At 49.9% G+C, this 57,671-nt stretch carries 48 protein-coding genes, 1 tRNA gene and 3 pseudogenes (1 of these 52 running past the window's edge); 24 read left to right on the top strand and 28 right to left on the bottom strand.

What is annotated here, in order from left to right; all coding sequences use genetic code 11:
* The first annotated feature begins 65 nt into the window (after window positions 1-65).
* Window positions 66-2,093, top strand: coding sequence for an exoribonuclease II (rnb, locus tag KNV97_RS01020; protein ID WP_218561890.1), 2,028 nt, complete (start codon window positions 66-68; stop codon window positions 2,091-2,093).
* An 81-nt stretch (window positions 2,094-2,174) separates the two neighbouring features.
* On the opposite strand, the gene KNV97_RS01015 is transcribed toward rnb, so the two are convergent.
* Entirely contained in the window at window positions 2,175-2,528 is a 354-nt protein-coding gene (locus KNV97_RS01015; protein ID WP_136485933.1) for a DUF3024 domain-containing protein, read from the bottom strand.
* Between the two features lie 259 nt (window positions 2,529-2,787).
* Here KNV97_RS01015 and KNV97_RS01010 point away from each other — a divergent pair, with 259 nt between their 5' ends.
* Window positions 2,788-3,606, top strand: coding sequence for a phosphate ABC transporter substrate-binding protein (locus KNV97_RS01010; RefSeq protein WP_136485935.1), 819 nt, complete (start codon window positions 2,788-2,790; stop codon window positions 3,604-3,606).
* Between the two features lie 49 nt (window positions 3,607-3,655).
* Here KNV97_RS01010 and KNV97_RS01005 read toward each other — a convergent pair whose 3' ends face one another.
* Window positions 3,656-4,324, bottom strand: coding sequence for a MaoC family dehydratase (locus KNV97_RS01005; RefSeq protein WP_218561889.1), 669 nt, complete (start codon window positions 4,322-4,324; stop codon window positions 3,656-3,658).
* A 315-nt stretch (window positions 4,325-4,639) separates the two neighbouring features.
* The gene (locus KNV97_RS01000) at window positions 4,640-5,530 is read right to left on the bottom strand and encodes a LysR family transcriptional regulator (protein WP_218561888.1); all 891 of its coding nucleotides are present in this window, start codon (window positions 5,528-5,530) and stop codon (window positions 4,640-4,642) included.
* Between the two features lie 168 nt (window positions 5,531-5,698).
* Between KNV97_RS01000 and KNV97_RS00995 the strand changes: the two genes are divergently transcribed.
* The gene (locus tag KNV97_RS00995; RefSeq protein ID WP_218561887.1) at window positions 5,699-6,955 is read left to right on the top strand and encodes an adenylosuccinate synthetase; all 1,257 of its coding nucleotides are present in this window, start codon (window positions 5,699-5,701) and stop codon (window positions 6,953-6,955) included.
* A 218-nt stretch (window positions 6,956-7,173) separates the two neighbouring features.
* A tRNA-Ser gene (locus KNV97_RS00990) sits at window positions 7,174-7,264 on the top strand.
* A 222-nt stretch (window positions 7,265-7,486) separates the two neighbouring features.
* Here the strand turns inward: KNV97_RS00990 and KNV97_RS00985 are convergent.
* Window positions 7,487-8,049: pseudogene (locus KNV97_RS00985) on the bottom strand (ABC transporter transmembrane domain-containing protein); the annotation flags it as partial.
* 174 nt (window positions 8,050-8,223) lie between these two features.
* Between KNV97_RS00985 and KNV97_RS00980 the strand changes: the two are divergent.
* A complete protein-coding gene (locus KNV97_RS00980; protein ID WP_218561886.1) occupies window positions 8,224-8,535 on the top strand; it encodes a cupin domain-containing protein in 312 nt (103 codons plus the stop codon).
* Window positions 8,536-8,693: 158 nt separating this feature from the next.
* Here the strand turns inward: KNV97_RS00980 and KNV97_RS00975 are convergent, their stop codons facing one another.
* The 4 genes and pseudogenes from KNV97_RS00975 to KNV97_RS00960 all read right to left on the bottom strand — a co-directional run bounded on the left by KNV97_RS00975 (window position 8,694) and on the right by KNV97_RS00960 (window position 13,646).
* Entirely contained in the window at window positions 8,694-9,740 is a 1,047-nt protein-coding gene (locus tag KNV97_RS00975) for a hybrid-cluster NAD(P)-dependent oxidoreductase (RefSeq protein WP_218561885.1), read from the bottom strand.
* 67 nt (window positions 9,741-9,807) lie between these two features.
* Window positions 9,808-11,470 (bottom strand): annotated as a pseudogene (hcp, locus tag KNV97_RS00970) (hydroxylamine reductase).
* Window positions 11,471-11,644: 174 nt separating this feature from the next.
* On the bottom strand, window positions 11,645-13,174 hold the full coding sequence (gene norR / locus KNV97_RS00965; RefSeq protein ID WP_218561884.1) for a nitric oxide reductase transcriptional regulator NorR: 1,530 nt from the start codon (window positions 13,172-13,174) through the stop codon (window positions 11,645-11,647).
* 133 nt (window positions 13,175-13,307) lie between these two features.
* Complete coding sequence (locus KNV97_RS00960; RefSeq protein ID WP_218561883.1) at window positions 13,308-13,646, bottom strand: cytosolic protein; 339 nt, start codon at window positions 13,644-13,646, stop codon at window positions 13,308-13,310.
* Between the two features lie 270 nt (window positions 13,647-13,916).
* Here KNV97_RS00960 and KNV97_RS00955 point away from each other — a divergent pair, with 270 nt between their 5' ends.
* From KNV97_RS00955 to KNV97_RS00940, 4 genes are all read left to right on the top strand, one after another.
* On the top strand, window positions 13,917-14,189 hold the full coding sequence (locus tag KNV97_RS00955; protein WP_218561882.1) for a hypothetical protein: 273 nt from the start codon (window positions 13,917-13,919) through the stop codon (window positions 14,187-14,189).
* 386 nt (window positions 14,190-14,575) lie between these two features.
* Window positions 14,576-15,556, top strand: coding sequence for a DUF1852 domain-containing protein (locus tag KNV97_RS00950; RefSeq protein ID WP_218561881.1), 981 nt, complete (start codon window positions 14,576-14,578; stop codon window positions 15,554-15,556).
* A gap of 31 nt (window positions 15,557-15,587) precedes the next feature.
* Window positions 15,588-16,616: a methionine synthase gene (locus KNV97_RS00945; protein WP_218561880.1), complete on the top strand. Its 1,029-nt coding sequence runs from the start codon at window positions 15,588-15,590 to the stop codon at window positions 16,614-16,616.
* A 238-nt stretch (window positions 16,617-16,854) separates the two neighbouring features.
* On the top strand, window positions 16,855-19,167 hold the full coding sequence (locus tag KNV97_RS00940) for a S8 family serine peptidase (protein WP_218561879.1): 2,313 nt from the start codon (window positions 16,855-16,857) through the stop codon (window positions 19,165-19,167).
* 112 nt (window positions 19,168-19,279) lie between these two features.
* On the opposite strand, the gene KNV97_RS00935 is transcribed toward KNV97_RS00940, so the two are convergent.
* The 3 genes from KNV97_RS00935 to KNV97_RS00925 form a co-directional block, all read right to left on the bottom strand.
* On the bottom strand, window positions 19,280-19,759 hold the full coding sequence (locus tag KNV97_RS00935) for a DUF2846 domain-containing protein (protein ID WP_218561878.1): 480 nt from the start codon (window positions 19,757-19,759) through the stop codon (window positions 19,280-19,282).
* Window positions 19,760-20,175: 416 nt separating this feature from the next.
* Window positions 20,176-22,098, bottom strand: a complete 1,923-nt coding sequence (locus KNV97_RS00930) for a putative bifunctional diguanylate cyclase/phosphodiesterase (protein ID WP_218561877.1) — start codon at window positions 22,096-22,098, stop codon at window positions 20,176-20,178.
* A gap of 362 nt (window positions 22,099-22,460) precedes the next feature.
* The gene (locus KNV97_RS00925; protein WP_218561876.1) at window positions 22,461-23,357 is read right to left on the bottom strand and encodes a LysR family transcriptional regulator; all 897 of its coding nucleotides are present in this window, start codon (window positions 23,355-23,357) and stop codon (window positions 22,461-22,463) included.
* Window positions 23,358-23,511: 154 nt separating this feature from the next.
* Here KNV97_RS00925 and KNV97_RS00920 point away from each other — a divergent pair, with 154 nt between their 5' ends.
* A complete protein-coding gene (locus KNV97_RS00920; RefSeq protein WP_136486698.1) occupies window positions 23,512-24,339 on the top strand; it encodes a DODA-type extradiol aromatic ring-opening family dioxygenase in 828 nt (275 codons plus the stop codon).
* Window positions 24,340-24,572: 233 nt separating this feature from the next.
* A complete protein-coding gene (locus KNV97_RS00915; protein ID WP_136486700.1) occupies window positions 24,573-24,962 on the top strand; it encodes a universal stress protein in 390 nt (129 codons plus the stop codon).
* 131 nt (window positions 24,963-25,093) lie between these two features.
* On the opposite strand, the gene KNV97_RS00910 is transcribed toward KNV97_RS00915, so the two are convergent.
* From KNV97_RS00910 to KNV97_RS00865, 10 genes are all read right to left on the bottom strand, one after another.
* Window positions 25,094-25,792, bottom strand: coding sequence for a methyl-accepting chemotaxis protein (locus KNV97_RS00910; RefSeq protein WP_218561875.1), 699 nt, complete (start codon window positions 25,790-25,792; stop codon window positions 25,094-25,096).
* 61 nt (window positions 25,793-25,853) lie between these two features.
* Window positions 25,854-26,636, bottom strand: coding sequence for a PAS domain-containing protein (locus KNV97_RS00905; protein ID WP_218561874.1), 783 nt, complete (start codon window positions 26,634-26,636; stop codon window positions 25,854-25,856).
* 821 nt (window positions 26,637-27,457) lie between these two features.
* The gene (locus KNV97_RS00900; RefSeq protein ID WP_256611696.1) at window positions 27,458-27,703 is read right to left on the bottom strand and encodes an SDR family oxidoreductase; all 246 of its coding nucleotides are present in this window, start codon (window positions 27,701-27,703) and stop codon (window positions 27,458-27,460) included.
* Window positions 27,681-28,139: an SDR family oxidoreductase gene (locus KNV97_RS00895; protein ID WP_218561872.1), complete on the bottom strand. Its 459-nt coding sequence runs from the start codon at window positions 28,137-28,139 to the stop codon at window positions 27,681-27,683. The genes KNV97_RS00900 and KNV97_RS00895 overlap by 23 nt, the downstream gene beginning before the upstream one ends.
* A complete protein-coding gene (locus tag KNV97_RS00890; RefSeq protein WP_136486711.1) occupies window positions 28,136-28,609 on the bottom strand; it encodes a YhcH/YjgK/YiaL family protein in 474 nt (157 codons plus the stop codon). The genes KNV97_RS00895 and KNV97_RS00890 overlap by 4 nt, the downstream gene beginning before the upstream one ends.
* Before the next feature lie 61 nt (window positions 28,610-28,670).
* Window positions 28,671-29,825: a sialidase family protein gene (locus tag KNV97_RS00885; protein ID WP_218561871.1), complete on the bottom strand. Its 1,155-nt coding sequence runs from the start codon at window positions 29,823-29,825 to the stop codon at window positions 28,671-28,673.
* Between the two features lie 63 nt (window positions 29,826-29,888).
* Window positions 29,889-31,772: a TRAP transporter permease gene (locus KNV97_RS00880; RefSeq protein WP_218561870.1), complete on the bottom strand. Its 1,884-nt coding sequence runs from the start codon at window positions 31,770-31,772 to the stop codon at window positions 29,889-29,891.
* Between the two features lie 36 nt (window positions 31,773-31,808).
* Complete coding sequence (locus tag KNV97_RS00875; protein WP_136486718.1) at window positions 31,809-32,804, bottom strand: TAXI family TRAP transporter solute-binding subunit; 996 nt, start codon at window positions 32,802-32,804, stop codon at window positions 31,809-31,811.
* Window positions 32,805-32,834: 30 nt separating this feature from the next.
* The gene (locus tag KNV97_RS00870) at window positions 32,835-33,719 is read right to left on the bottom strand and encodes a dihydrodipicolinate synthase family protein (protein ID WP_218561869.1); all 885 of its coding nucleotides are present in this window, start codon (window positions 33,717-33,719) and stop codon (window positions 32,835-32,837) included.
* 9 nt (window positions 33,720-33,728) lie between these two features.
* Window positions 33,729-34,871, bottom strand: a complete 1,143-nt coding sequence (locus tag KNV97_RS00865; protein WP_218561868.1) for an iron-containing alcohol dehydrogenase — start codon at window positions 34,869-34,871, stop codon at window positions 33,729-33,731.
* Between the two features lie 196 nt (window positions 34,872-35,067).
* Between KNV97_RS00865 and KNV97_RS00860 the strand changes: the two genes are divergently transcribed.
* The 3 genes from KNV97_RS00860 to KNV97_RS00850 are packed head-to-tail and all read left to right on the top strand — an operon-like array spanning window position 35,068 to window position 38,113.
* Window positions 35,068-36,372: a four-carbon acid sugar kinase family protein gene (locus tag KNV97_RS00860; RefSeq protein ID WP_136486724.1), complete on the top strand. Its 1,305-nt coding sequence runs from the start codon at window positions 35,068-35,070 to the stop codon at window positions 36,370-36,372.
* Complete coding sequence (pdxA, locus tag KNV97_RS00855; protein WP_136486726.1) at window positions 36,372-37,358, top strand: 4-hydroxythreonine-4-phosphate dehydrogenase PdxA; 987 nt, start codon at window positions 36,372-36,374, stop codon at window positions 37,356-37,358. The genes KNV97_RS00860 and pdxA overlap by 1 nt, the downstream gene beginning before the upstream one ends.
* The gene (locus tag KNV97_RS00850; protein WP_136486728.1) at window positions 37,355-38,113 is read left to right on the top strand and encodes a DeoR/GlpR family DNA-binding transcription regulator; all 759 of its coding nucleotides are present in this window, start codon (window positions 37,355-37,357) and stop codon (window positions 38,111-38,113) included. Before pdxA ends, KNV97_RS00850 begins: the two co-directional genes overlap by 4 nt.
* Window positions 38,114-38,293: 180 nt before the next feature.
* Here KNV97_RS00850 and KNV97_RS00845 read toward each other — a convergent pair whose 3' ends face one another.
* Genes KNV97_RS00845 through dgcN form a run of 3 tightly spaced genes read right to left on the bottom strand, consistent with a single transcriptional unit; the run spans window position 38,294 to window position 41,145 of the window.
* Window positions 38,294-39,154 carry a D-amino-acid transaminase gene (locus tag KNV97_RS00845; protein ID WP_256611691.1) on the bottom strand — a complete coding sequence of 287 codons (861 nt, stop codon included), beginning with the start codon at window positions 39,152-39,154 and terminating at the stop codon, window positions 38,294-38,296.
* A gap of 12 nt (window positions 39,155-39,166) precedes the next feature.
* Window positions 39,167-40,141, bottom strand: a complete 975-nt coding sequence (dgcA, locus tag KNV97_RS00840; RefSeq protein WP_218561867.1) for an N-acetyl-D-Glu racemase DgcA — start codon at window positions 40,139-40,141, stop codon at window positions 39,167-39,169.
* A complete protein-coding gene (dgcN, locus tag KNV97_RS00835) occupies window positions 40,138-41,145 on the bottom strand; it encodes an N-acetyltransferase DgcN (RefSeq protein WP_218561866.1) in 1,008 nt (335 codons plus the stop codon). Before dgcN ends, dgcA begins: the two co-directional genes overlap by 4 nt.
* Window positions 41,146-41,931: 786 nt before the next feature.
* On the opposite strand from dgcN, the gene alr reads away from it, so the two are divergent.
* Window positions 41,932-43,008 carry an alanine racemase gene (gene alr / locus KNV97_RS00830; RefSeq protein WP_218561865.1) on the top strand — a complete coding sequence of 359 codons (1,077 nt, stop codon included), beginning with the start codon at window positions 41,932-41,934 and terminating at the stop codon, window positions 43,006-43,008.
* Between the two features lie 101 nt (window positions 43,009-43,109).
* Here alr and KNV97_RS00825 read toward each other — a convergent pair.
* Both KNV97_RS00825 and KNV97_RS00820 read right to left on the bottom strand, forming a co-directional pair.
* Window positions 43,110-44,133, bottom strand: a pseudogene (locus KNV97_RS00825) (HD domain-containing phosphohydrolase).
* Between the two features lie 11 nt (window positions 44,134-44,144).
* A complete protein-coding gene (locus tag KNV97_RS00820; RefSeq protein WP_218561864.1) occupies window positions 44,145-47,345 on the bottom strand; it encodes an MHYT domain-containing protein in 3,201 nt (1,066 codons plus the stop codon).
* Between the two features lie 378 nt (window positions 47,346-47,723).
* Between KNV97_RS00820 and KNV97_RS00815 the strand changes: the two genes are divergently transcribed.
* From KNV97_RS00815 to KNV97_RS00795, 5 genes are all read left to right on the top strand, one after another.
* On the top strand, window positions 47,724-48,005 hold the full coding sequence (locus KNV97_RS00815) for a YhdT family protein (RefSeq protein ID WP_136486740.1): 282 nt from the start codon (window positions 47,724-47,726) through the stop codon (window positions 48,003-48,005).
* Window positions 47,998-49,455 (top strand): sodium/pantothenate symporter, encoded by a 1,458-nt coding sequence (gene panF, locus KNV97_RS00810; protein ID WP_136486742.1) that lies wholly within the window; start codon window positions 47,998-48,000, stop codon window positions 49,453-49,455. The genes KNV97_RS00815 and panF overlap by 8 nt, the downstream gene beginning before the upstream one ends.
* Before the next feature lie 179 nt (window positions 49,456-49,634).
* The gene (locus KNV97_RS00805) at window positions 49,635-50,537 is read left to right on the top strand and encodes a LysR family transcriptional regulator (protein ID WP_136486744.1); all 903 of its coding nucleotides are present in this window, start codon (window positions 49,635-49,637) and stop codon (window positions 50,535-50,537) included.
* Between the two features lie 230 nt (window positions 50,538-50,767).
* Window positions 50,768-51,727, top strand: coding sequence for a glutathione S-transferase family protein (locus KNV97_RS00800; RefSeq protein WP_218561863.1), 960 nt, complete (start codon window positions 50,768-50,770; stop codon window positions 51,725-51,727).
* Between the two features lie 10 nt (window positions 51,728-51,737).
* Complete coding sequence (locus tag KNV97_RS00795; protein WP_136486749.1) at window positions 51,738-52,349, top strand: alpha/beta hydrolase; 612 nt, start codon at window positions 51,738-51,740, stop codon at window positions 52,347-52,349.
* A gap of 189 nt (window positions 52,350-52,538) precedes the next feature.
* On the opposite strand, the gene leuE is transcribed toward KNV97_RS00795, so the two are convergent.
* Window positions 52,539-53,180: a leucine efflux protein LeuE gene (leuE, locus tag KNV97_RS00790; RefSeq protein WP_136486752.1), complete on the bottom strand. Its 642-nt coding sequence runs from the start codon at window positions 53,178-53,180 to the stop codon at window positions 52,539-52,541.
* A 373-nt stretch (window positions 53,181-53,553) separates the two neighbouring features.
* Between leuE and KNV97_RS00785 the strand changes: the two genes are divergently transcribed.
* The 4 genes from KNV97_RS00785 to KNV97_RS00770 are packed head-to-tail and all read left to right on the top strand — an operon-like array spanning window position 53,554 to window position 57,021.
* The gene (locus tag KNV97_RS00785) at window positions 53,554-54,399 is read left to right on the top strand and encodes a DUF3100 domain-containing protein (protein ID WP_136486754.1); all 846 of its coding nucleotides are present in this window, start codon (window positions 53,554-53,556) and stop codon (window positions 54,397-54,399) included.
* Between the two features lie 5 nt (window positions 54,400-54,404).
* Window positions 54,405-54,875 carry a hypothetical protein gene (locus KNV97_RS00780; RefSeq protein WP_136486756.1) on the top strand — a complete coding sequence of 157 codons (471 nt, stop codon included), beginning with the start codon at window positions 54,405-54,407 and terminating at the stop codon, window positions 54,873-54,875.
* 47 nt (window positions 54,876-54,922) lie between these two features.
* Complete coding sequence (locus tag KNV97_RS00775; protein ID WP_256611684.1) at window positions 54,923-56,095, top strand: M20 aminoacylase family protein; 1,173 nt, start codon at window positions 54,923-54,925, stop codon at window positions 56,093-56,095.
* A gap of 17 nt (window positions 56,096-56,112) precedes the next feature.
* A complete protein-coding gene (locus tag KNV97_RS00770) occupies window positions 56,113-57,021 on the top strand; it encodes a LysR family transcriptional regulator (protein ID WP_136486758.1) in 909 nt (302 codons plus the stop codon).
* A 123-nt stretch (window positions 57,022-57,144) separates the two neighbouring features.
* On the opposite strand, the gene KNV97_RS00765 is transcribed toward KNV97_RS00770, so the two are convergent.
* Window positions 57,145-57,671, bottom strand: the final stretch of a protein-coding gene (locus tag KNV97_RS00765) for an MDR family MFS transporter (RefSeq protein ID WP_136486761.1). Its footprint extends 700 nt past the window's final position; only the last 527 of its 1,227 coding nucleotides appear in the window; its start codon lies off the right edge, out of view; it ends in the stop codon at window positions 57,145-57,147.

Raw genomic sequence — 57,671 nt, 5'->3', positions numbered from 1 at the left:
CGGTAGTAATCAGCCATAGCAATGATTTATAGTGTGCCCTATCAACCGAGTCAGATAGAAATAAGATGTTTCAAGATAATCCGCTACTAGCCCAACTCAAACAACAAATCCAAGAAAACCTGCCGAAGAAAGAAGGTCAGATCAAAGCCACTGATAAAGGTTTTGGTTTCCTTGAAGTCGACAGCAAAACCAGTTTCTTTATCCCGCCTCCGTATATGAAGAAATGTATGCATGGCGATAAAGTCGTGGCTATCATTCGCACTGAAAAAGAGCGTGAAGTCGCAGAGCCGCAAGAGCTGGTTGAACCTTCTCTGACGCGATTTATTGGTCGGGTACAACTGCACAAAGGCAAACTGAACGTTGCGCCGGATCACCCGCAACTAAAGAAAACACCGCTGAAAGCCAAAACGAAAAAAGGCGTCAATCCGGAGCAGTTTAAAGAAGGTGACTGGGTTGTCGCGCATCTGACTCGTCACCCACTTAAAGATGACAACGGTTTCTTCGTTGAAATCTCAGAAAAAATTACGGACGCGGATGACAAAATCGCACCTTGGTGGGTAACGCTGGCAGAAAATGATCTGCCAAACAGCGAGCCAGCCGGGATTGACGAATGGCAACTGAAAGATGACGCCGATCTTGAGCGTATCGATCTGACTGATATGCCATTCGTTACTATCGATGGCGAGTCAACCAAAGATATGGATGACGCGCTGTACGCCAAGCAACTGGATAACGGTAGCTTTGAGCTGACCATTGCGATTGCCGATCCGACAGCCTATATCACGCCGGAAGATAACATGGACAAAGTAGCGCGTGAGCGTGGCTTTACTATTTATCTGCCAGGCCGCAACATCCCGATGCTACCGCGCGATCTGGCTGACGAGCTGTGTTCTCTGATCGAAAATCAGGTGCGCCCTGCCCTTTGCTGTAGCGTGACTGTCGATAAAGATGGCGTGATTGGTGATGATATTCGTTTCTTTGCTGCTAACATCAAATCGCACGCGCGTCTGGTTTACGATCACGTATCAGACTGGCTGGAAAATGGCAGCAGCGATGCGTGGCAGCCTGATGAAACCATCGCTGCCGTCGTGCGCGATCTGCACGCTTTTGCCCAGGCACGCGCGAACTGGCGTGAAACTCATGCCGTGGTCTTCCCGGATCGTCCGGACTACCGCTTTGAGCTGAGCGAAGACAACGATGTGATCGCGATTCACGCTGACTCTCGTCGCACTGCTAACCGTCTGGTTGAAGAAGCCATGATCACCGCCAACATCTGTGCCGGTAAAACGTTGCAGGCTTCCTTTGGTACCGGCGTGTTCAACACTCACGCTGGCTTCAAACCAGAAAAACTGGCCGATGTTGTGGAACTGATGAACGAGCACGGCGCGGAAATCGATGCCGAAAATGTAGCAACTGTAGAAGGCTTTGCCGCGCTGCGCCGTTGGTTGTCTGCTCAGGAAACCGCTTACCTGGATAACCGTATCCGTAAGAGTCAGAGCTACAGTGAAATCGGCAACGAGCCGCTGCCGCATTTCGCCATGGGTCTGGACGTGTACGCGACCTGGACATCACCGATCCGTAAGTACGGCGATATGATCAACCATCGCATGCTGAAAGCTCACATCCTCGGTAAAGAGTCGGTACAAAAGCCTGACGAAACCGTTGGTGAAGAGCTGGCGCTGCATCGTAAACACCACAAAATTGCCGAACGCAATGTCGCAGACTGGCTGTACGCTCGCACTCTGGCTGAAGAGCCGGCCAAAGGCACGCGCTTTAACGCCGAGATCTTTGACATCAACCGCGCAGGCATGCGTGTCCGTCTGCTGGAAAATGGCGCCGCTGCCTTTATTCCTGGCGGCCTGATTCTGGACAACAAGCAGCGTCTGGAATGCAACGGCGAGCAAGGCACCGTATCGGTCGATAAAGAAGTGGTGTTCAAGCTGGGTGATACCCTGGAAGTTGTCCTGAATGAAGTCAACCAGGAGAACCGCAGCCTGATTGCAAAACCAACTCAGGTGTTTGCAGATCTGCCACAAGCAGAGCCAGCCGCTCATCAGGAACCTGCTGCTCAGGAACAGAGCACCGAGGCCTAAGCCCGCAATTAAGGGTTAAGAGAGTTAAGGGCATTCTGATTGAATGCCCTTTTTATTGCTTGCTTTTTGATTGCGGCCTGTTCAGCTCCAGAAATACGATTTCGGATCTTTTTCTATTTCACGGATCAGTGCCGTCAGATCGCCGCTTTTGGACAGATACGGATACGGCACCCACTCAGGAACTTCATTCTCATTGGAAGGCACATACAGCCCCCATAAGCTGTGGCTTTCTTCCCAAATCACTTTTGCCACCAGGCTGGTGTAATCGCAATGACTTGAATCGAGTTTGAAGTGGCTTTGAATAAAGTGCACGCCATTTTCTATTGGCTCAAACCCCGATTTGCCCAGTTCTGCAGGCAAACTCTGGTTACGGTTGGCGCATACGACCTCCGCCCGTCGTTCAATTTGACGCTGCAGTAAATTAATAACTGTCATGACTTCCTTAACGCCCAGATAAGCAAACCGGCCTTTAGTATCGCGCAAACTTACAACTATTACTATGATCTCAAAGTGTTTTGAGTATAACCTGTGCAAAGATTATTGATGTTTTCATCGCTGTTCAAGTAACGACATAAAAGCCACTTGGATCCGTAACGCCTCAGATTATCTCTGCTTTTACGTCGGCATTCACAAAAATGTCACATCAGCGACATACCATAGCGCTTCGTCACTCATCGATTTTGGAGTTTATTTTATGTTACGGGTAGTGCTTGCCGCTGTTTACTCCCTTTGTTTATTTACTTCTTTTGCGCAAGCCAGTGAAATCAACGTCTCTGGTTCTACATCCGTCGCACGCCTAATGGACGTGCTGGCAGAAGAATACAACACCTCACATCCCGATACTTACATCGCGGTTCAAGGTGTCGGCTCTACGGCGGGAATTACGTTGCTGAAAAAAGGCGTCAGTGATATCGCGATGAGCTCGCGTTACCTGACTGAGAGTGAAGAAGAAGAAAACCTCGCTACTTTTACCATCGCGTTTGACGGCCTGGCTGTGGTCATCAACCGAGTAAACCCGGTCACCAACCTGACTCGTCAGCAACTGTACGACATCTATAAAGGCAATATTACCAACTGGAAACAGGTTGGCGGCCACGATCAAAAAATCGCAGTTGTGACACGTGAAGCCTCTTCCGGCACCCGTTACAGCTTTGAAAGCTTGCTTGGCCTGACTACCATCGTTAACGATCGTCTGGTATCTGACATCAACCCAAATAACCTGGTGGTCAACAGCAACAGCATGGTCAAAACCCTGGTCAACCATAACACTCAGGCGATTGGTTTCATCTCTACCGGTTCGGTCGATAAATCAGTTAAGGCCATCAGCTTCGAAGGTGTTACACCAAGCGCTGGCGCGATTGCTGAAAACAAATATGAGTTGTCGCGCCCGTTTCTGATTCTGCACTATTCCAACAAAGAGAATAAAGAAGTGAAAGCGTTTCTGGATTTCCTCCATTCACCGCGCGCCGTAGAGCGTATCGTTGAGTATGGTTATATTCCAGTGGCCAAATAACAGGCACAAAAAAGGAGAGCTGATGCTCTCCTTTTGTCTATCACAGGGATCAAAAATGCAACTGAATGACTGAAACCACTACACAACCAGGGCGGCGAATACCTTCGATCTCAACCTTGATTTCACGTTCGATTTCCAACCCTTTTTTAATAGGCGTCACTTTCGACAACGTGCTCACGGCACGCACTCGACTGTCAGACTTGACCGGGTACGGAAAACGCACAGAATTAAGGCCAATGTTCACCACCATTTTAGCGGTTGGGAACAGGGCATTCGCTTCATCGACGCTGTCAGTTAGTTTTGGCAACAACGACAGGGTCAGAAAACCATGGGCAATGGTTGTCTTAAACGGAGATTCCGCTTCAGCACGCTCTGGATCCGTGTGAATCCATTGCATATCTTCCGTGACAGCTCCAAATTGATTAATACGCTCTTGATCCACGAGCATCCAGTCACCCACATGGATGACTTCGCCAATTTGGGGCATCAGTTCATCGTACACTTCCTGAGCTTCGGGCTTCAGCACGATGGGCTCAGGCATTTGTACATCTTCATTCGCCGGATGAAACTCTTTCAACCAAGAAAACAGCTGGCGATTGTTGGCTTTGCCTAAGAACTCGTCCCAATATTCGCGCATAGCGGGAGTGACCCACTGCTTAGATTCAGCATGCTTTACTAAATTTTCCGCACGATGCTTAAATAAATCCGCGACTTTCATCAAAACCTCATTCTTAACTAAGAAGAATTGCTAACCCGCTAATTTTGAAGTACTTCACAGTAACCTGCAAATACTTTCGGGCGTACAAGCGTTTACTCAACCACTATTTCCCTATCAAATTCAAAAACTTATTAATAAAACATTATTTTATTAGCATCTCAGCAAGTAGAGTGAAAACACCGTTTATGTGGACAATGTTTAACCGCCAATTTTAATTCAGACCGCTTCCATAACTGTAGACAATCGTTACTCATTTACACCTGCTATCGTCTACTTAACGATAATCAACGCTGTTATCGCTCACAACTGCCCTGCTCAACCATTGACATGCGGTGAGCGAACAATCTCTTCATCAACCCAGTGTAATAGCTTTTTGATCGCTTTCGACAGCACCTGATTTTGGCGTACGATATAACCCAGGCTCGCCGAGGGAAATGAAGGTAAAGGTGTGATATCCGACTGCAGGTTTAGCTTAGGATGCAGAGCAAAGTCCGGCACTATCGCAATACCAAAACCCGCTTCAGCCCAATCGATTTGCGCGTCCACACTACCGACTTCCATGATTCGGTAGTTCATCAGGCCCAGTTTACTTAACGCCGGATCAATCAGATCCCGGGTCCGGGTATCATGACCAAGCAAAATCAGAGTCGGCGCTTCAAGATTACCCACCGTTTCCCCACGTTGCCATTTATCGAGATTGTTACCCAACGCACACCATTTCACCTGCTTCAGCTCGACAAAATGCAGCGGCTGACTCTCCTTCTGCGCCATAACAAAACCCAAATCGGCTTTGGCATTTTTGACCAGATCCGCCGCCTGAGAAGAAGTAGTATTGAGCAGGGTCAGATCGATGCCGGGAAACTCGGATTTGAACGACTGAAACGGGCTGATCAGCAACCAGCGCGAGATAATATCACTGGCCGCTATCGTCATCGTCCCCTGACATAAGTCATTGATCGCATTCAAATCAGCCTGACAACTTTGCAGCTCCATCAAGGTGTTTTGCGCGCTCTTGAGCAAGCGCTCACCGGCATGAGTCAACCGAAACGGATTACGTTCAATCAGCTTCACCCGGGTGGTTTGCTCGAGTTGTTTGATGTGCAGGCTGACATTGGGTTGAGTCATATGCAGTTCATTGGCCGTTTTACCAAAATGTTCCAGCCTGGCCAGGGTGACAAAGGTATTGAGCCAGTGCAGATCAAGCATCGCAAATCCTCTTATATCAATTTGATTGCAGACCGCCTTTCACCTCACGGTCAATCGCGGGCAAAATATCCCGATATGAAATCCTTATCAAGTTAATAATAATAATTAATTTTTCTTATTCTTGCCGTCCCACTAGGATCAATGCGTAACTTTTGAGGAGATAAAAACATGTCGTCTATCGTTGTTGTTGGTGCAAACTGGGGTGATGAAGGTAAAGGCCGTATCGTGGACTATTTAGCCGATAGCGCCGCAGCGAGCATCCGTTTCCAAGGCGGTAATAACGCCGGTCACACTGTAGTGAATGATCTGGGTACATTCAAACTGCACCAGCTGCCAAGCGGCGTGTTTAACCCAGGCTGTCTGGCGGTTCTTGGCCCTGGCATGGTCATCAGCCCTGCTCCGCTTTCTCAGGAAATCGAAGAAGTGAAAGCAGCTGGCGTTGACGTGAACCTATGTATTTCAGACCGTGCCACCCTGTGTCTGCCTATCCACGCACTGGAAGATACACTGGAAGAAGTTCGTCTGGGCGACGGCGCTTACGGCTCAACCCGCCAGGGTATTGCGCCGGCTTACGGCGACCGCGTGATGAAAAAAGGTATCCTGGTCGGCTGGCTGAAACAGCCGGAAGTCCTGCGCGAACGCATCCAGTTCATGCTGGACTGGAAACTGCCACAGCTAAAAGCCCTGTACCCGACGTTTGAATTTTCTCAGACCGCTCAAGAGATGACAGACTGGCTGCTGGAAGTGTCTGCGCCATGGCGTGACGCGATCTGCAACGTCAGCGAACCGCTGAAAGTACTGCAAGCCAAAGATCAAAACCTGCTGTTTGAAGCGCAGCTGGGTGCCGGTCGTGACCTGGTGTACGGTGAATACCCGTGGACAACATCATCAAACGTCACCGCAGCGTACGCTGGTCTGGGTAGCGGCCTGCCGGCTCTGCGTCCGGAGCGCGTTATCGCAGTCGCGAAATCATTCAGTTCATCAGTAGGCACCGGCACTCTGATCACTGCGATGGAAGAGCAGGACAACTTCCGTGAAGCGGCCAACGAATACGGCGCAGTAACGGGTCGTCCACGTGATATGGGTTACTTTGACGCAGTAGCAACCCGCAACGGTGTTGAGCTGCAAGCGGCCACTGAAGTCGCGCTGACCAAGCTGGACTGCCTGTCTGGTATGCTGGATCTGAAGATCTGTGTCAGCTACGACGGTGAGCACAGCGAAAACCCAATCTGGCCACAAACCTCTTCTCTGGCTCCGGTTTACGAGCAAATGGAAGGCTGGAATGAAGACATCACAGGCTGTCGCACCTTCGAAAGTCTGCCAAAAGCGGCGCAGCAATACGTACTGCGTGTCGAAGAGCTGATGGGTGTGCCAGTGAAGATGATCTCCGTCGGCCCTGAACGTGCTCAGATGATTCTGCGTTAATCGCGAAGTCTTCACCCAAGATAAAAATAGAAAGCTGGCTCCGTGAGTCAGCTTTTTTGTCTATGGCAATTTGGGCCTGTCAGCCATTCGGTGCGGTCCAAAGCGGCGTAAACGCTCCGGCTGGGATAAAAACGTCAAAAAACGGTTGTATATTGCCCACTTAGCACAAAAGTGTATTTACAAGACCAACCGCCACGCGTATGATTCACCGCAATTACGGAGAGATGGCTGAGTGGTTGAAAGCACCGGTCTTGAAAACCGGCGTACGTTAATAGCGTACCTAGGGTTCAAATCCCTATCTCTCCGCCACATTCGAAAAGCCGCTGATTGTTCAGCGGCTTTTTTGTATCAGCCATAACTCCTAACAGCCTGCCTTACTGCCGCTGCAGGCCACTAAACTAGCGACAGCCCGCCATCATTCCAGGTGCTTAAACTGCAGTGCCACCAGCCTTTGATAGAGATCGCAGGTTTGCATCAGCGACTTGTGATTACCGATATCGACCAGTTGACCGCCATCTAATACTGCTATCTTGCCGGCGCACTGATGTCGCTCTTGACCTGCAGAATCTCAATCAGCCTTTCGGTTGCACCCGCCGCTCTTTGCAGTGCACCCAGCACTTCAGAAATCGTCGCCATCGAAGAGGCAACCATAATGGCAAAAACACAAAAGCGCCCAGGTTGCCCGCCGACATTTTACCCTGGATAACGCCACTGCAGCCGACCCAGAGCATGCCTGCGATTGCGCTAAACACAAAAACAATCACACCAGAAATTAAAATCGCCCGCTGCTTAACCCACTGACGGCCGACCTCAATCGCTTTTTCGACTTCTGCAGCAAAGGCGGCTTTTTCGTAAGGTTCGGAGTTAAAACTCTGCACTGTTTTTATGTGCTCTATGGCTTCACCGGCGTAGCTGCCGACATCTGCCATTGAATCCTGACTTTTACGCGACAACGCACGCACGCGTCGCCCGTAAACCAGGAGCGGCACTAAAACAAAAGGCACCGAGGCCAGCACAATCAGGGTGAGTTTAAAGTTGGTCGCAAACAGCATGATGATCGCCCCGACACACATTAAGGGGCTGCGCATGGCCAACAACGCTAGCGTGATTGTTGGCATAGTAAATCACTTTATGCACTGCAACCAGTCACGAGTTGTGTTGGTATAAGTTGACCTGCTGTAACGGATGGTTAACTATGTGCTCAATTGATTGTGATGTATAAGGCAGCGACACTCTGTCGTTCAGAAACTCAGTAATAAGGACATAACGTGGAAATAATCAGAAGCCAGGAATTTACCGCAGACAGGGCCTGGGGAGCTAAGGATATCGCTAACATGAGTGGTGTCACCACGCGTTTACATTGGACCGATAAGCCGTACATCTGGCACGTCAATGATGGTGAAGAAGTCTTTGCTGTTATGCACGGAGTGGTCAAAATGCTGTACAAAGAAGATGGCGAGACAAAATCTGAGATTTTAAATGCCGGGGATATTTTCTTTGCCTCCGTCGGCACCGAACATGTCGCTCATCCTCAAGGTGAAGCCAGAATCTTAGTTATCGAACGTGAAGGCAGTATTTAACGATCCGCAACTTTGGTGGCATCAGGATGATGCCTAAGCTAAATACTTAGCCATTAATTTTATGCAAACAAAAATGGCTCACTTGAATCAAGCTCAACAGAGCCATTTGAATATTTACATGAACGTGCGCAGCCAACACAGCTACACCGTTGCCCGTCCTAACCTAACTGCACTTGCAGATCCGATTCGACTAACGAAGAGCACGCCAGAACATAGCCCTGCTCAATCTCTTGCGGTGTCAGCGTCTGCTGACTGGTCGAGGTGACACTGCCCGTTTCGACTTTGCATTTACACGATCCACAGATCCCGCTGCGGCACGCGGCGATGATCGGCAGCCCTGCATTTTCCAGTACCTCAACCAGCGGCTGTCCTTTTTGCGCTTCTATACTCAGATCAAAATCAGGTACAAACACATTAACCGGTTCATCAGCGAGGTCAGAGTTTTGACCAATTACCGGGGTAAAACTTTCCTGATAAAAGTTGGCCATATCAAAGTTAACGGCGGCTAAGTAGCCCTGCACATCCTGCATAAACTGACCTGGGCCGCACAGGTAAACCGTGCGCTGCTCGACATCCGGCACCAGTTCGAGCAACCAGTCGAGATTGAGACGACCTTGTGGATGGCGGGTACCGGCACTGTTTTTCAGCAGCAGCTTTAAATCAAAGTTGGGATAGATGGCATGCAGCGATTCCAGCTGGTGGTAATAAATGGTGTCAGCTGCGCTGCGTGCGACGTGAAGAAACGTAATATGCACATCGCTTTTCGCGCTCTGCAGCCAGTATTTTGCCATGGCAAAGACCGGCGTTATACCGCATCCGGCACTGATCAGCAGCGTTTTAGCGCCCTGGTGTGATTGGACAGGCGGATGATCAATGCAGTTAAAATCTCCCGCTGGCGGTAGTGCTTGTACCGTATCACCGGATAATAGGGAATCAAGGATAAAGTTAGAGACCTTGCCGCCATCGACGCGCTTAATCGTCAGTTGAAGATAATCTTCGTCGTTCATTGAGCTGATGGAGTAGGCGCGAAATTCACTCCGGCCGTCAATCTCTACCCCGAGATTAATAAACTGGCCGGGCTTGAAGCGGAACAGTAACGCTGGGTTGAGCGCCGCCAGTTTGATGCTGACGCTGTCCCGGGTTTCAGTCATCTTATCAATACAGCGCAGGGTGACGGGCTGCTGACCTTGCCATTCAAAAAACATAATCTTCTCTTTGATGCATTGCGAGAAAGCCCCGCGCCACGGCGGGGCAAAGAAAAACATATAGCAGTTACGCCGCCAGAATCGCGTTCAGGTCGTCCTGCACGTTGCCGATGCTGCGCATGTCGAATTTGTCCTGAATGATGGCGATAAGGTTCGGAGTCAGGAACGCTGGCGCCGTCGGCCCGGTGTAGATGCCTTTCACACCCAGAGCGAACAAGGTCAGCAGGATGACGATCGCCTTCTGCTCAAACCATGACAGCACCAGCGTCAGTGGCAGTTCATTAATATCGCACTCAAATTCGTTTGCCAGCGCCAAAGCAAGCTGAATAGCAGAATAGGCATCGTTACACTGCCCCACGTCCAGCAGACGCGGAATACCGTTAATGTCACCAAAGGTGTTTTTGTTGAAGCGGAATTTACCGCAGGCCAGGGTCAGGATGAGCGTATCCTCCGGCGCAGCAGCGGTAAAATCGGTATAGTAGCTGCGCTCGGATTTATCGCCGTCACAACCGCCAACCAGGAAGAAGTGTTTGATGTTGCCCTGTTTGACCTGCTTGATCACCGCAGGCGCGGCATTCATCAATGCATTACGGCCAAATCCGACCGTAATGTGGTGTTCAATTTCATTATGCTGAAAACCCGGCTGCGCCAGTGCGCACTCAATCACGGCGCTGAAGTCGTCCCCCCTCAAGGTGAGCCACACCCGGCCAGCCCACTATGCTGCGGGTAAACAGGCGATCGGCGTACTGGCCCACATTCGGGTTCAGCAGGCAGTTTGATGTCATCACAATCGCGCCGGGAAAATTAGCGAACTCTTTCTGTTGGTTTTGCCAGGCGCTGCCGTAGTTACCGGCCAGATGCGGATATTTTTTCAGTTCAGGATAACCATGCGCAGGCAGCATTTCACCATTGGTGTAGACATTAATGCCCTTGCCTTGCGTCTGCTGCAGGATTTTTTCCAGGTCGTGCAGATCATGGCCGGAAACCAGAATGCATTTACCTTTAACCGGCTTAACGTTGACAGTGGTCGGCTCAGGGTGGCCAAAGTTTTCGGTCTCACCGCGATCCAGCATCTCCATCACTTTGTAGTTCATCAGGCCAATCTGCATCGAACAATCCAGCAACGCGGCTAAGTCTTGCGGATCCGTGCCCAGCCACGCCATGATGTCATGATAAGTGGCATAGATCTCGTTGTCAGTCTGCCCCAGTACGCGGGCGTGCTCCATGTAAGCGGCGGCCCCTTTCAGGCCATAAAGACACAGCAAACGCAGGCCAATCACGTCCTCATGCAACTGATCTTTTCCGCGGTTGACCGCCACCTGTGGTGCCAGCGCGAGAATATCTTGTGCGTTGTCGGGCAGTTCGAATTGTGCCACTGCCGGAACATCCTGCACCGCCTGATCAGCCAGAGTCGCCGCAGCCAAAACCTGCTCTTTGAGGCTCGCTTTGTAGACCGCCGCCTGCGAAGCAAGTGCCACAATACGCTCAGGATCGAAGTTAACGTTAGTCAGGGTTGCAAAGAAAGCTTTTGGCGTCCATTGGTTGATTTCATCGCTGATGATGCCAAATTCGCGTGCTTTGGCCGCCCAGAATGACACGCCCTGCAAGGTATAAACCAGCGCGTCCTGCAGATCAGAAACCTCAGAGGTTTTGCCGCACATGCCTTGTGCGTAAGAACAACCTTTAGCAGCAGGGGTTTGAATTGTCTGTTCGCATTGAATACAGAACATATTGGGTTCTCCAGTGATTGTTGTCATCGTTGTGATAGTCACCACTGAAGAGCAGAATGCGTGCCAAACCTTATCTTATTGAATTTTAATGAATTAAGTCGTATTCCATCAATTGATTGATGTCATTTCAACAACACTGGCGGTGTTGAAATGACATCACAACCGCGAACATGCTTATTTATTAATCCCGAACTTTTTGCCCATGCGGTACAGGTTGCCACGGTCCATGTGCAGAAATTGCGCGGCTTTTGCCCACACCCCGTCATTCAGGCGCAGAGCATGTTCAATCAGCTCATGCTGATAGCGCTCGACCAGGTCTCGCATCGGCTGACTTTGCTGAGGTAAAAACTGCGATGTGTTTTTTACATCATCCAGATTGAGAGAAGCATCGAAGTGAGTGGAGAGAATCGTCACCGCACCCTGCTGAATCGCATGCAGCGCGGCGCGGGTCAAGGTGTGCTCCAGTTCGCGTACATTACCGTACCAGGGGCGCTTTTCCATCTGCGTCAGTACTTTAGGGTGAACGTGCAAGTTTGGCGCGTTAAACTGTTGGCGCACTTTTTCCAGCAAGTAACCGGCCAGTACAGGAATATCGCCCTCGCGGGAGCGCAGCGGCGGTACTTGGATAGGAAACACGTTAAGACGGTGGAATAAGTCCGCACGGAACGTGCCGGCCTCGACTTCCTTCTCCAATTGTCGGTTGGTCGCCGCAACGATGCGTACATTAACCAGCAGATGTTGATCGCTACCAACACGTTGCAGCTCGCCCTGCTGAATAACCCGCAGCAATTTGGCCTGCAGTACCAAGGGCAGCTCTCCCACTTCATCAAGGAATAACGTGCCGCCGTCAGCCAGTTCAAATTTTCCGGCCCGTTGACTGTTGGCGCCGGTAAATGCGCCTTTGACATGACCAAACAGCTCACTTTCCGCCAGCCCTTCCGGCAGTGCAGCGCAGTTAACGTAAATCATCGGCTTGTCGCTGCGCAGGGATTGCGCGTGTACGGAGTGCGCCACCAGTTCTTTGCCGGTGCCGGTCTCACCGCTAATCAGAACCGCGTAATCCGATTTCGCCACCGTCTCAATATTGTTTCTCAGTTGGGCTATCTGCGGGCTTAACCCGACCATTTCCCCATGCTGGGATCGCGCCTGTTGGATCAGTGTCTGGGTAACGCTTTTCTGTTTTTGGTTCTGCGCTTTGAGCGCTTTAATCTGGCCAATGTTACGCAGTGTTGCCGCGGCTAAAGCCGCAAAGGTTTCGATCGTCACCGGTTCGATATCGTCAAACGCCCCCACCGCCATTGCGTCCATGGTCAGCGCGCCGACCAACTGCCCTTCCACATACAAGCTAAACCCCATGCAGTCATGAACATCAATACACAGATCGTCGCTCAGCAAAGCACCGTCAAACGGATCAGGCAGCAGGCAGTCGGCGTCAAAACGCACCGCTTCACGACTTTCGATGATCGCCTCCAGGCGCGGATGCGCCTTGGGAAAATAACGACGACCAAGCACCGAAGTCTGCAACCCGCGCACCGCAACCGGAGTAAGAAACCGCTCTTCATCCAGAATAAACAGGCAACTCGCATCGCACGGGAAGACCTGCGCAACACCATCGATCAAGCTTTGGTACTGCTGAGTATGAGAACGGTTGGAACTGAGATTAAGCGCGAGATTCAGCAGAACATGATCGACGGTCGGAGACATAACACACCAGAAATAGCCACAAAACGCTCATGCTAGGCAAGTTGATGTCATTTGAACATCAGCAATGTCAGGAGATTGATGTTCCATTGACCACGATCAACTGACAAGCCGTTTTCAGATAACTGAATAATATTCAGCCCATCCGGGTAATAAAGGTTTGATCGTCATTGACAAAAGCCACAACGCCGCCGTGGTAGATAAACACCCGGCCACGCCCCTCAACTAAGCAGGCAAGCTGTGGATTCAAATCTTCTTGGTTATCTTGGCTCTGAAAGGTGCCGGTATCGGTGATTACACCGCTGAGTGCTGGCAAATATCCATAAGCACGCCTGGCTTGATCAATCAGGTTCAATTCGCTGGTGGCAGAGAAGTAACTTGGGATCGCACCGGCGTCTTCGATAAATAGAGGTTTCAGCTCTTCAAAAGCGGTAATCACCAGCCAGTCGATGCCGTTAACATGATGGATAAACATAACAATTCTCGGTAATTCTGATACCGCGATTTTATCACTATCAGGGCAGAACGCAGTAGAGATTTAGCTGCCAGCGGCGCGAATACGCTACCGTGGCCGGGCATACACCAGGCCAAGCTGAAATACGGATTCGTCTAACAGCAGATTAGAATCTAAACCATAGCCCCTGACTCATTGCCCCAAATGATAAATCAGTGCTAGCATTCAGCCAGATATGCAACTCACGCATATCATTCCAATAGTATTATCACAATAAAATCGAGATTCAGAATGAAAAAATCCATTGGGTTAGTTGTCCTTTCCGCTTTGGCATTGTCTGGCTGCATGTCAGAAGATAAACAAACCGGTCAAGCGTGTTTAGGGGCGAATAATGATTCCTTAGTTGAGTCACTCGGTGACCAGTGTCAGGCTGGTGATGCGATCGCCACTAAACATCCGGCTTATTTCTGCGACTTTAATTACGCCGTCGCTTACAACGATTATAACTCGGCATTTTGTATTTACTCCGGTGGCCAAAAAGAAGAACGAGTTAAAGCTAAATAAGCCTATTTAGTTATAAAAAAGCGGGGCTCAATGCCCCGCTCTGCTCTTGCTCATCAGATAAAAATCAGAAATCGTCATTCACACTCAGGTTCATATCAGCGCTTAACATGAAACTTTTTCATGATATTCATTAATAAAACTCTATTAGTAAAACAAAACATGAAGAAATCTCATATAGCACATTAAATAATACCATTGTATTTCTATGCCCATTCAAGGGTACAACATACCCAAGCCATTCACTCAAAGCGAAAACAGTTGAGTTTTCATTACGTCACTTGGCACCAATTACTCAAGGCTGTGGAAGTAAAGACCGGAATAGTCAGAAATACCACACCAAGCAAGGAACGAGTTTTCGATTTATCGCAGCAACGGGATACCAGAACATGAATAACGATTTTACATTTACGATTAAAAGCCTGTGTTTTGATGAAAATTACCAACCATCAAACAATACTCGTCTCACAACGAACTTTGCCAATCTGGCCCGCGGCGAGAGTCGTCAGTCAAACCTGCGCAATACGTTACAGATGATTAATAATCGCTTTAATACGTTAGCGACCTGGGATAACCCGAACGGCGATCGTTATTCGGTAGAGCTGGAGATCATCTCGGTTGATCTGAATATTGGCAACGCGACCAGTGAAGAAACTTTTCCCACTATCGAAGTGCTGAAAACCAACATTGTTGACCATAAAACCAATCAGCGCATCGAAGGCATTGTCGGCAACAACTTCTCCTCTTACGTTCGCGACTACGACTTCAGCGTATTGCTGCTTGACCACAACAGGGATCAACCAAAGTTCAGCATTCCGCAAAATTTTGGTGACCTGCATGGCAACATCTTCAAATGTTTCGTGAATTCAGAGGTATACCAAAATAACTTTACCAAAAAACCGGTGATCTGTCTGAGTGTGTCGGATGCTAAGGTCTATCATCGCACAGGTAACCAACACCCGGTTCTGGGCTACGAATACGAACCGAATGAGTCATCGCTGACCGAGCAATACTTCAAAAAAATGGGTCTGCAGGTGCGTTATTTCATGCCGAAAGGCAGTGCGGCTCCTTTCGCCTTCTACTTCTTTGGCGATCTGCTTAATGATTACACCAATCTGGAACTGATCAGCACCATCAGCACCATGGAAACATTCCAGAAAATTTACCGTCCTGAAATTTATAACGCGAACTCAGCCGCTGGAAAATGTTATCAGCCTAATCTGAAAAATCCGGACCATTCAATCACGCATATTGTTTATGACCGCGAAGAACGCAGCAAATTAGCGATTGAACAAGGCAAGTTCACTGAAGAAACCTTCATCAAACCATACCAGACGCTGCTTGAGCAATGGTCTGCTGCTTACGCTTGATAATTAACGACAACACAAGACAGAATTTATTATGAAAAAACTATTACCGACTTCATCTTCAGGCAGTTTACCTAAACCATCCTGGCTTGCTCAGCCAGAGACTCTGTGGTCACCGTGGAAACTGCAGGATGCAGAACTGATTACCGGCAAACAAGATGCACTGCGTTTAGCGCTGCAAGATCAGCAACAAGCAGGCATTGATATTGTCAGCGATGGTGAGCAGACACGTCAGCATTTCGTCACCACTTTTATTGAACACCTGAACGGCGTTGATTTCGAAAACCGTAAAACCGTTACCATTCGTAATCGTTATGAAGCAAGCGTGCCGGTAGTGGTCGGCGAAGTGAGTCGTCAAAAGCCGGTGTTTGTGGAAGATGCGAAGTTTCTGCGTCAGCAAACCAAGCAACCGATCAAATGGGCTCTGCCGGGTCCTATGACCATGATCGATACCCTTTACGATGATCATTACCACAGCCGCGAGAAACTGGCGTGGGAATTTGCCAAGATTCTTAACCAGGAAGCGAAAGAGCTCGAAGCCGCTGGTGTGGATATTATCCAGTTTGATGAACCTGCGTTTAACGTGTTTTTTGACGACGTGAACGACTGGGGTATCGCCGCTCTGGAGCGCGCGATTGAAGGCCTGAAGTGTGAAACCGCAGTCCATATTTGTTATGGCTACGGCATCAAAGCCAATACTGACTGGAAAAAGACACTGGGCTCTGAATGGCGTCAGTACGAAGAGATTTTCCCGAAATTGCAACAGTCTAATATCGATATTATCTCACTTGAGTGCCACAACTCCCGTGTGCCTATCGAATTGCTTGAACTGATCCGCGGTAAAAAGGTTATGGTTGGCGCAATTGACGTGGCGACCAACGAGATTGAAACGCCGGAAGAAGTGGCAGAGACATTGCGTAAAGCGCTGCAGTTTGTTGATGCAGACAAACTGTACCCATGCACCAACTGTGGCATGGCACCTCTGCCGCGTGGCGTGGCACGAGCAAAACTGGATGCGCTGCATGCCGGTGCGGAAATTATCCGTAAAGAGCTGTCGGCCTGATGCTTAATCTGTTGAGATAGATTCTCTGAATTGCCTGTTCGCTGCAACGCATTAACCAATGCAAAGCGAACGGGCAACTTTTCGTCACGGCTTCTGTTTAGCCATCACCTCCCCACCTGATTACCACACGATTATTTTGGCCTCCAGCTCACGCTATTTGGCTATCGCATTTCATGACGTTTTACTTATGACCATTTATTAACCATTATTTACTGATAATTACATCAGGAGTGATGGTATGCATAAAACAACGATCATGAGATCTTTATTTCCTCTGCTCACCTTTCCTTTATCTTTCAGCGTCTTTGCTGAACCCCCTCATTCAGCAGAGGTACGCCCTGGCACTGTACTCTACAAGATCAATAGTTCTATACCGGCAAATGAGTTAAAAGCGCTCAACGCTTTACTGCACAGCCAGGGGCTGGTCTCACAACGCACCTTACAAGGCAGTCAGGTTACCATCGCTACCTTTGAGCACGCCGGACGAGAGACGGCGGTCGCCAATATCCTCAAACGCAGCGGTTACGTGGAATTTGCCGAAGCGGACTATGCTGTCGCTCCTGCCATGACACCCAATGATGCTGATTTCGACCTGCAATGGCATCATGCTGCCGTTAACTCGCCGCAGGCCTGGGACGTCACGACCGGCAGCAACAGCGTCTTGGTTGCGGTGTGCGATACCGGTTTTGAAGTTTCTCACCCGGACTTAAGCGCCAACCTGCGCACCGATTTGGCTTTTAACGCCCAAGATGGTTCGGACTATATTGCCGATGCCAATGGACATGGTACCGGGACGGCGGGAACGTTAGGAGCCGTGGGCAACAATGCTCTTGGCGTGGCCGGTGTTAGCTGGAATGTCGATATCATTCCGGTCCGCATTGCGATCAGCGACAGCAACAGCAGCGCATATATCTCAACCATGGCAACCTGTATCGAATATGCCGCAGATAAAGGCGCCCGAATCGTCAACCTGAGCTATGGCGGCATTCAATACGCGACAATTGACAGCGCGGCCAGATATCTGCGCAGCAAAAATGGCCTGCTATTTATGTCTGCCGGTAACGACGGTCAGGAATTTGCTGCTTATCCCGATTACACCAGCTTTGTCGGTGTGGCCGCCACAAACACCAGTAACACCAGAGCGAGCTTCTCCAACTGGGGCACCTTTGTTGATATCACCGCGCCGGGGACCAGCATTCGTACCACCTATCCGGGCAATCGCTACGTCTATTACAGCGGCACGTCATTTTCATCACCGCTGACCGCCGGCGTTGCGGCCCTGATGGTCGCGGCTAATCCGGGGATCAGTGCCGATGAAATCGAAAATGGCCTGTTCTCAACCGCGGCGGATATCGGCACCGCGGGAGACGACAATGTGTACGGACACGGCTTGGTCGATGCTCAGGCTGCCGTCAATTACGCGCAAAACCTCGATAACCTCAGTGCACCCGTCGCGGTAATCAACGCCAGCAGTAGCTCGGTTGCCTTTGGCAGCGCTGTGACCTTGGATGGTTCAGGTTCCAGTGACTCAGACGGCTCTATCGCTTCTTATTACTGGAGTCTGGGGGACGGCACCACCTCCAGCCTGCCGAGTGTGAACCATACTTACTCAGCAGCGGGCTCTTATCAGGTCAATTTAACCGTCACCGATAATCATGGACTGTCCAACTCCGCGACCAGCATTATTCAGGTCACGAATGAAATGCCCACCGCGGCCATCGATAGTATGCCGACCCAATACAACATTGGTGATGCTGTTCATTTCAGTGCCTTAACTTCAACTGATAGTGACGGCACTATTGTTGACTATGAGTGGGATTTGGGGAATGGAGAGACAGCTCATGACGCAGAGTTTACCTATACCTACAGTACAGGAGGGAATTACACTGTCACACTTACCGTAACAGACAACGCCAGCGCGCAGAGCAGCACGGATATCAGCATTCAAGTCAGCGATCCTTATATTCTTTCTGCGCCGACCAATTTGCAGGCGTCCGTGTCTGGATTTAATGTTGCGTTAAGCTGGCAGGATAACAGCCTGAGTGAGGACAGCGTAACGATTGAACGCGGAATGAAAGCGAGAGGTAAAACAAGCTATTCGGACCTCATTACACTCGGGCCCGATACCACCAGCTTTGTCGATACTGTCAATGAAGCAGGCGATTACTTCTATCAGATTAGAGTGGAAAACTTACAAAGTCAGGCCACGTCTTCGCCGCTGAGAGTCACCGTTGATTCAGGGGCAACGTCACAGCCAAACCCGGATGCCCTGCCCGCTCCGACCGGACTGACTGCGGTTAGCAGTGGCGATAGCGTAACCCTGAACTGGAATTACAGCACGGATGGTATTGCGGGTTTCTATGTTGAGCGAGGCGATAAAGCCAAAGGTAAAGTGACCTACTCAGGCGACCCTATCATCGTCGCTCCCGGCATCAATCAGTACACTGAAACGGGCCTAGCTGCAGGCACTTACAGCTATCGAATCAAAGCGTTTGCCTCAGACGGTAATACTTCTGACTACAGTAACAGTGCCGAAGCACGGGTAAGGTAACGTAAGAAGCGCACACTCTATACATTATCAGGGTGTGCGCTATAACGGCGGAGCGTTGAACAGCGCAAAAACCGACAACTATATTTTATTCTGTCAGTCTAAGCGCACTCATTTAATCACGCGCTTTCAACTGAACAATTGGGTTTACACATAAGTCTTGTTCACGGATCAATTGTTGTGTTTCTTCAGCGGTTTTAGCGACAATTTTCGTTTCGCCAGGTATACCAAAACGTGCAATTGGCAAATATTCGAAGTAGCTCACTTCCCCAGCCTTAGCGGTAAAATCCATTTCATCTTCGAAGCCAAAAACATCGGGATGATCAGCTTCAAAAAAGTAATTACCCGGCTCCAATTCAAAACGACGGTAGCAAGCTGGATAGGTATTCACATCTTCATCATCGATGTGGATTTCTAATTCAAATAATCCAAAATTTGCTTCTCTATCACGATATAAATAGATGACAGCTTTGTCATCAACCGCGCTAAATGATTGCGTTGTTTGAAGTTCTGGCGAATCCTGTGTAAGAACAGGCACAGTCGAACAACCTGAAGCCACCAACACGGTTAGCAAAGGCAATAATAATTTTTTCATTTTTTATTCCTAGAATAGACAATTTACGATAACGTATTGTTCGTTATAAGATTAGTATTTTTGAGAAAGTATTATGAATGCATCAATTAAATAAATGCAATAGCATATTAATATTTAATTGAATATTATTTTCATGTTCAGTGAACAACCCAGACGATAGATAGCGTACTGAGAATTAACTAAATGCCTGCCAGACTAATCGTCGTGCTAATACACTTAACACAATGTTAAACACACGGTTAAAATAAACGCAGCTCATCCGTTTAACGAATTTAAGACCCACCCAGGTTCCGTTCGCTCCGGCGATGCTCATCATGATCAGCAAAGGTAACCATGGCGGTGAAAAACGCAGTGAAGATCAATAACGCCGCAATCGCTGGTGAAGCTCTATTAAAAACAGCGCTTAAGTCCATGCATTACCATCCGCTGTTCACAACAGCGCTGGCATCATCTGGTTTAATACCCAGTAAAGTAAAAGCATCGTCTTTTTGTACGGGCTTGCTGAACAGGTAACCCTGATAGAAATCAACGTCATAGCCACTGAGCAATGCTTTTTGCGACTGTTCTTCTACCCCTTCGGCAATCACTTTGACATCGATCGCATGGCTCATCTTCGTCAATGCCGAAACGATACTGCGATCTTTTTCGTCGTGACAAATATCATCGATATAGGTCTTATCAATTTTGATGTAATCAACGTTAAGACTTTTCAAGACTGCAATCGAAGAGAAGCCCGTGCCGAAATCGTCAATGGAAATTTTCACACCCATCTTTTTGATTTCAGACATGACATAGGACAGTTTCTCGAGATCGCGGATCATGGCCGTTTCAGTCACTTCCAGATGGATGTTTTCAACCCGGACATCAAACTCGCTGAGCAGTTTGCGCAGATGATCGAGGAAATGCTCATTCTCGAACTGTATCACCGACACGTTGATAGACATAGAAATATGGGGCAGATGCTGGTTAATCTCATGCAAGGTTTGCAGCGATGAGCGCAGCACCAACTTACCGATACTAAAAATCAAACCATGTTGTTCTGCGATAGGAATGAAATCGTCAGGCGACACAAACTTGCCATCCAGTTCCCATCGAATCAAGGCCTCAAATCCAGAAACGTTGTTGGTGGTCACATCGACAATCGGTTGATAGACCATGTAGAAGTCGTCCGTATTGATGACGGTGGTCATTTTTGCATGCAGCTCTTCCTGCCACTGGAGTTTGTCTTTCAGGCCCTGGTCGAAACTGTAAATTTTGATGTTTTTCTTCTTACCTTCCAACATGGAAAGGTAAGCATTATTGACCGCATTAGATAGAGTCATCTCACCCCCCAGTTCATAGAAACCGTAGTGAAAACTGGGGGTCGTTATCAATGACAGATACTGAACTTCACGGCTGAGAAGATGGTCAATATTCTCAATGAAACGCGTGATACTGACGTTATTACCGTGCGGAAAATAAAGAATAAAACCGCTGCCGTTCCATTTGGACGCAATCGTGTTGTAGCGTTCATCGATATTAAGTAACCGCTTCCCGATCACGTTCAACACGTAGTCACCGTAGCCGTGGCCGTAGTTACTGCACAGCAACTGGAATTTGCTGATATGAATATAGATCATCGCTCGCCGACATTCAGGAGCTTCACATGGATGCGCTTCTTGCAATGACTTGACCATTGCAAGAAAGCTGGTGCGGTTTAATAACCCGGTTACGCTGTCTTTTTGCTCCAACAGAGTAATTTTTTCCGTGCGACTTTCGACCTCATGCTCAAGACTTTTCACCAGGCTGTCGACTTTAAGTCGGTCACTAATCGACGACATAATGAACTTGCAACTGCGTAAAGAACTCAGACACAGCGCCACGCCATAGCCAATCGACATAACCCCGATGACACGCTCGTCATAATTATCAGCACTAACGAGTACGAAGCTGTAAGGAAATACCGTGATAGATGTGAATGCTATCGCTGATCGGATGTCGGCTGCGAGCAAGGTCGCACTGCCGCCGGACATACCACAAAAGATGATAATGGTGATCGCCTTCTCTCGCAGACCAAATTCACCATGAAACAGATAAGGAAAACTGGCCCAGGCAACCGCAGCAAGCAATACCCCCATAAAATGAAAATCGAGTTTGTAGGGATTATTGTTGGGGACAAAAAAGTGAACCGACAGGCGAACCATGCATGCGAGGTAGATTCCCATCAACCAGACGAGCTTGTCCGTTCCGATATCACTGTAAATACCACTCAACACCAACAAAGTGGCTATCGCGACATTGACGCTGACCAGAAAACACAGGTTGGATGAAAAAGCTTCGAGACGCTGCTGCCTATACATGTAATCGATTACTCATGGAACTCAACTATCAAATCTCATAATTTATTTTTTCTACTTATTTGTCAACCAGTTAAATGAGAGAGCTATAAATAAGCCTCTCTAAATAGGGATGAGAACTTGGTTTTCCCGAGCGCCTTTCGTTGTTTAATCACCAGGTAAACCAACAAAGGCGAATTGACTGCTACCCAACCAGGTTGAGGCCTCCACAATTCTGCAACACATCAGGCTTGATATGCACCAGATTGAGCTTTGTCTCAGAGTTTATCTAACAATTGTCGATTGCGTCAATTCAGCCTCGGGAAGGGTCAATAACATTCAACAACTTTGCCGACCAGTGAGCACACCTTACTTTTTGTGCATGTTTACTTTGACTGAGCAAATGTGGCAATCAAATAGTCGATCATTGCCCGGACTTTAAGGGGTAAACGGCGGTCAGGCGGAAACAGTACGTGCATTCCGCCGATGTCTACGGTCGGGTGATCCAGTTCCAGAGCCACCAGCTGACCATTTTGCAATGCATCCACCACAATAAAATCCGGCTGATAGATGATGCCCTGACCCGCGATAGCTGCAGCCAGCAAAGCATCACCATTATTGGCTTTGAGGTTACCTTTCACCTGAACCTGAACATCACCTTTCACACCAAAAAACCAGGCGCCGTTCCCCTGCAATGCAGACAAGGTATAACTCAGGCAGTTGTGGGAAGAGAGTTCTGACACCCGCTTAGGACGACCAAATTGCCTTAGATAGTCAGGCGACGCGCAAACACGCAGCGGACAGTTACCCAACTTACGTGCCTTTAGTTGGCTGTCCTCCAGATGACCGATACGCAAAATCAGATCCCAGCCTTCATACAGCAAGTTTTGCTGACTGTCACTCAGGCCAAGCTCCACTTCGACTCCCGGATAATCGCGGGAAAACGCTGGCAGCAGCGGCGCAATAAACCGGGTACCGAAAGATAGAGGCACATTCATCCTCAATCGTCCTATTGCCTCGTTGCGCTGTGACGAGAGTTCCGATTCGGTTTCATCCAACTCTTGCAGGATGCGCTTACACGCTTCGAGATATTCGCGCCCGCCATCGGTTAAAGTGAGCTGACGGGTGGTACGGCGCAATAGCTTTATTCCCAACCGGCTTTCCAGTGCATCGACATGCTTGGTCGCCATTGCCGGCGACATGCCCAGTCTACGCCCGGCGGCTGACAAACTGCCTTGTTCCACGGATTCGATAAAAACCCGCATGCTGGTAAAGCGATCCACGTTGATTTCCTACTCTGAGTTAAAGCTGTTCATCAAATTTAGCATGTTCTATTACCAGATTGACAGGTGGATAATGGTTGTCACCAACGAATAATGCTTATCAGCGCACAATAGCCATAACGAATTATCCCATTTGCACTAAGGACCGTTGAGCATGACCAACTCCAAATTTACCGCGAATTCCGTTACCCAGCCGACCATATTCATCCCGCATGGCGGTGGTCCTTGTTTCTTTATGGACTGGCACCCGGCCGATACCTGGGACAATATGGCGGAATTTCTGCAAAACATCGACAACCTGTTACCGGAAAGACCAAAAGCGATTCTGATGGTTTCAGCACACTGGCAAACCGCGCAGTTTTCTGTCACTTCAGGCACCAATCCTGAGCTGATTTATGACTACTACGGTTTCCCGGCTCATACTTACCAGATCACTTACCCTGCGCCTGGTAGCCCTGAGTTAGCGGAACAAGTGGTGGGGTTACTAAAACAAGCCGGTCTGAGCGGCCAGCAAGAGAGCACGCGTGGTTACGACCACGGCATGTTTATTCCGCTGAAACTGATGTTCCCGGACGCTGATATTCCGGTGGTTCAGTTGTCACTGCGCAACGATTTAAACCCGCAAGCACACATTGAGCTTGGTGAAGCACTCGCGCCGCTGCGTGCGCAGGGGGTACTTATTGTTGGCAGCGGCATGAGTTTTCACAACATGCGCGGCTACGGTGACAGTCGTTTTACCGAACCTTCCGTGATGTTTGACAACTGGTTAACTGAAGCGGTCGAAGCGGAGCCACAACAACGTAACGCTGACTTAAGCCAGTGGACACAAGCACCACACGCATTTAACTGCCATCCACAAGGACATGAAGAGCACCTGCTGCCACTCATGGTGGTTGCAGGTGCTGCGGGCAGCGACCGCGGTCGTAAAGTGTATTCACAACAAGTAATGAAAACTCAGCTATCCGGTTTTGTGTTCGGTTAAGAGCGATTCCGCTCCTCGATAAGACGGGTTAAGACAGGCGGGATCGGCTTTTGGGTTCCGCCTCTCACATTGACCTATCTCCGCTTTGAATTGCCCGCCCTTACTCCAGGCAAGTGACGATTTATTTCAACCGCTCTTGAGCGTTTCGGTATTTTGTTCAATTTCTCGCCTTGCCCCAATATGCAACTGCTAGACTCACATTACGTACCTAAGCGAAAATCGGGAGAAACGTAATGAGCTATAAACATATACTGGCAGCCGTTGATCTGTCGCCATCCAGTCAGGACGTTATAGACCGTGCGATTGCCATGGCGAAAAGCGACGGCAGCGTCCTTTCGCTGGTCTTTGTCGAAGTCGACAGCATGGCGTTATCACCGAAAGAAGAACTTGAATTTCAGGCGCAGTTGCAAGCACTGGCTGATAAGTGTGACTACCCTGTCAAAGACTGTTGCGTCGTGATTGGCGATCTGCACATCAAACTGTCAGGTCTGGTGAAACAGATGGATATCGACTTGGTGGTTTGCGGCCATCACCATAAGGTGCTGAGCAGGCTGTTCTCCCACATCCCTGCGGTGGCCAATGCGGTCGAATCTGATCTGTTGGTGGTGTATCTCGACCAGTAGTTTGAGTCAGCAAACATCACCATAGCCAAAGTGATCGCCAACAAGATAAATAGCAGTAGCGCAGAAACAGAAAACCCGGCCTACAGTGCCGGGTTCCTTATATGTGGAATCACAGATCAGATGAATCAAGCTCAGATGCGAAAACTTAACGGCATCGACGCCAGCACCGAGGCGCGTTTGTGAATATTTTCCGATTCAGTATTGACGGTATCAACCATCTTGACGTTCTCTTGCGATACCTGATTAATCGCTTCGACATTGCGGCTCATATCGCCGGACACCACACTTTGCTGCTCTGCGGCGGTTGAGATCTGAAGCGCCAGATCAGAAATTTCCGCTACCGCATTGTATACCTGCTGAATACGATCCACCGATGACTGGGTTTCATCCAGACACTCTTCCGCCGATGAGCGTCCTTGCATCATGGTTTTCGATAATGTAATCAGCGACGACTGTATTTCGCCCATTGAGTTGTGGATTTGTTCTGTGGCTTTATGGGTCCGGGTCGAGAGCGCGCGCACCTCTTCGGCAACGACGGCAAACCCTCGTCCGTGCTCACCCGCGCGGGCAGCTTCAATGGCCGCATTCAGTGCCAGCAAATTGGTTTGATCCGCAATCCCCTGGATTTCCTGGGTCACGAGGCCAATCTGCTCAGCTTCTTTCGCCAGCGCCTCTGCCGCCAGAGACGATTTGCTCACCTCTTCAGCCAGATGGGAAACCGACTTCATAGTATTGGATATCGCTTTCGTTGCCCCTTCGCAATCATTGTGCACCAGGCTGACTTTAGAGGAGGTTTGCGCGGTATTATCAGCCACATTCTGGATAGTCATCGTCATTTCTTCCATCGCAGTCGCAAGCTGCTGCAGTTCGTAAGACTGACGTTCAACACCTTCATGGGCTTTTTTTCGATGCCCCTTCCAGTAAAGTTACACTGTCCATCAATACCTTAGCGCCATCACCCACCCGACCAAGAATAGTGCGAGCACGACCGCGGTGCAAAGCATCACTAAACTGAATCACACTACAGGGTGAGGTTCCGAAAAAGACATAACGCGACACACTGTCATAGTGTGCTTTCATATCGGCGATGGAGCGACTGGCCGCGAAAATCTCAGGATAGAAACACGCCAGCGCCACAAAAGGCACAATAAAACTTAACCACGGCAAAGCAAGAGCGCCAACACACAGCCCCAGCGAAATCGCCGCAAACAGCGCAAGTCTGAACGTATGGCTGAACCACCACTTTTCTCCCACGTTCACACCGCGATTAATCTGAGCGTACATTTTTTCAGCACGCTGACGTACCCTGGGCTCCAGCACAGTGCGTACCGACTGGTAACCCGTCAGCTCGCCGTTTTCAAACACCGGGGTGACAAATGCGTCAACCCAGTAGTAACGACCATCCTTACACCGGTTCTTTACCGCGCCGCGCCACTCAAGGCCGGCCTGAAGTTTGGCCCACATATCCGCGAAAGCCGCTTTGGGCATATCCGGATGTCGCACCATATTGTGGTTTTTGCCCACCAACTCGGATTCTTCAAACCCAGCGACGCGGCAAAATTCTTTATTCGCGTAACGAATAACCCCTCGTTTGTCAGTCACAGAGACTAACTGCTCGTCTTTTGAAAAGGTGACTTCACTATCAACAACATGCACATTGCGTTTATTGCTCATGCTTTTTCTCCATGCCACGGCGTTGTTTTTATTTTTATTTTGAATAGACCATTAACCGCTATAACCACTCACTACCCTCATCAACCCGATGTGTAAAACACTTCGCTAAATTAGTATAGTTAGATGTGTTGATAGCATTTTAATTATGGATTAGCTATTGATAAATTCTTCATTAAAGAATGCTGTACGGTCTAAATTTGTCGGGTTGTGCGCACTTTTTCGCCATTGAATTTAATTTTACTAATATTCAAGACGGCTATCTGACACTAATGAATAAATAACCCGCAAAATAATTAGCTATACTTAGATCTATCTTACATAAAAATGTAACAATATGTATATTTTACTAACACTTATGTCGCTTTAAACAAAGCGTGACTCTGGTTCTAAATTATGAAATTCATTAAGAGTTGATACCGAAGATCAGAGAGGCGGATGTGATTCAAAAGCAAGGATAGAGCGAGGAAATGTGAAAGGAGTAACAGGCAGCCGCAACGGTGTTCACTGAAATATAGCGAGTTGCAGCTGTCTAACGCGAGAGCCGCGCCTGAGTTAAGCGGTTATCAGGCCAGTTACGTTGTGGATTGGCAACAATATGCGCCGGTTGATATTTGCTTTCGGGATTCGAAATCATGTTACACCTTATCGTTTGAATTTGATTCAGTGTAACCAGCAGAAGAAACGGGTCTTATTCGTTCCGGTCAGCGCCTGTCGCGTAACGGACATGGAAGACAAATATGAAATAAAAAACCGCTGAAAATGTCAGCGGTTTTTTCATAACAGGAAATACAGCCGTCATCAGGTTTACCGTGATTAGCCAATTACAGCGAGGCACCACCGCAAATCACCAGCTCCTGACCGGTGATCGCCGCACCGGACGGAGACACGATAAACTGCACGTAGTCCGCCACTTCCTGCGGTTTAATATAGCGTCCCATCGGCGGGAGTTTAGGCGGAGATGTGGTCCGGCTTGGATCCAGCAGCATCGGGGTCTCCGTTGCGCCCGGCGCGATGATATTGGCGGTAATACCCTGAGTGGCCAGTTCAGCCGCCCAACTGCGCACCATACCGATCATGGCAGACTTGGTTGCGACATACTGTGAACGGCCGGCAACACCGCGCGATGGTGCGGCTGCCAATCAGCACGATACGCCCGCCTGCAGTCATTTTCGGCACCAAAGCATTAGCCATGATTTCCGCCACATGAATATGCAAATGCCATAACACCTCGCTCTCACTCAGATTCAGTTCACCTAACGGAGCCGAGGCCATTTTGCCCGCCGCGTGAATAAAAGCATCCACTTGGGCAAACTGTTCGGCGCATTGCCGGACCTGAGCACTATCCATAAGGTCGACACTCAACGCAGTAAAGTCAGGGTGTTGAATATCCGGTCTGCTGCGACTCAACCCGGTAACTTGCCAGCCGTTATCCAGCAAGGTTTGCGCGATGGCAAAGCCAATCCCTGAACTGGCTCCGGTTACAATAGCATGTGGTTGGATCATAACCCCTCCAGCATACTCAGTGGCACTTTAAATACCGCTTTTCGTACCACGCCACGACCTGAAGCGGAACAAAGTGCCTGGTGCGGCTCTCCCGGCATAAACACCGCAAAGTCACCGGCAGCGAGATGGATTTGCTGGCGCAGTTGCGGCGCTTTGACGATAAACAGATCGGGTTTCTTTTCATCCGCTTCGACGGCTTGAGTATAGGCCGAATCAAAGTAAATCGTTTCCTCACCGCTCAGCACCAGCTGGATATCAGCGAACTGCTGATGAAATTCGGTATGACGCAGTTCTCGACTTTGCAGCTGCGCGTCACCGATATGACAAAACCAGTCTGTAGCTTCAACAGGCAGTCGCCCGTCAGCCGCTTGTTGCAACCTTTCCAGACTACATTCAGGGCGGCTGAGCACAGACATAAACGCCGCAGGCAGACCGACACGGTTCAGTTGGTTAAGATGGCCACTAATCATAGTTATCACCCTTTTAAAACAAGGCTGCCACTTAAAAGTGGCAGCAAAAAAACAGTCAGGATTACAGCTGGCACCGCACGTATTTAATTGCCTGACGGAAATAGGTATAAGCGACATGGATATCGCCATCGCGGCTTTGAGTCACCGTCGGGTAAGAGAACTCACGGTTGCGTTTTTCCTGCGAGTTATTGGTCATACAATACCCGTCACCTTCATCCAGATTAATGATGGTCGGCCAGGTTTCACCATTATCTTCAGAAATCGCCAGACACATTGGTGCGCGTGGTGCGCCCCAGAATGCAGAGCGGCCTTCTACGATTTCCGGCTCTTTCGCGCCGCTGTCATCTTCGATTTCATCGTACAAAGAACTGCGACGCTCGGTTGCACCGGCCGCGCTCATGTTGTTGAACACCAGCGCCAAGTTACCGTTTTGCAGCATCGTCACCTGAATCGAAGAGTTGTTGTTAGGCAGCGAGGTCGCGACCGGGCTAGACCAGGTTTCGCCGTCATCTTGAGAAATACTCTTATAGATATTGTCTGCCCAGCGGCTGCGGTATAGCGCCAGCAGGCGACCATCCTGCAGCGGTGTGATACACATATGGACACAACCCAGGCTATCCGGCACTGCAACATTACGCCACGTCTGACCTTTATCATCAGAAATACGCACCCCGCTGGTGTCGTAGTTACCGACCCACTTCTCACCCGGCCTGACCGTGCAGTAGAACACCGGCAATAACCAGCGTCCGCTTGGCAGAACCACCACCGGCTGACGAATAAAGGTGCCCGGTTCATCGATCAGGGTTTGGATATCATTCCAAGTTTCGCCCAAATCTGGCGACTGACGGAAACGGACGATAGCCGTATCCTGATTACCGGCCAATTGCGCGGTCCAGATCAGCCACAACGTGTTATCCGGGTCCAGAAACAGGACCGGGTTTTGTTCAGAGCGGCTTGGGTCATCGGACAGTTTCAGCGCAGGTTCCCACTGCTGACTGCCACTGCGCAAACGCGAGCAGAGGATAGAGATGTCAGAAACCCCTTCTTGCGTGCCGGCAAACCAAGTACAAAGCGTATCGCCATTAGGCAGACACAGCAGATTAGAAGCGTGATTTTGCGGATAATCCGATGGCAGCATCGCCGTGGTAAATTCAGGCACAGTTTGATCAGCAGAAAGAATTCCTGTTTTTTCCACCGTAACAGTTTGTTGACTCATTAAAGACTCCATTTCGTTCTTATTCCGGCCTCCCGGTCACCAGGAGGCCGGCTTATTCATGCGTTATGCTGTTTTTGCGTTGCTGATTATGCATCGGCCCGAACTTTTCCAGCACCAGATGACCAAAGCTAACGCCAGCCCCAGGAAGGCAAACCACATCGGCGAAGACGATTTGTCCAATACGATGCCAATACTGGCGACCAGGAACAGCAGGCGTTCGACGATATTCAGATCTTTCTTAAACCAGCCCTGTAGAAAGACTGCCCAGCAGAAAGTCGCCACCAACATGCCAAAGAACGCAATCAGGATCAGATACCAGGCGCCTTGCCACAACACCACAGGATCAGTGATAAAGCTGAACGGTACCAGGAAGATAACTAGCGCATAGGAGAACGCGATAAAGCCGGTCTTGGATGAATCACTCTGGCCAATGGCAGACGCCGCGTATGCACACAATGCAACCGGTGGTGTCACCATGGACAGCACGCAGTAGTACATGATGAACATGTTAGCTGCCAGGCGATCAACACCCATATCAATCATGGCCGGAGCAAAGATGATTGAACCTATGATATAAGCCGCAACCGTCGGCAAGCCCATACCCATGATGATACAACCCAGGATCACCATCACCAGCGACAGATAGAGGTTGTCACTGCCTACCGCACTGAGAATCTCAACAAACTTAAACGCCAGGTTTGACTGAGTCGCCAGCACCATGATGATACCAACCGAGGCCAGCGGGACAGAGACCCATGCCATCTGTTTGGCAGTATCCATCACCATAGGGAACAGGATCTTATAGCTGTAACGTGTGTTCTTTCGCAGCAGTGGCGCAACCAGAGCAACCACCGAACCGACAAACGCGGCATATGGCGCTGAGTAACCGGCAATCAGTGCAATCACCAGGAAGATAGGTGAAATCAGCAGGTGCAGACGCGGACGAATTGGCTCAAATTTCAGGTCTTGCTTAGAGATATTACCCACACCGGTTTTACGGGCACGCAGGTCGATAATCACAAACAGTGCGAAGTAGAACGCAGCCGCCGGAATAATCCCCGCTGCGGCAATATCGGTATAAGGAATACCCAGCATGTCCGCCATAACGAATGCAGCAATCCCCATGATTGGTGGCATCAGCTGTCCGCCGGTTGAAGCAATCGCTTCCGTTGCCGCAGCCTGCTCTTTGCTGTAACCGGAGCGTTTCATGATTGGAATAGTCAGTACACCGGTTGACGTGGTGTTCGCTACTGCAGAACCGCTCACCATCCCAAACAGGGCCGAGCCCAGTAGCGACATTTTCGCAGCACCACCTTTCAGCGGAGCTGTGGCCATCATCGCCAGATCAATAAACACGCTGCCGCCGCCAGTCATGGTAAACACACAACCAAACATGACGAAGAAGAATACAAAGTTAATTGCAGTGCTGGCTGTGATACCAAACAGACCGTCCGCCTGCATGCTGATAAGTTCAGCCATCGTATCGAGCGTGAAGCCTTCAAACGCTGTCCATCCCGGGAAGTAAGGGCCAAGGAAACCGTACAGAGTAAAGATGATCACCACAGACAGCAGTGAGAAGCCGACTGAACGACGCACCGCTTCGAACAGCATCAGACCACCGGCGATGAAGGCGTACTTGTCAGAAAACAGTACGTCATCAATCATTTCCAGGCGCGATTCCAGACGTGGAATTGAAGTGTAGTAGTGGTAAACCACTGACAATGTCACCGCGATGCACACCAAATCGATGAAGCGTCCCAGATAAACTAACTGCTTATTTTTAAAATCAATTGGCTGAAAACTAATAACCAGTGCCGTCGCCATAAACACATGGATGGTCGCCGCGGTTAACGGCGATACCGGAACAAAGAACTGATTCAAAAGGAACAGAATATAGGCTATTGCAAGAATAGCCTTCACTGTGTTCATTAAATGATTATATTTCATAATGACACCTTAAATACTGTGCACTAAACGCCGAACTTATTTAAGCCAGCCTTGCTCGCGGTAGTATTTCGCCGCACCTGGATGCAGTGTTACGAGCGCTTCGTGGTTACCAATTTCTTCCGGATGCCAGAACTTCAGCGGAGAGTGAGTCTCTTTGATCTCTTTCTGGCTGCTGATCAGCGCTTTCGTCACGTTGTAAACAGTATCTTCGTCAACGTTGGCATTGGTCACAAACACAGTCGCACTGACAGGTGTGATGTAGTCTTCGGTTTGGCCGTCGTAAGTCCCTGCTGGCATAGTGCCCGTCGGCAGGCCAACTTTAGCCAAATCTTTCAGTACGTTATCGCCGTAAGGAATGTAAACCACATCGTTAGTCAGCGTCATTTCAGTCAGGTTCGGGTGCATCGCAGGTACGTTATCGATGTAAACGTCAATCGCGTTATCACGCAGCATCTGCGCAGCCTGACCGCTACCCATCTGTACCACTTTGCCCTGCTCTTTCAGCGTTTCAATATCAGAGCCCAGCGCTTTGAAAATGTAATCGGCAATAATCGGCACCTGAGAGCCGGTCGGTTTCATCGCAATACGCACGTTGTCTGCTTTGATCACCTTGTCCATGGTGTCATTGCCGGTCTGCTCTACCCACGCTTTACGCGCGATAGTGATGGTGTACGCTTGCTGCACATTATCCAGCACCATACGCAGATTCTCGTTCTTTTTGCCTTTATAAATATCGGTCAGGCCATCACGCGCCCAAACAGTCGCGTTTGAAGTGGTGAAACCGAAGTCCGCTTTCCCCTGGTTAACCACCACCGGGTTAGTCATACCGCCGCCGCGGGGGATCAGTTTAATCTTGTACTCGTCGCTGGTTGCTTTCGGAATCAGCTGTGAAAAGGTTGTGCCATAGGTGTACCAGCCGTTACCCGGAGGCTGAGAAATAATGGACGAGGTTTCCGCCTGAACAAAGCCGCTAGCCAGCAATGTCGACAGAGTCAGAACTTTTACGGCAGTTTTGAATGTTTGCTTCATCATTGTAGGGTATCCTTTTGTTTTACTTGATTATTATTGTAATTTTTGTTTAATAATATCTTGTATTTGTTCAATATCCGTTTGACTAAACCTTACGGGATAGCGGCTTGGCCCGACATTTTCACCCAGCAGATTCAGGGTCTGTTTAACCACTGCCGGAGCAAATGCGATTGGGTACAAATGACTTCTCAGATAATTAATCACCTCCTGCGCAGCCTGAGCTTGTTCAACGTCATTCCCCTTAAAGGCCTGGTAAATCTGATTCACCAAGTCAGGTACAATATTGGCAATGCCTGATACACAGCCAATCGCGCCTTCCTGATAACCGGTCAGAATCAGTGAATCCGGACCAGTAAGTACATCAAATTGTTCATGTCTAGCAGCAACTTGCAGAAACCCTTGCAAGCTTTCGTAACTGCCGGCGCTGTCTTTAATGCCGTAAATATTCGGGTGAGACGCCAAAGTTGCTGCGACCTGAGGCGTGATGGTATTGCCGGTACGCGCCGGAATATTGTAGAGATACACCGGAATATCCAGGCTATCGGCCACCGCGGTGAAGTACTCAACCAATTCCTGCTCACGCAGCGCACTAAACCAAGGGGTAATAACGGATACCGCTTTCACACCTGAGTCCTGTACTGCCAGCCCATGTTCGATGGTGCTTTGCAGCGTCAGTTCACCAATGTGGGTGACCACATCAACACGGCCGGCCGCTTGTTCAACACAGATTTCAGTCACGCGGCGCTTTTCTTGATCGCTCAGAACAAAGAATTCACCATTGGTACCGTTACAAAAAATGTTGTTGCCGAATGAAATCTGACGCTCAACCTGGTTACGCAGTTCGGCTTCATTCAACGTACCGTCTTGGTTAAACGGTGTCACAACCGCAACATACGGCCCCTTCATCACCTCAGTCATACTATTTCCTTATTCGCAGATACTTTGATACATGTTCAGAACATCCTGTTCGGTTACCGGAACAGGAGAATGGTTAATCAGACGCTTCACTTCCATTGCGTTGGCGGCCAGCTCAGGCAACTGAGAGGCATCAATCCCGATGGCATTCAGTTTGGTAGGCAGCCCAAGTTCCACTACCAGGCTTTCGAGGTAGTCAACTAAGGCATGAGCTTTGTTTAAAGAAGGAAGAGATTTATCGGATTGAGGCAGCAGATCATAGACTTGTGCCAGCTTCTCTTGACAAGGTTCACAGATAAATTTCATCACCGGAAGCAGCAGCAGAGAGTTGGCCAGACCATGCGGAATGCGGTACTTACCACCCAGAGGATAAGACAGAGCATGCACCAGGTGAGTACCAGAATGAGAAATCGATGCACCGCCATAATAAGACGCCCACAGCAGATTCAGACGGACCTGCATATCCTGCGGCGCTGTCATCACTTTGTCGATATTGGCGAAGAATTTTTGCATACCGATCATGGCGTAGTTATCACCGACCGGATTAGAAATACAGGCAGTGAAACACTCGATCAGGTGACATAGAGCATCAATAGAAGTCGAAGCGGTAATATGGGCGGGCATTGACGTGGTCAGCTCAGGTGCCAGCAGCACGTAATCCGGCAGCATAACCGGAGAAATAATGCCAACTTTGGTCGCGCGGCTTGGAATCGCCACAATTGCATTTGGTGTTGCTTCAGCGCCGGTACCGGCTGTGGTTGGGATCAACAGCAGCTCAGTACGCTGCACCGGCGTTTCGCCAGCCAGCAGTTGCTGGAACTTCTCAGTGCGCTGCGCGTTATCCGCCTCTACGCCAAGCACAGCGATCAGCTTACTCACATCCAGTACACTACCGCCACCCACGCCCACAACCAGGCTGATAGATTGTGGCAGTTGTGCAATCAAATTTTGTACGTCCTCATCGCGAGGCTCCGCTGGCAGGTTGTCAATCACAGTTAACTGAGCACAATCCTGTTGCAACTGGTTGATCAGCGCCTGAACCTGATCAAGCGAGCTGACGTTCTGATCCGTCGCCAGCAAGATATGCTCGTGTTTGGCAGTAATGGCAGCGAGTTGATCTATGTTTCCGCTCAACACAGTGGTGAAAATGTTCATTAGCTGTCTTCCTTTAAATGATGATTCTTTTTAATCATTTGCTTAATCTCGCTCATTATCATAACGACAATTAAATCAAAAATGCTTGATCACGCTCTCAAATAATCAAAATGAATAAATTTAATCAAAAATGACTTTGTGATTGCGTATTTTTTGATTAATATGATTTCAAACGAGTTACAGGATTAACACAGCAATGCTCAAGCAGGATCAATTAACGCTACCAAAATTCATCATCGCCGATGATTTCACCGGCGCGAATGATGTCGGTGTCGGTTTAGCCGCACACGGTATCGATGTATCGGTACTATTAAATAGTGCATACAGCAGTGATGTCACTTCAAACCAGGCAACCATCATTTGTACGGACAGCCGCGATGACAGTGCCGCTCAAGCTGACGATAAAATGCGTCAGCTGATGCAGCGCTACCCTGAACTGACTCAGCAAAAAATCCTGCTTAAGAAAATTGATTCCACATTGCGTGGTAACGTCGGCGCTGAAATCACGCCTTGGGTCGAATCCTGCTATTCCGTTGCCATCATGGTGATGTGCGCCCCGCACGCCGGGCGTAAAACGCTGGGCGGTGAGTGTTTCGTTCATGACCAGCTCTTGACTGACACCGAGTTTGCCTCGGATCCCAAGTCACCCGTGACTTCAGCCCGTATCAAAACCCTGATCGAAAGTCAGAGCCATCTGGCGGTCAGTGAGCTTTTTCTCGACCAGATCCGTACACCCGCTCTGGCGGACACCTTGCAGGCACATGCCAATCTCGGCACTAAAGTCATCGTGTGCGATGCACAAACCGCGCAAGATATGATTGAAATTTATCAGGCGGCCAATCAATTGAGCGCGTCATGCGTGATTGTAACCACCGGTGAAATGACCCAAGCCTTACTACCGACTGATGCACAACGTTGTCCGCCGCAGCCTAAGCTGTATAACCACCAGCCATTACTGGGTGTCATCGGTTCAATGAGCAGCATGACTCTGTCGCAGGTGCAATACCTGCAGAATCATCACAAAGCACAAGTGATTGACGTCGATGTCAAAACCGCCCTGTTCGCTGAAAATCAGGATTATCTGCACAGCCTGGTTGCGGCCATAGCGCAAGCTCATCAGACCGGGCGCCACTGCTTTATCCGCACCTGCCAGAGCGATGATCAACGCCACGACATCGAGGCGATTTGCACGCAGTTGACGATATCCCGACTCGAACTAGGTAACCGGGTGAAGCTGTTTCTCGCTCAAACCACTCAGGAAGTGCTCAAGCAATGCACTCCCGGCGCTCTATTACTATGTGGTGGCGATATCGCACTGGCGGTGTGCCACCAACTCAAAATCGGCCAATTCAACCTTAAAGGGTTGAGTGCGCAATGTATCCCGTGGGGAATACTGCCTTACAAGCAGGCCAGTATTCCCCTATTTACCAAAGCTGGGGGCTTTGGTGTGGACAGCAGCTTTGATCAAATCATAACTATTTTGGAACAAGAGGAAGCATAATGAACGGTATCATTGGTATTACTATGGGTGATCCGGCAGGGATTGGCCCGGAAATCATTCTAAATTCACTGGCTGAGCCGTCACTGAGCGGCCGTCATTGTGTCGTGATTGGCAGCGCGGAAATCCTGCGTATGGTGCAGGAAAAAGGTCTGGCACCTTCGGCAGATATTCACGTTATCGAACGTATCGAAGACGCCGTTTTCAACCCGGATATTGTGAATGTGATTGATATTCCGCTTGAAGATCTGTCCAGCTTTGAATTTGGTAAAGTGCAGGCACAAGCCGGTGATTTGGCGTACCGCTGTATCAAGAAGGCAACTGAGCTGGCGATGAACGAAGAGATCGCGGCCATTGCGACTGCACCATTGAACAAAGAAGCGCTGCACTTAGCCGGTCACCACTATCCGGGACATACTGAGCTGCTGGCTCATCTGACCGACACCAAAGACTACGCCATGGTGCTGTACACAGATACACTGAAAGTGATCCACGTGACGACCCACATCGCGCTGCTGGATTTCCTGCAAAAACTGGGGCAAGAACGTGTAGCAACCGTGATTGACATTGCCGACGCTTTCATGAAGAAAGCCGGCTTTGAACAACCACGTATCGCCGTGGCCGGGGTTAACCCGCACGCTGGTGAAAATGGTTTGTTCGGTAAAGAAGAGATCAATATCCTCAATCCGGTTATCGCGCAGATGAAAGAAAAAGGTGTCGATGTTTACGGCCCTTGCCCGCCGGATACCGTTTTCCTGCAAGCAAAACAAGGTCAGTATGATATCGTGGTTGCCATGTATCATGACCAGGGGCACATTCCATTGAAACTAATGGGATTTTATGATGGCGTTAACATTACGGCTGGATTACCATTCTTCAGAACATCTGCCGACCACGGAACTGCATTTGATATTGCATGGACTGGCAAAGCGAATCCAGAGAGTATGATTACGTCAGTTGAACTGGCCGTTAAACTAAGCAATATATGAAAAATCAGCATCGAGTAGAAAAAATTGTCGAATACTTAACCGCGCATAATCTGGCGACGGTTGAGGATCTGGTTAAGGTTGTCAATGTATCACCGGCAACCATCCGCCGGGATCTCATTAAATTGGACGATCAGGGCGTCATCACCCGCACTCACGGTGGTGTCTCCCTCAACCGCTTTATCGCCGCTCAGCCGACCACCAATGAAAAGATGGTGCAGCATACGCGTGAGAAAAATCTTATCGCAGAAGCCGCCGCTTCGCTGGTGAAACCGGGTGATTCAGTGGTACTCGATGCCGGTACGACATCGATGGCGCTGGCACGCCACTTTATTGATATGCCGCTGCGAGTGATCACGGTCGATCTGCATATTGCGCTGTTTTTGTCGCAATATACCCAGATAGAAGTGATCGTTGCCGGTGGTAAAGTGGACAACAGCAGCCAATCGACCGTCGGTGAGCATTGCCGCTCATTATTACGCTCCATTAACCCAGATATTGCGTTTGTGACCTGCAACTCCTGGAGCCTTGAGCGCGGTATTACCACACCGACAGAAGAAAAAACCATTCTAAAGCATGACCTGATAGCCAATGCAAATAAGAAAGTCATGATTGCCGACAGCAGTAAGTACGGCAAATACTCACTGTTTAAAGTGTGTGAGCTCAATGACCTGGATATGCTGGTGTCCGATCAGCAGTTGGACGCCAAAGTGCAGTCTGAGCTGTCGATGCATGGCATCCACCATCTGCTGGTCTGACGGCGCCGGCCTGATTCAATAACGTTCAAGCCTGTAGTTAGCCAATCGCACCCCGCTATAGTCAGGGAGCAGAGAAGACAACAAAGCCGCTCAGTGGAGCGGCTTTTTGCGTTTCATCGTCGCCACAAATCCGCAGTGTCGCCACAAATCCTCAGTTCAGATGACGTTATATCGCAACTTCTAAATGGCTCGCGAACGTGCAATCTCGATATAGATTTCACGTAACTTGCGCGCAACTGGCCCAGGCTGGCCACCACCAATTCGGTGTTCGTCAATGGCGATAACCGGCCAGACAAACGCGGTGGCCGAACTGATAAAGGCTTCTTGTGCCGCATAGGCTTCCTGCAAAGTAAACGGCCGCTCGATAATTGTAATATCCAGATCCTGCGCCATTTGCAGCAGTGATGCGCGGGTAATACCATGCAAAATATCCTGACTGAGCGGCCGGGTAATGACTCGTCCCAGCTGGTCAACAATATAAGCATTGCTGGAGCCACCTTCGGTCACAACACCATTTTCAAGCATCCAGACATCATCGGCGCCCGCCTGATGGGCAATATGTTTCGCCAGACAAGCGGGCAGCAAGCAGGTGGTTTTAATATCGCGGCGGCGCCAGCGGATATCCTCCACCGAAATCACTTTAATGCCCTGTTGGGCCGTGTCATTCTCAATCAAATTGCGCGCCTGGGTAAACAAGACCAAGGTCGGCTTAATGCCGTCACTGAAGCTGAAATCACGGTCACCCTCATTGCCCCGGGTCAGTTGCAGATAAATGCCGCCTTCCACCAGCTGATTTTTTTCAATCAACTGATGATGAATCTGAATCAACTCCTGCTCAGAACAGGGTAACACCATGCCCAGCTCAGTGGCGGAGCGTTTAAGGCGCGCCAGATGCCCTGCCTGGTCAATCAATTTACCATCGAGCACTGCTGTCACTTCATACACTGCGTCTGCAAACAAAAACCCACGGTCGAAAACTGACACACTCGCCTGCGATTCCGGCAGATACTTACCATTCACATAAACCGTTCGTTCCATCATTATTCCTCCCAGTTATCCCCACAGCTGCGGTGAAAATGGCAACATCTGCTGCTGGCTGAATTCAAATCCGTGCTCAATATCCTCACTGAGTAACAGTGGACCATCTAAGTCGACCACCTGTGCGCCTTGTGCGACGACAAAGGCAGGCGCCATGCTGAGCGAAGATGACAACATGCAACCGACCATAACGGCCAAACCGGCCTGCTCAGCCTGCTGTTTAAGCAGCAGCGCCTCGGTCAGACCACCGGTTTTATCGGTCTTTATATTGATCATGTCATACCGCCCGACTAATCGTTCCAGACTGTGCCGGTCATGGCAGGACTCATCAGCGCAAATCGGGATCGGCCGCTCTAGTTTGGCCAGCACGTCATCCTCACCGGCAGCAAACGGCTGCTCTATCATCGCGACATCCAGGTTGACCAGTTCAGGGATCAGTCGCTGATAATCACTCACACTCCAGGCTTCGTTGGCGTCCAGTATGATTTGGGCTGCCGGTGCGCCGCGTCTTACCGCCTGCACCCGGGCTAAATCTGCTGCGCCACCCAGTTTAAGCTTCAGCAGCGGCCGCGCGGCATTGCTTATCGCCGCTTGCTGCATCTTTTCCGGCGTATCGAGAGACAAGGTGTACGCCGTCAGCAACGGATGCGGGACGATGCCTGTCTGCGTCCAAATCGACTCCTGGTTTCGTTTGCAGTTCAAATCCCACAAGGCACAGTCCAGGGCGTTGCGGGCGGCGCCAGCCGGTAATAATGTCTGCAGTTCTTCTCGGCTTAGTCCTGCATTAAAGGCAGGGATCCGCGCTTCAATCTGCGCCTCGACACTCTGCAGTGACTCGCCATAACGGAGATAAGGGACACATTCACCACGCCCAATCGCACCTTCATGCTCAAGGCTGACTAATACCGTATCGGCTTGCGTTTTACTGCCCCGTGAAATGGTAAAGTGACCACGAATCGGCCAGCTTTTGCGTTCTATCGTGACCTTCATACACGCTCCAGCAAGCGATCAACCAGACGAGCCACCCCCTGCCGGAACGGATCCACCACCGGCAGCCCTAAATCACTTTCTACCTTATCCATGTAAGCCATCGCCTCCGCTTCACTCAATGCCGATGTATTCACAGACACGCCGATCATCTGTACCGCGGGGTTGGTGAGACGCGCCGTACTCAGATTCGCTTCGATACAGGTCGCCAGGTCCGGCAAAGCGTAATCGGGCAATCCACGCATGTGCTGACGGGTCGGTTCGTGACACAGGACTAAAGCATCCGGTTGCGCGCCGTGGATCAATCCCGTCGTCACGCCGGCAAATGAGGCGTGAAACAGCGAGCCCTGCCCTTCAACAATGTCCCAGTGCTCCGCACTGTTATCCGGGCAAATCGTTTCTATCGCGCCGGCAATAAAATCAGACACCACGCAATCTGCGCTGACACCTGATCCGGTGATCAGAATACCGGTCTGGCCAGTGGCGCGAAAATCAACATTCATTCCCCGCCCTGCCATCTCTTTCTCGATGGCTAATGAGGTATACATTTTGCCGACCGAACAATCTGTACCGACCGTCAACAGACGTTGACCGCTGCGCTTTTTACCATTGGCCACCGGGTAACTTTGGGTCGGATAACGCACATCAAACAGATTTCGCCCGTGCTTTTGTGCCATCGCAACCAATTCGGGAATGTCCGTCAGTTTATTGTGCAGGCCCGCCGCGATGTCCATGCCCTGCTCAAGTGCTTCAAGCAGTACTTCAATCCAGGCCGGAGAAATCACCCCACCCCGGTTGGCGACACCAATCACCAGTGTTTTCGCTCCGGCACGGGCGGCGGCCGATACGCTCAATTCTTGCAAACCGACGTCGGCCTGACACTCAGGCAGGCGCAATTGCCCGAGACAGTGTTCCGGACGCCAGGTCTTAATTCCCTGAGCCACTTTTGCGGCCAGCGCATCAGCTGCATCACCTAAAAACAGCAAGTAAGGTTGTTTTAATTCCATTTAAAATGCTCCATTTCGACATGATTATTAGCGTTACGATTCACACGTTATAGAAAGAGCAGTGCAAAATTCGTGACCAATAAATCAAACCAGTGATTTATTAGTTTAGCCTGTTGATTTTGATCAATTTCATTATGCAGGTGGAAGCGATAGCCAGAACCTGGACTCAATTGAGAAAACTCTGCCAAACTTTACTCAGATAGTATTTATGTTTGTTGCAGAACACTTTTCAGTATAACCGGCAACCAAATCGGCCTTTATCGACGTTATATAAATTCACCAATAGAGTAAAAACCAGTTGTTTATCCTGAGCAATAAACAAGCAGAATCTTGATAGTCAGGTGTGGGACAAGCACAGATATCATTATGACCCCGATTTAACATCGAGTTTTGACTACATTTAGTGGTGATAATGGTGCATAAGCACCAAGATGGTGAAGCATAAGCAAAAGAGTTCCATCACGTTAGCCGGACGATTCCAGCCACCAGCTAAACAGTCTGTTTTACAAATCACTTTTTTAAACGTAATAGCCAGTTTTTTATATAAACCAAGACAAAGCGGACAACTCTATATTCTAATATACTTGATATTTTCAGTTACTATCATTACATATTGACCATTATCACAGTTCGTTTCACTACAAAAGACTAACAACGGCAATATTTTTGCTACATAATAGCGACCATCTGGGAGCATCCCTCACTTAAGTTCGTCAGTTGTTAAGTGAGTCAGTTCCTGAGTCAGACAGCTCCACCTTGTATGGTTTTATCAAAGCAGGAAGCAAAATGATTACCGCCCAAGCTAAAATAGATTTGAACGCTCTTCAACATAACTACCGCCACCTCAAAGCACTGAGCGGGGATCAGAAAGTGATCGCTGTGATTAAAGGTGACGCATACGGACATGGCGCCGTGAAGCTGGCACAAGCACTGCCCTTTGCTGACCTGTTTGCCGTCTCTCGCCTGGAAGAGGCAGAAGAGTTGCGTAATGGCGGGATTGAACAGCCTATTTTACTGTTAGAAGGTTGCTTTTGCGCCGAGGATTTACAACGTGCTGCGCAAATGCAGCTCGACACCACCATCCATTGTGCAGAGCAAGTGCATGACCTGGAAAACAGTGAACTGGCTAATCCGGTGAATGTATGGCTCAAAGTCGACAGTGGCATGCACCGCCTTGGCGTGCAGCCTTATGAAGTCTCTGATTATGTAAAGCGTATTGAGCGCACCGGTAAGCTGAAATCACAACTGGGATTCATCAGCCACTTCTGCCGCGCCGATGAAGTTGAGCAACCGACAACATCACGTCAGCTACAATGTTTTATTGACGCGACCAAACCATATCCAGGCCCGAAAACGATAGCCAATTCAGCCGGTATTCTGTTTTGGCCACAATCAAAATTTGATGTCGCTCGTGCAGGTATCGCCCTTTATGGCATTTCTCCGAGCGCTGACCATACCGGCGCTGACCACGACCTGAAACCGGTGATGACACTCAATACCCGCATCATTGCCGTACGTGACCACAAAGCGCAGCAGCCGGTTGGTTATGGCGAAACCTGGCAGTCAGAGCGTGATACTAAAATCGCGGTGATCGCCATGGGCTATGGTGACGGCTATCCTCGCAACGCACCAAACGGTACGCCGGTGTTTGTTAACGGCCGCCAGGTGCCTATCGCCGGCAGGGTGTCGATGGATATGATTACCGTTGATCTCGGGCCGGAGGCTAAGGATAAGGTGGGCGATGTGGTCGAGATGTGGGGCGCCAACCTGCCGATAGAAATCGTCGCACGTCATGTCGGCACGATTCCTTATGAGCTGACGATTAAGCTGACGCCCCGTGTTAACAGACACTATGCCGAGTAAGCGCTGTATCAGCGTTATCAGTATGCAAAGTAAACGGCATTAAAAAACAAAGCGGTTGGGAATCAACCGCTTTGGTTCATCATGTGACTAAAGAGTAAGGGTTACATCGACTGGTAATATGCCTGGGCGTCACTCTCTTTGAAACGCTCTTTGATAGTCAGTACCTGGGGTAGTAAGTCGACAAACATCGGCACCAAAACCGGGTCGAAGTGCTTACCCGCCTGAGACTGTAAAAAAGTCGACCGCTTCTTCCACACTCCAGGCCTTTTTGTATGGCCGCTCACTGGTCAAGGCGTCAAACACATCAGCGACGGCAGCCAGACGCCCTTCAATCGGAATCTCTTCTCCGGCTAAACCGTTCGGGTAACCGCTGCCATCCCACTTCTCGTGATGGGTAATCGCGATAGTGCGCGCCAGTGCCACCAGCGAAGAACGCGGCTGATCCAGAATACTGGCCCCAATTTCAGCATGCCGCTTCATATGGGTAAACTCTTCCGGATCCAGCTTGCCCGGCTTAAGCAGGATATTATCCGGAATGGCAATTTTGCCGATGTCATGCATGGTCGCCGCCATTCTCAGCTCATCCGCTTGCTCTTCATCCATTCCGGCCGCCATCGCCAGCAACTTGGTGTAATGACTCATGCGCTGCACATGCATGCCGGTTTCATTATCTTTGTATTCTGCCGCGCGGCCGAGACGCTGAATCAAATCGATCTGCGTTTCACGCAACCTATCAATTTTCACCAGCGACAGATGCGTTTTGACCCTGGCACGCACAATCGCCGGAACGACAGGTTTGACAATGTAATCAACCCCGCCCAGTGCAAAGCCATTTTCCTCATCAATGCTGTCACGCAGCGCAGTAACGAAGATCACCGGAATATGCGCAGTTTCCGGCTGTGATTTTAACCGTTCACACACCTCAAACCCGGTCATTTCCGGCATCATGATGTCAAGCAGAATCAAGTCTGCCGGCTCCTGCTCTAACAGTGCCAGAGCATCTTTACCGCTGCGGGCAAAGGAGAGGCGATATTCTTCTTGCAGAATCTGACGCATCACTTTCAGGTTGGCGGGTTCATCATCGACAATCAGAATTCTCGGCTGCTGTTTAGCAAGCAAAGACATACTATTTCCTTCTACTGAAGTGTATCAATAGCCGACTCCAACGAGCTGGCCGCTGATTTAAAATCAAATTCATCAATCGCACTCATCGCATCAACGATCTGCTTCTTGATGGTGTGAGGTGAAGAGCGTTGCAGCTGCGCTGCTAAATCGTCTCTGAGTTCACCGAGTTGTGTGGCCTGCAGCCATTCATGCAAAATCGTGATGATGGCGTGATGATCTTCGATCGCTGCCACGCCTTCACTTTGCAGATTATCTGCCACCGGAATAGCAAGCTGATCAACATCCTGTTGTAATGTCAGCCAGCCCTTGGCAATCTCTTCAATCGCTTGTTTGCACTGCACCGGCTGATGCTGGTCGGCTGCCTTTTCCAGCTGGGTAAAAGCATGAAACAAAGGCAGCAGCGCCAAATTGCCACTTAATCCCTTCAGGGCATGGGCCTTTTCACCCAAGTCACGCCATTTGCCTGCCGAGAGCAGAGCAGTGAGGTCCTGCACCATATCAGCATACTTACGTACTAATGCATGCAACTCGTGACAGTATAGCGCCTCATCGCCCCAAATCTTCAGTGCCTTACTCATATTGAGCATCTGAAACTCTGACGGGCTCGAAACCGAGGGTTCTCTTTTCTGCGCAGCTTGCAGCTCTCCTGCGCCCAGATTGAGCACCCGCGCAATTTCCTGAGTCAGCAGGGCGAAATCAACCGGCTTGTTGGCAAAGCCGTCCATGCCCGCTTCTTTGGCTTCGATACGATCTTCCAGCAACACACTCGCGGTTAACGCAATAATCGGTACATTGTCGCTGCCCGTTGCCCGCTCATTTGCCCGAATCGTGCGGCTGGCTTCCAGACCGTCCAGGTTTGGCATCTGAATATCCATCAGCACCACATCAGGGCGCGTTTCCTGACACTGAATTACGGCTTCGCAGCCATCTTGCGCGGTGAATACCGTGTGTCCCTGACGTTCGAGCAGTATACGCAATAGATTGATATTTTGTTCAATATCATCACAAACCAGTATTCGCTTCGGCGGCAGAGCCACAACTTTTGACTGGCGGGTATTCTCGGCTATTTTGCCATGAGGCAGAGGTAATTCAACACTGAAGCAGCTGCCCTGACCCGGCGTACTGGTGACAGAAATCGTTCCGCCCATCAGTTCGACCAACTGCTTGGAAATGGAAGTTCCAAGACCGGTACCGCCAAAACGACGGCTCATCGACGCATCCGCCTGAGTGAAAGGATCAAAGATGGCCTGTAAACGATCCGGCGCAATCCCGATACCCGTGTCAATCACGTTAAATCGCACCCAGTCCGGGCGTTTACTGACGGGCTCAACCACCAGACTGACCCGTCCCTGCTCGGTGAACTTTATCCCGTTACCAACCAGATTCATCAGCACCTGACGAATGCGATCTTCCGCTCCCTGAACCTCTTCTGGCAACTCAGCAGACATATCCAGTTCCAGTTCAATGCCTTTGCTTTTGGCATTGAGCCACAGTGTCGAAATAACGGTATCAACACATGGAGATAACCGGAAAGGAACCGTCTCGATTTCCAGTTTATGTTTTTCCAGCTTGGCACTGTCGAGAATGTCGTTTAACAGATGCAACAAAGAGCGCGAAGCTTGGGAAATCGTCTGCAAATGGCGGCGATTTTCACCTGTCATCTCTGACTCTAACAAAATATCCGTAAAACCAATGATGGCATTCATCGGGGTGCGGATTTCATGACTCATATTAGCCAGAAACGCCGCTTTCATCTCTGCGGCATCTTCCGCATGACGTTTCGCTTCAACTAACTCACACTCCATCTGCTTGCGACTGGTAATATCAACCACAACGCCATCGATCCACAACACACGCTTTTTCGCATCCCGGACTATCATGCCATTTTCCAGCACCCACACGGTCTCACGGTCGATATTAGTCAGGCGGTATTCAATCTCGTAGATGTCACGTCCATCCGGGGTGTTGTGCATCATCCGGCAGAGCTTTTGGTAATCTTCCTGTAGCAGCAGATCCGAAAATTTAATCTCGCCGGACAAAATCACTTCCGCGCTGTAGCCACACAGATCAGTGATGCCATCACTAAGAAAGATTGGCGTCAGTTGAGTATCCGGCAGGCGACGGAAAGAGGCCCCAGGAATATTCTGCATCAGAGAACTGAGTCGCTCCTCACTCTCGCGCAGTTTTTCCTGCATCGCTTTACGTTCGGTAATGTCTTCCATAAAACCCACGAACAAGGTTTCATTTTCCAGTTCGACCTTCCCCACCCCGAGACGAACCGGAATATGTTCGCCAAACCGATGACGGGCATAGACTTCACGCTGCACCCCAATCATGCTGGCCAGGCCGGTCTCACCATGCTGTTCGAAATAAACCTGATTGCGCTGTTGCATCTCAGGGATCATGAACATCGCCACATTCTGGCCGAGAGCTTCTGATTCATTCCAGCCGAGGATGTGACTGGCGGCTCTGTTAAGTCCGAGAATTTCACCGTCGGCTTTAATGGTGATCACACCGTCGGTCGCTGTTTCCAGAATGGCTTGTAACCGCGCCTCACCGGCCGTTTTTTCCGATAACAGATGGCGGTAACGCAGCTGGGCACTGACATTCACTGCCAACGTAGAAATCAATAAGGTAAATACTGCCACCAACAGCGCCAGCGTGTTGTGATGGTGTGGTGCCATCAACAAATCATCTGTGTGGGTTACTTCTATAAACCTGGCGGCATACATCCCGGTGTAATGCATGCCGGAGATAGCACTGCCCATAATAGCAGCACAAATCAGCTTGAGCCGAAGCTCGGTTAAGCTCGGAAAGTACTGACGCAACACGCGTCTTGCCGTCAGAGCGATAAATGCCAGACCGACTGCGACCACGACAGATAATATGAACCACCACGGGTCATAGCGCAGTGTCAGATCCATTTCCATCGCTTCCATACCGATGTAGTGCATCGCACCGATACCTGAGCCGACGATACAAGCGTTACGTATGGTTAATTTCAGAGTATCGCGTCTTTGAATTAAGGATCGCAATACAATGTAACTGGCAACAATTGCCGGAAGCACGGAAATACCGGTCAATGCCCAGTCGTACTCCATCATGTATCGCATCTCAAACGCGAGCATGCCAACAAAATGCATACTCCAGATCCCGCCGGCCATGATGAAGGCACCGGAACATAAAGCGATTTGACGATACTTGCTTGCCACGATATACCGTGCCGTTGCCGCCATTCTTAACGCAAAAAATGACGCCATAGAGGCAAGAAAAACCGACAACACCACCAGCCGTAAATCATAACTGCCTGAAATTAATGCTAAGGAGTCAGAATCAGTAACGAAAAACCGCTGAAAAAAACCAATAAAGTCTATGTTCATTTTTACCGGATAAGTAGCAAGCATACAGGCCCCGAACATTACTATCGTTACCCGTAAATGTGTAGTGATTCATAGAACAAAGATAAAATGCAACGAATGAGGATCGCAGAGACCTGAACCTGCACCAAAGACGCGCAAAGTTTTGTGCTCAGGCGGACATTTGTATACCATAGCCAGCTTTCACATGGCTGTCTGAGTGAGAAACAAAATATGGACAACAGTAACAATCACGATCGCCAGGCGCACAAAGAAGCATTATTAGCCATTGCGCTCGCTGTCGGCTACTTTATCTGGTGGTACATTTCTGCTTATGGTTTTTCCGCCCCGCCAGAGGAGACCGCACTGCCCGAACTTTACTGGGGTATGCCGCTTTGGTTCCTGTTATCGTGTGTGATAGGCCCAATCGTCTTCACCTGTTTATGTGCTGTCATGGTAAAAGTGTTTTACCGTGATATTCCTCTTGATGTAAAACCAGACCAATCGAATGAATAGTCAACTTATCATCCCACTGATCATTTATCTGATCGGTGTTTTTGCGGTCGCTTTCTTTACGCGCCGCCATTATCGTCAAGGCAGTTTCCTGAGCGAATACTTCGTCGGCAGCCGCAGCATGGGCGGTTTCGTGCTGGCGATGACACTAGCCGCGACCTATGCCAGCGCCAGCAGCTTTATTGGCGGCCCTGGCGCTGCGTATAAAATGGGGCTCGGCTGGGTACTGCTGGCCATGATTCAGTTGCCGGCAACCTGGTTGACGCTGGGCGTCCTGGGTAAAAAATTTGCCATTGAAGCCCGTAAACATAACGCCCTGACGCTTAATGATATTCTGTATGCCCGTTTTAAAAGTCGTTCTGTGGTGATTCTTGCTTCGCTTTCCCTGCTGCTGGCTTTTTTCGGCACTATGGTGGTGCAGTTTGTCGGCGGTGCCCGCCTGTTGCAAACCGTGACCGGTTTACCTTATGAGCAGGGTCTGATGCTGTTTGCCTGTACCGTCGGTCTGTATACCACCATCGGCGGATTTCGTGCCGTCGTCCTGACCGACACCATTCAGGGCATCATGATGTTAATTGGTACTGTGCTGCTGTTAGTTGGCGTGGTTCATGCTGGTGGCAGTATTGGTGAGCTGGTCTCAGACCTGCATAAGATCGATCCGGCCTTGGTGACGCCTTACGGCCCTGATCATTTCCTCGGCCAGCCGTTTATGCTCAGTTTCTGGGTACTGGTCTGTTTCGGGGTTATCGGCCTGCCCCACGCGGCGGTACGTTGTATGTCTTATAAAGACAGCCCATCCCTGCACAAAGCCATGGTGATCAGCACCATTATGATGGCCCTGCTGATGTTTGGTACCCATATGGCCGGCGCGCTGGGGCGTGCCATTGTCCCTGATATCGCCAGCCCGGATCAGATTATGCCGACCCTGATGATTACCGTGCTGCCACCGGTGGTTGCAGGTATCTTCTTGGCGGGACCGATGGCGGCCATTATGTCTACTATCGACTCCCAGCTGATCCAGGCTTCCGCAACCCTGCTTAAGGATCTCTACATCAACTACATCAATCCGAAAGTTGTGGAGGAAGAGCAGGCAGATCGCAAACTGAACCGCTTATCCCTGTGGGTGACCTCAATCTTTGCGCTGCTGGTCTTCTGCGCCGCAACCAACCCGCCAGATATGATTGTATGGTTGAATCTGATTGCCCTCGGCGGCCTGCAGGCAGTATTCCTGTGGCCATTGATTCTCGGCTTGTACTGGAAACGCGCCTGCGCTGCGGGAGCGCTGAGTTCCATGGTGATTGGTCTGGCTGCCTATATCGGACTGATGTGGTTCAAACCCGACCTGGGCGGCGTTCATCCGATTGTTCCGACCCTGGCACTCGGACTTATCACTTTTATCGCCGTAAGTGTATTTAAGCCATGCCGCGATAAATCGCCGGCACTGCAATCCTGAACAGGCTAAGCCAGCTATACCTATACCGCTTCGCTATGACGGCGGTTTCACCATCACATTCACAAACAGCGGCCTGGTGCCGCTCTTTGTTATTGCGTCGCTATTATCAAGGCATTGCCTTTGCGGCGCTCTCTCCTTAAGCTTGCCATCAGGTTTAATAAAATCATCAGGATAGCAAGATGGACAGGCTACAGTGCGATCGTATGTTTGTGGCTGTGATGGAGCTGGGCAGCTTCGCCCGCGCCGCGCAAAGGCTCAATATCAGTAGCGGACAGGCTTCAAAGCTGATTTCCCGTCTCGAGCAGGATTTAGGGGTCCAGTTGTTTAAACGCTCAACCCGCTCTCTCGCGCCAACTGAAGTGGGTCAGGCTTATTATGAACGCATCAAACGCATCGTGGACGACCTCGATGAACTGGACGACTCGATTCGTAACGCTTCACGTCAGCCTTCAGGCCGGTTGCGTATCGCCGCTCCCGTCACATTTGGTCAAAGCCAGTTAGCCCCCTGCCTGATTGATTTTTCTACCCGGTATCCCGAGATTGACCTCGATGTGCGCTTCTCCGATCGCAGCGTCAACATTGTTGAAGAAGGTTTCGATCTCGCTTTGCGCATTGGTCAACTGACCGACTCCAGCCTGATCGCGCGCAAATTGTGTGATGTCCGGGTGTTAACCCTGGCCTCTGCGCAATACCTCAGTCAATACGGCACACCGCAGCACTGGCGAGAGCTCGCCAGCCATAACTGTATTATCGATACCAACTTCCGCGACCCGTTTCGCTGGCCCTATATTAACGCCCAGCAAATCGTCGAGGAGATGCCGGTGAACGGCCGGCTCAAATTCTCCAACGCCGATGTGTGTCTGGAAGCAGCTTGTGCAGGACTGGGCATCGCCCGCCTGCCGACCTTCGTGGCCGCCGCTGCGATCCGGCGCAATAAATTAGTGCCGATTCTGAGCGACTATGAAGTACCACCAATCGGGCTTTTCGCGCTCTATCCACCCGCTAAGCATCTCGCGCAGTCATCGCGTGCTTTCATTGATTTTCTCGTCGCGCGCTTTGCCGCTGGTCCAACCTGGGAGTAGCGATTTTTCCCTTTGGGTAAAGAAAGAGTTACCCAGAAGAGGGGATGCGGATTTTACTTCCATTTTGGAAGGAAATATCTTCAATCCGGCTATCTAATCATTGTTTTGGAAGTAAGGTACAGTCTCTCCATCGAATACATCGCCACAGCGATGAATATCTATTAAACGCGGATCCAACCTTGCAGATAAAGGTCCGGGGAAGCGAGAGCCGATTTATACCGAGGTGAGATATGTTAGTAAATGGTCAATGGACAGCAGAGTGGCATCCCGTACAAGCAACCGATGAAAACGGCGGATTTGTTCGTCAAATTTCAAGTTTTCGTGATTGGGTCGTTCCGGCAGAAAGCCTCGCGCCGGGCGAAACCGCTCAGTTCGTTGCCGAGCCGGGCCGTTACCATTTATACGTCGCCCTGATTTGTCCCTGGGCTTCCCGTACCCTGATTGCCCGTAAATTAAAGGGACTGGAAGAGGTTATCAGCGTCTCGGTCGTCGAGCCCAAACTGCTTGACCAGGGCTGGCATTTTGGGGATTACCCCGGTTCCGATAAAGATGATCTCAATGGCGCTAAGTGGATGCATCAGCTCTATACCAGAGCCGATCCTAGCTTTACCGGCCGGGCTACCGTGCCAATTTTGTGGGATAAACATCTTAACACTATCGTCAGCAATGAATCCGCCGACATTGTGCGTATGCTAAACAGTGGCTTTGGTCAGTTGGCCAATAACGACTTTGATCTGTATCCAGAACCGCTGCGCGGAGAAATTGATCAACTGAACGCCGACATTTACCCGAAACTGAATAACGGTGTGTACCGCACTGGTTTTGCGACGACGCAGCAGGCGTATGAAGAGGCGTTTCAGGATGTGTTTAGCATGCTTTCCTCTCTGGAGCAGCGCATGAGTGACGGTCGTCCGTATTTGCTGGGCGACACCCTGACCGAAGCAGACATCCGCTTGTTTGTTACTCTGATTCGCTTCGATCCGGCTTACAACGGTATTTTCAAATGTAACCTGCACCAACTGCGCGAGTATCGCTTTCTGGATAGCTACATGAAACGTATCCTCGATCTGCCAGGGGTACGCGCTACTGTTAACCTTGATCACATCAAGCAGGGTTACTACTCTATTAAAGCATTGAATCCGAATGGGATTGTGCCGGTAGGTCCGGACATGTCGGCCTACGGTTTATAAGGAATCAACCATGACTAAGAAAATTGTGATATTTCTGCACGGCGTTGGCAGCTCAGGCGCAGATCTGGAGCGTTTAGGTGATTACTGGGCAAGCTCTATGCCGGACGTGGCATTTTTGGCTCCGAACGGCCCGTTTCCCTTCGATCAGGGCAATGGTTATCAGTGGTTTAGCATCAGCGGTGTTAATGAAGTGAACCGGGCTATCCGGGTTCATGATGCCCGTGCAGCACTGGATAAAACGCTCAGCGAGCTGCTGCTGGAACATGGCGCGACTTGGGAAAAAGACCAGATTGTACTGGTTGGTTTTTCTCAGGGCACAATTATGTCTCTGGATGTTGTGGCCAGTAACCGCTTACCCGTGCACGCCGTGGTCGGATTTTCCGGCCGCCTGGCTTCTCCGCAACCGCATGAGGTGAATACCCGGGCACCACTGCTGCTCATTCATGGTAAAGCGGATCCGGTCATCCCGTTCAGTGAAACAGAAAAAGCAGCTCAGCAACTCAAAGCGCAAGGTGCCAAAGTGACGACCCTCTTTGAAGATGGCATCCCGCACACAATCTCCCAGCAAGGCGCCGAGCGGGCTGCGCAATTTATTCGTCAGTGCTTTGATATTAGCGAATAACATTTTGATATCAGGAAATAACATCCTGCTCCGGCGGCGACGTCGCCGGTCTTAATCCCCTGTGTTTTATCATTAAGTCCCTTTACGTGACGGCATTCAAGCCATCTCTCACGCCTGCCGGACAGCATGACTCTTCGCGCTATCCGGCACTTTTTCACATTTCGACGCCCACTTTATCTGTCGCTGCCGTTAACTCAGGCTGGCGAGACGCGCGGCAAAGCCCATAAAGAACATCCCCAAAATGCCATTGCCGACTTGCGACAAACGCTTATGGTTACGAAACATTTGGGTCAGAGATGTGCCAAGGAAAATCAGCGCACTCAGATAAACGATGCTGAAAACTTCCAGAATGGTGGCCAGAATCAGGTAAGAGATCCAGGTGTGATCGTAGGTGTAATCAATAAACTGAATGAAAAACGACACGTAAAACAGAATCGCTTTCGGATTGGTCAGGCTCAGTGACAGCGACTTCACAAAAATATTTTCACTCTTCTTTGGCCGCTCTACCCCATCCTCATCCACTGCATCTTTACGCAGCAACTGATGGATGATTTTCAGCCCCAGATACAGCAGATAAGCGGCTCCCAGATAACGAATAATGGTAAACAGCACTGGTGACGCCTGAATCAGCGACGCCACCCCCAGATAAGACAGCAGAATCAGAATTGCATCACCAATTAAGACACCACTGGCTGCTTTGTAACCGGCTTTAACACCAAACGACGAGCTAGATTTCAGCACATACAAAGAGTTAGGACCCGGCGCGAGAATGATCATGGTTAAACCGGCCAGATAAGTCCAAATATTGATCACCCCAAACATCTCTAACATACTGTCCCTCGCCGTCGGCTAATTGATGAGAATTGCGGGTTTTTCACCCCAAAATTTTTGACTGTATAACGCAAATTAGTCTGCTCGTCGAGTATTAACAGCAGGATCCGGACACAACTGGTACAAATCTCCGCTGAGCCGATAACGACAATTAATGGCTGACCAGTTTAAAGCACATAAGCAGCGAATTATTCTGTCACTGGCACAAAGCCCAACCGAGCTTTTTGCATCTCTGTTTAGCAACAGAATCATATCTTGTGTTGACTTTTTTAGAACAATTCGTTGGTTTTATATCATTAGTTTCATCAATATCTTTGTGGTTAAATCCAAAATGATCCCCAGCAAGAAGCTCACAATCACAAGGAAGCAAACTATGGATAGTTTGAAAGGCCAGCTTGGTCACTGGCGTCTACACCTCACGGTGGTTATTATTGCCGTCATCTCAGAACTGATAGGAATTATTAAGGTGCCACTGGGTGGCAGCAGTGTTGTTTTATTACCGCTGTTCTATGCCTTTATATTCGGTTTGTTAGTCAATCCGAACGTGGTCAAAAAAGCCAAAGTCATTCTGACGTCCAAACATGCTGAAAAAGCCACACCCATTATTATTATTTCTGTACTGCCTTTCCTGGCTAAATTCGGCACTCTTATTGGCCCGTCATTGAATAAAATTCTCGAAATCGGTCCGGCGATGTTACTGCAGGAACTCGGTAACCTGGGTACGATTTTAATTGCGATGCCACTGGCGATCCTGGTGTTGAAAATGGGCCGTGAAGCCGTGGGAGCCTGCTTTTCTATCGCTCGTGAACCGAATATCGCGCTGATTTCTGATAAGTATGGTTTAAAGAGCCCGGAAGGCGTCGGGGTGATGGGTGTCTACGTCATGGGTACCATGTTCGGTACACTCTATTTCGGAATTCTCGCCTCGCTCCTGGCTTCGACCGGATGGTTTGACCCTCGTGCACTGGCAATGGCCTGTGGTGTGGGTAGTGGAAGCATGACCGCCGCTTGTTCTGCGGCACTGGGCGCATCACTGCCAGCAATGAAAGAAGAAATCCTGGCTCTGGCCGGAGCAAGTAACCTGCTGACCAACGCCTCTGGCCTGTTTGTCGGTCTGTTTATTGCCCTGCCCCTGACCGAAAAACTGTATCGCCTGCTTACGGGTAATAAAGCCGCCATACCATCAGAGCCACAAGCAATCAGCAACACAAGGAAGTGATCTCAATGTCTGATACTACTGCAAAAAAGAACGTGAACGCGTCGATCAACTTATTAGATTATGCATCAGTGTTAGTGATTGTGTGCATTATCGCACTGATCAGTAACTGGACGGGTACCGGCATTACACCATTGTCAGCACTGCCTGGTATGGTGATTATCTTTGGTATGGTTATCATTGGATTGGCATTAGCCAAATATATGCCTTTCTATTTACCGTCGGTGGCATGGCTGTCACTGGTGAGTGTGGTATTAACAATCCCGGCGTCACCGGTATCGGAATTTATTCTGACTCAGGTAAAAGAAATTAACTTCCTCAGCCTGGTCAGCCCGGTATTAGCGTATGCGGGTATCGCTATCAGTAAACAAGAAGTCTCAACTTTTAAAACTGCCGGTGGTAAAGTCGTCATTATCGCGCTGCTTGTGTTTACCGGCACGTACCTGGGCTCAGCGATCATCGCTAACCTGTCACTTTAAACTCTCAAAGCACAAGCTCAATGTGCACCATTATAAAAGTGAAGATTATGCCAAATTATATTAGTCAGCATTCAGAACAACATCAGCAGTTGGTGAAGTGGAGACGCGATCTCCACGCTCATCCGGAAACCGCCTACGAGGAGTTCCGTACCGCGGATAAAGTGGCCGAGATCCTGTCCTCGCTGGGCCTGGAAGTCGACCGAGGCCTGGGCGGAACCGGTGTGGTCGCCACCCTGCACGGTAATCAGGGCGATGGTCCGACCATCGGTCTGCGTGCCGATATGGATGCACTCGATCTCGACGAACTCAACACCTTCGAACACTGCTCCAGACATCAGGGTAAAATGCATGCCTGTGGCCACGACGGTCACACCACCATGCTGCTGGGCGCTGCGGTCACGCTGGCCCAGGATCCTGAATTTAAAGGCACGGTGAACTTTATTTTCCAGCCAGCAGAAGAGAACGAGGCCGGCGCCAAAGCGATGATCGCTGACGGTCTGTTTGAACGTTTTCCTATGTCGCAGGTCTATGGCCTGCATAACTGGCCGGCTTTGCCTGCCGGTGAAGCTGCCGTGCATTACGGCGCAGTGATGGCCGCATTCGATACCTTTGATATTACAGTGACCGGTATCGGTGGTCATGGTGCCATGCCGCACCAGACGGTTGACCCTGTGTATGCATCAAGCCTGATCGTCAGTGCCCTGCAAGGCATTATTAGCCGTAACCTGGATCCGCAAAAATCCGGCGTGATCAGTGTGACTCAGATTCACGGCGGCCACGCCTATAACGTCATTCCGGAACAGGTGACGCTGAAAGGCACCACCCGTTCATTCTGTCCTGAGGTTCGTGACCTGATCGAAACGCGGATGCACGAAGTGGTCAGAACGATTGCCCAGGCACAAGGCTGCCGGGCGGACATCACCTACACGCGCCGCTACCCGGCCACCATTAACACGGTAGATGAGGCGAAGCATTGCCAGGCCGTGCTGGAAGCGATGCCAGAAGTTCAGCAGGTACATATCAACCCACCCGCCAGCATGGGCGGTGAAGATTTTGCCTTTATGCTGGAAAAATTGCCGGGTGCTTATATCTGGCTGGGTAACGGCAGTGCTGACCATTCACATAATCTGCACAGTCCGAATTATGACTTTAATGATGAAGTTCTGCCAATTGGTGCCAATTTCTGGGTTAGACTGGTACAACACCTACTGGCAGATTAAACGGCATTACAATAGTCATGGACGAACGAGCCCTCAAATATTTTGAAGTGGTCGCGAAAACGAAAAGCATACGTGCAGCCTCTGAAGTGCTGCACGTTTCGCCTTCAGCGATCAGCCGAAAAGTGGCACAACTGGAAGCCCAGCTCAATGTACGTCTCATGGACCGGATTGGGCGCGGCGTTGACATCACCGAATCCGGAGTCCGCTTAGCTCGTTATATTCAAGATATCAACCAGAAGAAAAACGACCTGATTTCTGATTTGTCGGAAATCGAAAATCTGCAAAGCGGCACGCTGCGCATTTCTGTAGGCGGTGGCTTTATACCGGATCTTATCGATCACGCCATTGCGCAGTTTTCCAGGCGCCATCCAGGTGTAAAACTGGTATTGCAAGTCGGTGGCGGAGACGATGTGATCGACTGTATCAAACATGAAGAAACCGATATTGGTGTGCTGCTCAATTCACCGCCAGATACCAAACTCGATGTCCTATACTCCTGCCCTTTTCAGGCGTTGAGCCTGTTGGTTCCTACAGAGAGCCGCTGGGCACAGCTTGATACCATTACTCCCGCCGAACTGGCTGAAGTGCCGCTGGCGCTGCTCAATGAATCATTCAGTATCCGGCGTGCAGTTGATCTGTATGAAGTGCGTCAGGAAATCCGCTTGAAAGAGCTGATGGTGTGCAATTCGTTTGACGCACTCAAGAACTATGTGTCAGCCGGTTTGGGCGGGACCTTACTGCCTAAAGTCTGCGTCAGTAAAGAGCTTAAAAATCAATCCTTTGTCGCGGTAAATATCGAAGGCATGCATACACTCGATACCACGGTCGATTTGGTGATCCGCAAAGGCCGGCCGCTCAGTGCATCAATTCAGGCGATGCAGGAGTGCATAGTGACCGGTATGAAAGCATTTAACGCCACCACATGACGGTGCTATGTTGCCTACTGACGTTGCCTACTGACGATACCAGGCTCATCGCTAAAACAAACGATCCGAAAACAACAAAGCCGGCACTGACGCCGGCTTTGTCATAAACAGCGAAGACTTCCCTTACGCCGGCTCCGTTTCCGGCTCCTGCTGCGCACTGACCTGCAGATACAGCCACAACCCTGACATACAACCCAGCGTGGCAAACAACAACCACAACCAGCCGGACGGGAAAGTCGGCAGATCCAGCAGCCATCCGGCCCCCCAGTTACCGACAAAAGCAAAAAAACCGCCGATACAGGAGTAAAGGCCGTAATAACTGGCCAGGCGGGTCGAAGAAGCAAAGCGCGGAATATAAGCGCCAATCAGTGGCAGAACCATCATCGAGCCGCTGCTGAGCAGCACAGCACAAACAATAAAAGGCAGCGCCGGCCAGGCAGGAAAATGAAGATTCAGCGCCAAAAATGCACTGCCCATCAGCGCCATACCAAAGCCCATACCTTTGGCGGTACCGAGTTTTTTCTCCACCCAGTGACTGACCGGCAGTTGCATCAGCACGCCCATCAAAGATGACACCATAAATACCCAGGTAATCACCGACGGATCGCCGGTCTGGGTTCGCACCTGATGCGGGATAGACAGGTAGAGTT

This window comes from Vibrio ostreae (assembly GCF_019226825.1).
Lineage (GTDB): Bacteria > Pseudomonadota > Gammaproteobacteria > Enterobacterales > Vibrionaceae > Vibrio > Vibrio ostreae.
Note: the sequence above shows the minus strand (reverse complement) of the source record. Positions and strands in the feature narration are given on the sequence as shown.

Coding starts and splice junctions, on each gene's coding strand:
- rnb (WP_218561890.1), top strand. CDS start 66: ATGTTTCAAGATAATCCGCTACTAGCCCAACTCAAACAACAAATCCAA.
- KNV97_RS01015 (WP_136485933.1), bottom strand. CDS start 2,528: ATGACAGTTATTAATTTACTGCAGCGTCAAATTGAACGACGGGCGGAG.
- KNV97_RS01010 (WP_136485935.1), top strand. CDS start 2,788: ATGTTACGGGTAGTGCTTGCCGCTGTTTACTCCCTTTGTTTATTTACT.
- KNV97_RS01005 (WP_218561889.1), bottom strand. CDS start 4,324: ATGAAAGTCGCGGATTTATTTAAGCATCGTGCGGAAAATTTAGTAAAG.
- KNV97_RS01000 (WP_218561888.1), bottom strand. CDS start 5,530: ATGCTTGATCTGCACTGGCTCAATACCTTTGTCACCCTGGCCAGGCTG.
- KNV97_RS00995 (WP_218561887.1), top strand. CDS start 5,699: ATGTCGTCTATCGTTGTTGTTGGTGCAAACTGGGGTGATGAAGGTAAA.
- KNV97_RS00975 (WP_218561885.1), bottom strand. CDS start 9,740: ATGTTTTTTGAATGGCAAGGTCAGCAGCCCGTCACCCTGCGCTGTATT.
- norR (WP_218561884.1), bottom strand. CDS start 13,174: ATGTCTCCGACCGTCGATCATGTTCTGCTGAATCTCGCGCTTAATCTC.
- KNV97_RS00960 (WP_218561883.1), bottom strand. CDS start 13,646: ATGTTTATCCATCATGTTAACGGCATCGACTGGCTGGTGATTACCGCT.
- KNV97_RS00955 (WP_218561882.1), top strand. CDS start 13,917: ATGAAAAAATCCATTGGGTTAGTTGTCCTTTCCGCTTTGGCATTGTCT.
- KNV97_RS00950 (WP_218561881.1), top strand. CDS start 14,576: ATGAATAACGATTTTACATTTACGATTAAAAGCCTGTGTTTTGATGAA.
- KNV97_RS00945 (WP_218561880.1), top strand. CDS start 15,588: ATGAAAAAACTATTACCGACTTCATCTTCAGGCAGTTTACCTAAACCA.
- KNV97_RS00940 (WP_218561879.1), top strand. CDS start 16,855: ATGCATAAAACAACGATCATGAGATCTTTATTTCCTCTGCTCACCTTT.
- KNV97_RS00935 (WP_218561878.1), bottom strand. CDS start 19,759: ATGAAAAAATTATTATTGCCTTTGCTAACCGTGTTGGTGGCTTCAGGT.
- KNV97_RS00930 (WP_218561877.1), bottom strand. CDS start 22,098: ATGTATAGGCAGCAGCGTCTCGAAGCTTTTTCATCCAACCTGTGTTTT.
- KNV97_RS00920 (WP_136486698.1), top strand. CDS start 23,512: ATGACCAACTCCAAATTTACCGCGAATTCCGTTACCCAGCCGACCATA.
- KNV97_RS00915 (WP_136486700.1), top strand. CDS start 24,573: ATGAGCTATAAACATATACTGGCAGCCGTTGATCTGTCGCCATCCAGT.
- KNV97_RS00910 (WP_218561875.1), bottom strand. CDS start 25,792: ATGACTATCCAGAATGTGGCTGATAATACCGCGCAAACCTCCTCTAAA.
- KNV97_RS00905 (WP_218561874.1), bottom strand. CDS start 26,636: ATGAGCAATAAACGCAATGTGCATGTTGTTGATAGTGAAGTCACCTTT.
- KNV97_RS00900 (WP_256611696.1), bottom strand. CDS start 27,703: ATGGTGCGCAGTTGGGCGGCTGAACTGGCCACTCAGGGTATTACCGCC.
- KNV97_RS00895 (WP_218561872.1), bottom strand. CDS start 28,139: ATGATCCAACCACATGCTATTGTAACCGGAGCCAGTTCAGGGATTGGC.
- KNV97_RS00890 (WP_136486711.1), bottom strand. CDS start 28,609: ATGATTAGTGGCCATCTTAACCAACTGAACCGTGTCGGTCTGCCTGCG.
- KNV97_RS00885 (WP_218561871.1), bottom strand. CDS start 29,825: ATGAGTCAACAAACTGTTACGGTGGAAAAAACAGGAATTCTTTCTGCT.
- KNV97_RS00880 (WP_218561870.1), bottom strand. CDS start 31,772: ATGAAATATAATCATTTAATGAACACAGTGAAGGCTATTCTTGCAATA.
- KNV97_RS00875 (WP_136486718.1), bottom strand. CDS start 32,804: ATGATGAAGCAAACATTCAAAACTGCCGTAAAAGTTCTGACTCTGTCG.
- KNV97_RS00870 (WP_218561869.1), bottom strand. CDS start 33,719: ATGACTGAGGTGATGAAGGGGCCGTATGTTGCGGTTGTGACACCGTTT.
- KNV97_RS00865 (WP_218561868.1), bottom strand. CDS start 34,871: ATGAACATTTTCACCACTGTGTTGAGCGGAAACATAGATCAACTCGCT.
- KNV97_RS00860 (WP_136486724.1), top strand. CDS start 35,068: ATGCTCAAGCAGGATCAATTAACGCTACCAAAATTCATCATCGCCGAT.
- pdxA (WP_136486726.1), top strand. CDS start 36,372: ATGAACGGTATCATTGGTATTACTATGGGTGATCCGGCAGGGATTGGC.
- KNV97_RS00850 (WP_136486728.1), top strand. CDS start 37,355: ATGAAAAATCAGCATCGAGTAGAAAAAATTGTCGAATACTTAACCGCG.
- KNV97_RS00845 (WP_256611691.1), bottom strand. CDS start 39,154: ATGATGGAACGAACGGTTTATGTGAATGGTAAGTATCTGCCGGAATCG.
- dgcA (WP_218561867.1), bottom strand. CDS start 40,141: ATGAAGGTCACGATAGAACGCAAAAGCTGGCCGATTCGTGGTCACTTT.
- dgcN (WP_218561866.1), bottom strand. CDS start 41,145: ATGGAATTAAAACAACCTTACTTGCTGTTTTTAGGTGATGCAGCTGAT.
- alr (WP_218561865.1), top strand. CDS start 41,932: ATGATTACCGCCCAAGCTAAAATAGATTTGAACGCTCTTCAACATAAC.
- KNV97_RS00815 (WP_136486740.1), top strand. CDS start 47,724: ATGGACAACAGTAACAATCACGATCGCCAGGCGCACAAAGAAGCATTA.
- panF (WP_136486742.1), top strand. CDS start 47,998: ATGAATAGTCAACTTATCATCCCACTGATCATTTATCTGATCGGTGTT.
- KNV97_RS00805 (WP_136486744.1), top strand. CDS start 49,635: ATGGACAGGCTACAGTGCGATCGTATGTTTGTGGCTGTGATGGAGCTG.
- KNV97_RS00800 (WP_218561863.1), top strand. CDS start 50,768: ATGTTAGTAAATGGTCAATGGACAGCAGAGTGGCATCCCGTACAAGCA.
- KNV97_RS00795 (WP_136486749.1), top strand. CDS start 51,738: ATGACTAAGAAAATTGTGATATTTCTGCACGGCGTTGGCAGCTCAGGC.
- leuE (WP_136486752.1), bottom strand. CDS start 53,180: ATGTTAGAGATGTTTGGGGTGATCAATATTTGGACTTATCTGGCCGGT.
- KNV97_RS00785 (WP_136486754.1), top strand. CDS start 53,554: ATGGATAGTTTGAAAGGCCAGCTTGGTCACTGGCGTCTACACCTCACG.
- KNV97_RS00780 (WP_136486756.1), top strand. CDS start 54,405: ATGTCTGATACTACTGCAAAAAAGAACGTGAACGCGTCGATCAACTTA.
- KNV97_RS00775 (WP_256611684.1), top strand. CDS start 54,923: ATGCCAAATTATATTAGTCAGCATTCAGAACAACATCAGCAGTTGGTG.
- KNV97_RS00770 (WP_136486758.1), top strand. CDS start 56,113: ATGGACGAACGAGCCCTCAAATATTTTGAAGTGGTCGCGAAAACGAAA.